The following is a 57,671-nucleotide window of genomic DNA, read 5'->3' as shown; positions in this document are numbered from 1 at the left end:
ATAGGTATAGATCCGCCTCGGCATGCCCAGCAGTCCGCTGATATGCATAGGGAAGAAAGCCAGGTTGAAACCGATGAACATGGTCCAGAAATTCCAACGGCCCAAACGTTCATCCATAAGCCTGCCGGTTATTTTCGGAAACCAGAAATAGATACCGCCAATCACAGGAAACACATTGATGCCGAGCAATACATAATGCAAATGCGCAACGACAAAGTAAGTATCGGTCAACTGCCAATCCAACGGCACCGCAGCTGTCATGAAGCCGGATACACCACCGATCACGAACAACAACACGAACGAGGCAAAGAACAGGAACGGCACTTTGAACACCGGCCTGCCCATCCATATCGTTGCAATCCACGCAAATACCGCCACCGCGCTCGGGATCACAATAACAAAACTGGCTGCGCTGAAAAACGACAGGGACATAGGCGGCAGGCCGGTGGCGAACATATGGTGTACCCAGACGCCAAAACCGATGAACATAGTCGCTACGGTGGATAATGCAACCGGCGTATAACCTACCAGCGGACGGCGGCAAAAAGTCGGCAAACCGTCGGAAATAATACCCATGGCCGGTAATACGATGGCATAGACCCACGGATGGCCGAACATCCAGAATAAATGTTGCCACAGCAGCGGGTTGCCGCCGCCACCGTCATCGAAAAAATGGGTGCCGACTCGCCGGTCCATCCATAACATCAGAAAAGCCAGACTCACTGCCGGCACCGCCAACAGGTTGCCGACCGAGGCAGTCAACGTGCCCCAGACCAAAATGGGCAACCGGTTGAGGGACATTCCCGGTGCACGGGAGCGAAACAGCGTAACCACAAAATTGATGGACCCCACCGTGGTGGAAATGCCAAGCAGTATCATGCCCAATGCATAGAAATCGATGCCCTGCCCCGGATTGTAGCTTAATGAAGAGTAAGGCACGTAATTGAACCAGCCGCTGTTGGGGCCATCGCCCGCCAAAAAACTCGCATAAATGAATAGGCCCGAGAACAGGAATACCCAGTATGACAAAGCGTTGAGGCGCGGGAACGCCATGTCGCGCGATCCCAGCAACAGCGGCCACAGGTAATTGCTAAAACCCGACAACACCGGCAAAGCGTATAAGAAGATCATCGTGATGCCATGCATCGTGAACATTTGGTTATACTGCTCCGGCGTCAGCACATGCTGATTGGCGTGTGCGAGCTGTAAGCGCATCATCAGTGCTTCAAGCCCGCCTAGCAGCAGGAAAGCGAATGCAGTGACCAGATAGCGGATGCCGATAGTCTTATGGTCGACGGTGGTGAGCTGTCCGCGCAGTCCCGGAGGCGTTTCCCATAGCCGCTGCAAGCGCGCTGCATTCTCCGGGTCGGAGGCTTGGGAAATAATCGGTGTCCGGTAAAAGTCAGTGTCCGTCACATCAAGCTCCATTATTTCAAGCTGCCGAGATAAGCGACCACATCGGTCAATTCTTGCGGCGAAAGATGCAGGGACGGCATGCTGCTGCCCGGCTTCAGGGCTTGTGCGTCATCGATCCAGGCCGCGGCGTTATCGGTATTGTTGACCAGCAGTCCTGCGGCAATAGTGCCGCGGCTCGCCACATGCGTGAGGTCCGGGCCGAGATTGCCGCCGGCTATGGTACCGCGCACTGCATGGCATACACTGCAACGCGTCATAAACACGTTTTGTCCTTGTTGCAAAGTCTCGCTTTGCGGCGCGCCAACCGCCGCCAGTTGCTGCCGATTCCACGAGGCAAACTCGTCAGGCGTCTGCGCGATCACATGGAATGCCATATGCGCGTGCTGCACACCGCAGTATTCAGCGCATTGACCAAAATAATCACCGGCTTTGTCGGCCTGTATCCAAGTGCTGTTGTGTTGGCCGGGGATCACATCCATCTTGCCTGCCAATTGCGGCACCCAAAATGAATGGATGACATCGACGGTTGCCAAATTGATACGTACCGGCTCGCCGGTGGGAATATGAATTTCATTGGCCGTAGTAAAGATCAGCGCCGGCTTGTCATTTTGGTATCTGACTTCCCACCACCATTGATGCGCTGTTATATCGATAGTCAACGTCGGCGCACGAGCAGGCGAAGCGACAGCCGCCAAGGTGAAGATTGTCCATACCGCACTGGCAAACAACACCACGGTCGAGATGCCGACGCCTATGTATATCAACATCATGCCGCCGGAGTCGCGGGTGATCGGAAGATGGCCTTCGGCATCAGGCCGGGCTTTTTGTCTGCGACTGAAAATCGCCACCAGCAACAGTATGGCTATGATGGCTGTCACTAGCAGCGATATGGTTATCAGCCCCCAGCCCAGTTTGACCAGGGGATCAGCCGCAGGGCCGAAACTATACAGATAATCAAGCGGGGTATCCATCATCACGCTCAATCTGACGATTTCGGCTGGGCCGGTGGATTGGACGGCGCGGGCAAGGCGCTCAGCGTCTTGATATAAGCCGCCAGCTTCCAGATCGATTCCTCAGGCAGAGCGCTACCGAATGCAGGCATGCCGTTGGGGCGTCCTTGCAGGATAGTCAGGTAGATCTGTTCCGGTCTGTCGCCGTAAACCCATTCATCATCCGACAGCGGCGGTCCCATGCCGCCGCCTCCCAAAGGCGCATGACAGCCTGAGCAATTCATGCTGTTGAACAATTTACGTCCTTCCACGATAGCCTGGTTATCATTCGCGTACGGATTGGCATAGGTAGCGGACTTGGCCTGCACCGGAATATGCGTTTGGCCGACTTCGGTCTGTAAAAGCTGTTTGGGCGTCGGTTCGGACGGATTTTGCGGCTGTAGCTCTTGAGAATAAACGGCTGATCCCGTAGTGAAAAAGACAACTGCGATCAGGCTCAAGATGATGCTACGCATAATGCAACGCTCGCTAGTCAATTTCGAAAGGACGCCGGTTCATGGAATCTATCCATTTGCGGCACATGGTATCCATCCAGCAAGATGCGGATGGTATCGCGATTGCGGTCGAGCGCGGCATTGAGCCGCGCCTTCAACGATTCATCGCCTTTACGTACAGCCAATGAAATCGAAAAGGCAAGCGGCAATTTATCTTGTTTGCTATAGCTTAGCGGTACGATGGTCAGGGCAACCGGTTCATCTTTGGCAAAATATCCGGCCATGGGTCCCCAGACTATAGCGACATCGATATCTCCCTGGGCCACGCCTTTTACCAATTGCAAGGGCGGATTGGCATCGCTGTAATCGCCGTAGATACTGTAACCGACCACATTATTGGTAATGCCGCTATGAGCCAGCGCGAGTGCAGGCGGCGGGCTGTTGTTGCCGAGCAGGTGTACGCCGATGCGAAGCTGCTTGAGCTTAGGGTCATCCAGCGAACGGATGCCGTAATCACGATCGCTTCGATATACCAGTACATAGCTTGAGCGATAATAAGGCTGGGTCGTCAGCGCCTTGTCATCCTTGCTGGGCAGGCCCATCACAACGTCACAAAGCCCTGCATTCAGCGTTTCGCGCAAAAATCCGCGCCGTTGCGCATGCCAGGTATATTCGACTTTCCGGCCTAACGACTGCGCCAACAGTTCGGCCAGACGATTTTCAAAACCTTGTCCGGCCTGGTTGGAAAACGGCAGATTGTTGGGATCGGCACAAACGCGCAGTATGCGATTCGCATCCGCTTGATCATCACTCCAGGCCGGTGCTTGCAGCAGTACCAGCATGAGCAGCAAATTCATGTTAAGCCAGGTCATTTGGCAGCCTCCGGCAGCGCGAACACATACAACATGCCGCCGGCTGCGGTCGCCATCGGCAAGTCGGCGGAAATGCCGCTGATGCCCAGGCCGCCGAAAGGTATCCGGGTATCTAGCTCGCCTGCAACGCCTGCCCCGGCCCAGCCGCCGACACCGGACAGCACTGCCACATACTGTTTGCCGGAGGCGTTATAGGTAATCGGCTGACCGATCACGCCGGAGCCGGTGCGAAACTTCCATAATTCTTTGCCGGTCTTCGCATCGACGGCTTTGAACCAGCGATCCATGGTGCCGTAAAACGCGACATCGCCTGCCGTTACCAGTGCGCCGCTCCATACCGGAAATTTTTCCTTGATCGACCATGCGGGTTTCGAAGTAACCGGGTCCCACGCGGTAAACGCGCCGCGATTGCCGCCCGGTCCGGCCTTGATCACCACTTCGGCACCGACATAGGGCGTGCCTGCAATATAGCCGACCTCCGTGCCTTTCATATCCATGCAGATATTGTTATGCGGTACATACAAGAGCTGCGTTCGCGGCGAATAGGCCGAAGGCTGCCAGTCCTTGCCGCCGGGCGCGGCCGGACAGATATCTTTGACCTGTTGGTCCTGATGCGTTTCCTTATCCTTGGCCATGACCGGACGGCCGGTTTTCAGGTCGATTTTTTCGACGCTATTGGTGTGGGTGAATGGAACCGCTGAAATGATCCGGCCATCGGTGCGATCCATTAAATACATATAGCCGTTGCGATCAGGATGGAGCATGGTCTTGCGCGGCTTGCCGTCAATGCTCAGATCGACCAAGACATTCTCGTTGACGCCATCGTAATCGTGAAAATCGTGCGGACTGTATTGGTAAGCCCATTTGGCATAGCCGGTATCGGGGTCGCGGGCAAAAATGCTGCATGCCCATTTATTGTCGCCGGGGCGCTGGTCGGCATTCCAGGCACCGGGATTACTGGTGCCGTAATAAACCAGGTTGAGTTCGGGATCGTACGACAGCCAACCCCATACCGTACCGCCTCCGACTTTCCAGGCGTCGGCGGGCCATGTGCTAACGCCGAGGTCGTGCCCGGTATCTGAGTCGTAAGGCGCTTTGAAATCCGTTCCAATCAGTACATCCTTGTCTGGTCCTGTGCTATAAGCGCGCCAGACTATTTTTCCGCTTTTCAGGTCAAGCGCTGTTAGCCAACCCCGCACGCCCATTTCGCCGCCGCTATTGCCGACCAGTACTTTGTCTTTGACGATCAGAGGCGCCATGGTCATGGTTTCGCCCAAATTGATGTCGCCGAGTTTGATTTTCCAGGCTTCCTTGCCGGTATTGGCATCGACAGCGATGGTTTGATTGTCCAACGTATTGAAGACCACTTTACCGTCGGCAAAAGCGGCTCCGCGGTTAACGACATCGCAACAGGCTACGCCTTGAGATGCTCGTTGGGGATGCGATTTGTACGCCCATTTGATAGGACCGCCAGGCTCATTTAAATCCAGCGCATACAGAATATTAGGATAGGGCGTGACGATATACAGTGTGTCGTTGACAACCAACGGCGCGGCTTCGTGACCATGAAGAACGCCGGTTGAGAACGTCCATGCCACCTGCATCCGGTTGACGTTGTTTGCGTTAATTTGGGTTTCTTCGCTAAAGCGCGTCGACGCATAGTCTTTTGCCGGCATAGTCCATTGCATATCGGCGGTAACCGGCGCGGGGGCTTCTGCATCCGCCTTCAGACAAAACGAAAACAATATCAGGAAAGCAGCATAACGAATCTGGAGTAACAACATTTAACCACCTGGTATGGATGAGTAAAAGGGATGCTCAAGTCGGTCAACACACGAGTACAAAGGCAATATAAGTTCTCATGACCCACTGTTTTAAATATTAAGGTATGTCCAAACCTCACTTCGGTACGGTATCGCACATAGAATCTGTTAATGGGATATGGCTATTCCTGTTTTCGCCTATTGCCAGAAAAATCACAAATAATTTACCGGACCCATCTATCGAATTAGCGGAGTTCATTTCAAAACAGGTAATTGAACGAATTAATTGGATGGAGCTAAAACAGGAAATGATAAGGACGAAAGGAGAGAGCTCTGCTTTTGTCCGTTGCCGGACGAAGCTGTTTTTATGAATCAGTGATTATGCGGAATGCTCGGATAATCATTAGTTTTGGGGGGATATGTTGCAATTTCGAATGAGGATCAAAGGCTGAGCTTCGACTTATTCGGCACTGTTGACTGCCGAAGCATCGTGAGACTATTTTTGGTGATAATTAGCCCATGCGCGTCGGCAGCGGTTCTAAGACAAGCTTTAAATATGCGGTTCCTGAATTATTATTTAGTCAGTATCGGGTCGGAAAAAGAGGCATTTTGAGAGCATTAAGACAGCGGTTTTTCCTTGCATTTTTTAGGTGCGCTCTGTACCTAAATTCAATAAACCGCCGTCAAGATAATACGTCACCGAGACTTCACCGGTTTTTTAGGAAAAATAACCTAAAGCCGACTTTGTTTAAGTTCATTTTTTACGACGTCTTTTTTTAGGTTTATTAAGCGCGACTTGTTTTTCCGCCAGCTCAAAATCTATCTTCTTTTCATCCAGATCAACACGGGCAACCCTGACGTTGACACTATCGCCCAGACGGTAATTGATGCCGGTGCGCTCGCCTCTTAATTGGTGGCTGGTCGCATCAAAATGAAAATAATCCTGCGCCAGATTGCTGATATGAACCAAGCCTTCGATATAAATCTCGGCCAGCTCAACAAAAAAACCAAACGAGGTAACTGCTGAAATAATGCCGGGGAACTCCTCGCCAACCTTATCCATCATATATTCGCATTTGAGCCAGCTCACTACATCCCGCGTAGCATCATCGGCACGTCTTTCATGGGCGGAGCATTGTTCTCCCAAAATCACCATATCGGGAACCCCATAGAAAAAACTTTCCACCGGCTTGCCCAGTAAACAATGCCTGATCGCACGATGCACCAGCAAATCGGGATAACGACGAATAGGCGAAGTAAAATGCGCGTAAGCTTCCAATGCCAAGCCGAAATGGCCTTTTAACTCGGGACTGTAAACGGCCTGCGACATCGAACGTAACAATACGGTCTGTATCAAATGCGCATCAGGCCTGTCTTTGATTGACTCGATCAGATGCATATAATCCAGCGGCGTCGGTTTAGCGCCGCCGCCTAAGCTTAAGCCCAGCTCGCCCAGAAAAGTTTTCAGGTTAAGCAGCTTGTCGGCACTCGGACCATCGTGTATCCGCAACAGCTTGGGTATTTTCTTGCCGTTTAAAAAACGTGCCGCCGCCATGTTCGCGGTGATCATAAACTCTTCAATCAGTTTGTGCGCGTCGTTACGCACCACAGGCACTATCTTTTCGATTTTACGTTCTGCGCCGAAAATAATCCGGGTTTCCTGCGTATCAAAATCCATAGCGCCGCGTTGCTCACGGCTCACCCGCATAACCTTGTAAAGCGCGTATAACTCCTGCAAGTGCGGCAGCACGGCTTTATATTTCTCGGCTAGTGCGGCATCGCCGTCGACAAGCATTTTTGCGACTTCGGTATAGGTCAACCGGGCATGAGAACTCATCACCGCATCGAAAAAGCGTGACCGTGTAACTTGGCCTTGCTCGTTAATGAGCAGTTCACACACCATGCATAAGCGATCTACATGAGGGTTAAGCGAGCACAAGCCATTGGACAAAATTTCCGGCAACATCGGTATGACCCGCTCCGGGAAATAGACCGAGGTACTACGTTTTTGGGCTTCTTTGTCCAATTCCGAATTAATCTGCACATAGTGCGAAACATCGGCAATCGCAACCAGCAGCTTCCAACCCTTGGGGGTTTTTTGGCAATAAACCGCATCGTCAAAGTCGCGGGCATCTTCGCCGTCAATAGTGACCAACGGAATTTTCCGCAAATCGGTCCGGTTTTCTTTTGCCGACTCAGGCACTTCTTTTTTAAGCGGTTTAATTTCTTCCAGCAATTCATCAGGCCATTGATTAGGCAGCCCATGGGAACGGATCGCCATGTCGATTTCCATTCCCGGTGCCATGTGCTCGCCCATGATCTCGATAATCCGGCCAATAGGCTGGCGAAGTTTGGTCGGTTGCTCGACAATTTCCGCAACGACAATCTGTCCTTGTTTAGCCTTGCCCGCGCCGTCTTTTTGCAGCAGGATGGTCTGCGCTATATTTTTGTTATCCGGCACCACATAGGTAAAGCCGTCTTCCTTATAGAGCCGTCCTACAACGTGGTGGGTATTTCTCTGAAGAATTTCAACGACCGCGCCTTCCCTGCGGCCTTTTTTGTCAACCCCGGCTATACGCGCCAGCGCCCGGTCATTGTGCAGCAACGGATTCATTTCCCGCGGCGATAAGAAAAGGTCATCCGAGCCATCATCCGGCTTAAGAAAACCAAAACCGTCCGCATGGCCGATAATGCGACCGGCAATTAAATCTTCGTTATTAACCAGACAATATTTTTTACCCCGGTTAAATAATAATTGTCCATCCCTTTCCATCGCCCGTAACCGGCGGCGCAAAGCCTCCAGCTGATCTTCGGTTTCAAGGAAAAACGCCTCTGCAATTTCTTCACGGCGCAACGGTTTGCCAGCATGTTCGATCAATTGGAGAATTAATTCGCGGCTGGGAATGGGATTCTCATATTTCTCGGCTTCGCGCTGAGCATATGGATCTTTTGTTGAATTAAATTCAACGTCTTTTTTAGACTTCAATGTCATTTAAATAATTAAATAGAAGAGGATGGATACAATAAACATATCTGCATATATAAGCCTAGTATATCGATTAGGGTTGAAAGAGAAAAGTTTTTGGGTTTTATGTAAAAAACTTTTCTCCGGTAACTCGAGGCAACATCATTACGTCTAACTCGAAATCATTTAAGTTTAGTTAAAAACTTCGCGCTTAATTGACAAAACCAAACAAGGTAGGTATAGTGCGCGCTCACTTTAGCTTTTACAGCTAGCCTCTGCCGAGGTGGTGAAATTGGTAGACACGCCAGCTTCAGGTGCTGGTGGGGGCAACCCCGTGGAGGTTCAAGTCCTCTCCTCGGCACCATAATTAATTATATTCCTTTCTTATTGATTTCGCCCGTTTTTTAACAAGACGAGTGGAGTAAATTTTCTCTATATCACACAACCTGCTGCGTACTTTGTTACAAATAATGTATCGAACAGTAGAGAAATGATGTCCACTACTTCGAGTTACATTTATCCGGCCAACCACCATGATGTGTCGACACTTTTCAGGGCACAGCATTAAACAGCTTCCTGCACAAGGGTCATAAATCGCTTAAGTAGCGTATTAGCCGCATCGGTGTTACAAATTGCCGCCTGTAATTCTGTAACGTCAATTCCCTCCCTAAGCAATGAAGCGGTTTGTTCATCAAAGTAAGCTCTCATAATGTCTGCTGAAAATTCAGGATGAAATTGCACACCCCAGGCACTGGCGCCGAGGCGAAACGCATGATTGGCCTCAAACGGATTTTCTGCAAGCCTTACCGCATTCGCCGGTAACTTGATAACCGTCTGGGCATGTGTGGCATGGGCTATAAAATCATCGGGTAAAAATCCCAGCAGCCTGTCCTTTTTGCCCTCTGGAGTCAACTTAATAGAGACTGTACCAATCTCACGCCCTTCGGGATGATAATCCGAACATCCACCCATAGCCTGCGCCAGTAGCTGATGTCCAAAACAAATGCCAAGCACTGGAATATTACGCTCCACCACTTGCGGTATCCAAGATGCCAGCACCTGTATCCAAGCATCCTTATCGGTTACCATCGCATGGGAACCGGTTATGATAACGCCCGATAGCATTTCAACAGACGGCAACGCGTCGCCCTCCAAAACGTTGACTACCGATATCTTTGCGCTAGGCGATGCAATTGCGCGACTTATCCAATCTTCAAAGTCACCCAGACTTTGCCGAATTGTTGCAAAAGTAGAACCCGCTTTAATGATAATGATCTTGTTCATAGAGCCTGTTATGGATAACGTTGAAAAATACACCGACAAAGACATGGACTCTGCGCATGCTCGGCCGCTGAATATTATTTTATCGGGTTTTACAAAACAAATGTGACAGGTTGGTTTCGCCCAGAAACCGATTGATCGTCGCAGCAGTTGTCGGCCACTATACAAATGGCGCAAAAGCAGACCGGATGCTAAAATCATCCGCTCAACAATTTTAATTTTTTAGGAAAAACATGAGCAAAATTACTATCGAACACAATCCTAGTGAAGAGCGATTAAAACAGCTGGGTGTTTCCAGCTGGGAAATCTGGGAAAAGGAAATTTCAAGCTTTCCAATAGATTTCGATGAAACTGAGTGCGCTTATGTGCTGGATGGCGAAATTCTGGTCACGCCGGCCGGTGGCGAACCGGTACGCATCCTGCCGGGCGATCTGGTGTCGTTCCATGCAGGATTGGATAGCCAATGGGAAGTGATTAAGCCATTACGCAAGCATTACAGCTACGACTATCCCAATGGCATTTAACCGATAAATTGCGCTCCGCAAAATCGCCCATGCTTTAGCGTTGGTCTTGATTGGTCATCACGGCCATCAAAACCATCCTGACGCGAGCCTTATCTCACTGTTGTTCCGCCACGGCTTCCACTGTCGCAGCCGGTTTCCAACCGCCGCCTAAGCTTTTATAGACGGCGATTAAATTCCTTGATGTTTGCGCGTTGGCTAATGTGAGCTGATTCTGAGAAGCATAGAGCCTGCGTTGTGAATCCAGCACTTCCAAATAGGAGGCCAAGCCTTCTTCATAACGTTTAAGCGCAATCTCGTAGACATGAAGATTTTCCGCAGTCGCTTTTTCCAAGGACTGCGAATATCGTTCCTGCTCGATATAGGCATGAAACGAACGCTCGACATCCGATAACGCACTGATGATCGCCATCTTGTATTTAACCAAGGCTTCCTGCTGCTTTGCATCAGCAACATCAAGGTTTGCCGATAATGACCCGTAACTCAGAATGGGCCACAACACACTGGCTCCCATACTCCATGACTTGCTACTTATATTCAACAAATTCGCGGCATTGGTGTTAAAAAGCCCAATAAAGCCGACCAGGGAAATATCCGGGAAGAATTTTGCAACGGCGACGCCTTGCTGGGCTGTGGCCGAAGCGAGCTTACGTTCCGCGTTACGAACATCGGGCCGTTGGGCAATGACGTAAGCCGGGGCTGCCAGTACCAGTTTTTTGTCGCTGACCGGTAGCGCTGAAACCGGATTGACAAGCCTATGCGCCACGCCGGGCTGTTCCCCCAACAGGACATCCATACTGAATTCCGCCTGCGCCAGCAGATTGCTATAAAAGGGAATTTGCGTCTGATCTTGATGCTGCTGCGCCTCCGTCCTTGAGACATCAAGTCCGGCAGTTTTGCCCTCTTCAAATACCTGTTTAATAATCTCGGTCGTTTTCTTGTCCGATTCGATGGTTTCCAATGCTAGGTTCAATTGAGACTGATACTGGCGAATATCAACGTAAGTATTCGCTATCTCAGCCAAGGTGCTGATCAAAACATCTTCGCTTGAGATAGCCGACGCTTCCAACTCGTCTCTGGCAGACTCCGCCTCACGGCGATGACCTCCAAATAAATCGAGTTCCCAACTTGCATCGAAACCGGTCTTAAAAATATTGAACGGTTTTTTCAAAGCACCGGAAAAACTAGCCGGGACGCCACTTGGAAAACCGATTTGATTGGCTTGGCGATTACCGCTAGCCATCGCCTCGCCAACCGGAAACAAAAGCGCTTCGGCGGAATCACGCAAAGCACGCGCCTCGGCAATTCGCGCCTCGGCAATCTTGATATCCAAATTGCTACCGGCTGCTTTTGCTATCAATTGATTTAAAATTGGGTCATGGAAATTCTGCCACCAGGTTTGTTCGATAGCGACATTATCCTTTTCATTTTGTTTATCCGAGTATGAAATCCAATTTTTCGGCAGCACAATGTCCGGTTTTCGATAATCAGGCCCCACCATGCATGCCGTCAATAAAAAACTCAGTCCAAATAGAGTCAATAAGCGTAACGCATAAGAAATGCCGGAAGTAATGATCATATATGCCTACCTTGTTCCGGAGTAAAATCGAAAAATGCCATCGTATTGCTAAATATAAAAAGAAAAGCCGGTAATACGGATTAAGATAAAAGCATGGTCATTGGCTTGTCTCGTGACATAACTTATCAGCCACCTGCCAATTTTGACCAACGTCACAGCCAATAGACTTTTGGATGTTTGAGGCATATTTTTGGTCATCCCATATATCGACGAAACATCCAGTTGGCTATGGCAAGGGTTCCTGCGGCTATCACCATCAATGGCCAGAGGCTTTGCAAAAGCACCGGCAGCCCTATATCTTTCAGAAAGACGCCTTTTACAATGACGATGAAATGACGTAACGGGTTCAACCAATCCAGGTATTGCAACCATATTGGCATATTCTCGACCGGTGAAACAAATCCGGAGAGCAGGATAGTCGGCATCACAAAACTAAATACCCCTAGAAAAGCTTGCTGCTGTGTAAAGCAGATTGAAGAAATCAACAGACCGAACCCTGCCAGAGCAAGGATATAGAACACCATGCTTACGTAGAGCAGCGCAAAAGAACCGACAAAGGGTATCTGGTAAATAAAGATACCGGCCAAAAGAATGATCGTGGCCTGCACCATAGCCACTAACATTGCCGGAACGGTTTTACCGACCATAATCATACCGGGTGTCAACGGCGAGACCAGAAGCTGGTCAAATGTTCCCTGCTCTCGTTCGCGGGCTACGGATAGCGCAGTTACAATCAGTGTGCTGATCGTCGTGATAATAGCCACCAGGCTAGGCACAATGTGGCGCACATAATCAAGATTCGGATTGAATTGATTCCGGACAATCAAACTGGAGCGGGCAAACCGCTTTTGATTCGACAGACGCTCTTCGGTGTAACCCTGAAGAATTTGCTGCACATAGCCCAACGCAATCTGGCCGCTGTTCGAACGGCGGCCATCAAGTAAAGCCTGAATACTTACTGGATGCCCGGCGGCAACTTTTCGCGAAAAATCGGCAGGAAAACGAATGACGATCAACGCTTGCTGGTCATCGAGAACTTTGCGTACTTCCGCTTCACTGTAGAGAGGAATCAGTTCACTGAAAGCTTTGGCTTGGGAGAAGCGCTGAAAGAGTTCGATAGACTCTTTGCCATTATCTTCATTAAAAACGGCCAACGTGTTGTTAGTGACCTCCAGCGTAGCCGCAAAAGGGAATAGCGCCAGCTGTAGCAAGACCGGCATGATTAGTATCATACGGCTCTGCCGGTCTCGAAGGAGAGCCTGCAGTTCCTTGATGATCAAAGTTACGATCCTCGACACCATGGCTATTCCAGACGACGGCGGGTTTTCAACGCTGTCAAACCGATGAAAAATACAGCCGCTAAAAGAAGAAAAAGTCCACTGCGAAGTATCACGGTCCAGACAGTGCCTGCCTGAAAAATAGTTTGTATGGCCGTCACAAAATAACGTGCTGGTATCAAGTAGCTGACGGCCTGAATAATAGTGGGCATGCTACGGATTTCGTAAATGAAACCCGAAAGCATCAGGGCCGGTAGAAACGCGGCATTCAGCGCCGCTTGGGCGGAATTAAATTGATTGCGCAACAAGGTTGAGAGTAACAAGCCCATGCCGAGACAACTGGCTAAAAATAAGGTGCCGATGCCCCACAACACCAGAAACGAACCGCGAAACGGGACATGCAGGATAAAGACTGAAACGCCAACGCATAAGAATAGAGAAATAATTCCCAAAACATAATAAGGCAGTAACTTGCTGAGCAACAGTTCGGAACGCATCACCGGCGTCGCCAGCAGCGTCTCCATCGTGCCGCGCTCCCATTCGCGTGCAACCACCAGGGAGGTCAGCAAGGTGCCGATGACCGTCATGATGATGGTGATTGACCCCGGAATGATATAGTTGCGGCTCTCGGCTGAAGAATTGAACCAGAATCGGGATTCAATACCAATTTCGGCCGGCCGTGCCTCACCGCGCTCAGCAGCTCGTTGCAATAGCCAGCCATTCCAGGCGCCAGTCACATAATTTTGCACAAAATTTGCGGTATTCGGTTCCGCTCCGTCCGTAACCAGCATAAGTGGCGAGGTATCCGTAGGACGTTTGAGTTTCTCGGCAAAATCCATTGGAACCACGACGAACCCTCTCACCATTCCAACAGTCATCGCCTGGTCCATTTCCTCGCGATTACCCCCTGTGGTCACACGAAGGTAGGGTGAGCCATAAAGACTATCCGCGAAATGCCGCGCTTCCGGGCCGGTATCTTCGAGAACCAGCCCAATTCGCAAGGCAGTCGAGTCGAGATTAATGCCGTATCCAAAAATAAAAAGCAGGACCACCGGGAGCAGGAAAGCAATAATGTTACTGCTGGGATCGCGCAGAATTTGCAGCGTCTCTTTGCGGCATAAGGCGCGAAGCCGGCGGAAGGATATTTTATTTTTCATGATAGGGTCTCGCCGGGTTGCCCCTGCACCAAGGTGATGAACGCCTCTTCCATCGACGGGTCCGGATTTTGCGGCGTGGACACCTGAGCCTTAAGTTGGTCGGGCGTGCCGGTCGCGATGATCTTGCCACGGAACACCAATGCAATTCGGTCGCAGTATTCGGCCTCATCCATAAAATGCGTGGTGACCATCACGGTTACCCCTTTTTCCACCATACCGTTGATATGAGTCCAGAACTCCCGGCGCGTGACAGGGTCTACCCCGGAGGTAGGCTCATCGAGAAAAAGAATCGGGGGTTCGTGCATGACCGCGCAGGCCAGAGCGAGGCGCTGCTTGAAACCGAGCGGCAGGGTATCGGGCGCTGTATCAAGATAGTGCTGTAACTTGAACACTTCGACCATCTCATTGACGACTCTTGTCTGCCTTTCGCCTTTTAAGCCGTAAATACCGGAAAAGAATATTAGATTCTGCCTAACACTAAGGTTTACGTAGAGCGAGAACTTCTGCGCCATGTAGCCGAGCTGCTGGCGAGCTAAGCTGGCGCTTACTTTCAGATCGATGTCCATCACGCGCGCAGTACCCGATGTGGGGACAAGCAATCCGCACATCATTCTGAAGGTAGTGGACTTTCCTGCACCATTCGGACCTATCAGGCCGAAAATTTCTCCGCGTTTGACCGCGAAGTTGACACGATCTGTGGCTGCGAAATCGTCAAACATTTTCGTCAGCTCAATGGCTTCGACTACAGTATCATGATCGCCTTTGGCAGGCGGCAAACGTTGCGCGAGAACAGAATCTCCCCCCGGCCCACCGCCCAAAGCTTCAATAAAAGCATCTTCAAACCGGGGAGCTACCGGAACGAATACGGCTTGTTCCCCAGCGTTGAGTTCATCCAGGTTTGGAGGCGCGGCACCGGCACGCAGCAGCAATCTGACATTTTGACCTTGTATTACGCCATCCATGACTTCGGGGCGGCGCAGCACGCGTGCCAGCAACTGGCGTCTGCTGCCGGTGACATTACGAATTTGTAAGCTGCGGTCACGGATACGGCTGGTCATGTCCTCGGGCTTTCCATAAAATATTAACTGGCCTTCGTTCATTAACAGCACATCGTGGCATAACTCGGCCTCGTCAAGATAGGCCGTGCTCCAGACTACCGTAATACCTTGATCGATAAGCTCGTGCACCATCTTCCATAATTCACGTCGCGATATTGGATCGACACCCACACCCGGCTCATCAAGCAAGAGCAAACGCGGTTGCCCGAGCAACGCGCAGGCCAGTCCGAGTTTTTGTTTCATGCCGCCGGATAATTTCCCGGCAAGCCGGGCGCTAAATTGAGTCAAATCGGTGTAGTCGAATAGCCGCTTGAACTTTAAGGAACGGTCTTCACCTATAACGCCACGCAAATCCGCGTAGAGCTCAAGATTCTCCAGTACAGACAAGTCTTCGTAAAGGCCGAATTTTTGCGGCATATAACCGACGCATTCCCGTAACTTCAATGCGTCATGAATTGGATCAAGCCCGTCAACGCAAATTTTTCCTGATGTTGGCGCCAGTAGCCCGGCTATGAGTCGTATAAGCGTCGTCTTGCCCGCGCCGTCCGGTCCGATTAAACCCGTGATCCTGCCCGGCAACAGTGCCGCCGAAAGTCCCTCCAATGCGGGCTTATTCGAATCCTTAAAAACTTTCCGGACGGAATCGAGTGTGACCAGAGCATCACTCATGGTGATTCGTCTGAAGAGGCGTTGCCGGCGAATTTGCAGCGAGCTTAATCGTTACCGGCATGCCCTGCCGTAACATTTGATCGGGATTGTCTACGACGATACGGAACCGGTAAACCAGTGAACTACGCAGTTCCGTTGTTTCCACAGCCTTTGGTGTGAATTCTGCGCGCGGCGAAATATAACCGATGTGACCGCTATAGGGCTTGTCCAAACGCGAATCCGTATAGATATCAACTTGGGTTCCGGGATGAATGCGCCCGAGGTCGGGTTCATGCAGATAGGCGCGAACCCAAACCGGATTTTGCAAAGAGACCGTAAACACAGTGGCTCCTGCCGACAGAATGGAGCCGACCTCCTGAGCTCGAGTGAGAATAACGCCATCGGACGGGGCGATTAAAATGGCGTCTTTAACCTGAAGCTCGGCGCTGGCTAGCGCTGCTTCGGCTTGCGCCAGGTCGGCCTTGGCCTGGGCGATGTCTTCGACCCGAAATCCGGCTTCGAGCAAGGCCAGGTTTTGCCGCGCCGACATAAGTCGCGCTTCGACCTCCCGGTAGTTGGCCTCAGCATTATCTCGATCCTGGGCCGAGATACCTTTGGAATCGAGCGTTTTTTCCGACCTCTCGAACAGTCGCTTTGCATTAGCCGCCGTGGCTTCGCGCTCGCGAACCAGCGACCTGGCTTGTGCAATCTCCTGCGGTCGGTTGCCCGTCTCCTTCAACCTCAACCGCTCTTTCAGTGACTTGACCTGCGCAGCGGCGATGGCGACCTGGTTACGATAAGGCTCATCGTCAAGACGGGCAATAACCTCGCCGATCCTGACATCATTTCCTTCGTCATAAACAAGTTGAGAAAGCCTGCCGGCAACCCGGAAGCCAAGGTTGACCTCGCGTATATCGACGTTGCCGTAAAGTACCATCGCTCTTTCCGTGTCGGAATGATATTTGTGATAGAACAAGCCAATGCCCACAACCGCAAACAAAATAATTACAGCAGAGATTACTTTTTTCATAATGGGCTTCGTTTATGATTTGAGTCGGCAGAAGTCGAATCTTCGCCGAATCCGCCTGGGTAGGCTCAAGGAACTGGAATATTTTCCAAAACTTTATATTATCTGCCGCAAGTACCAACCTGATCTTGCCCGGATTTTACGAATTCTCCACCAACCGATTTTTCCAGTCTCAACTTCGGCTTATATAGTCCAATTGGGAGTGAATCCTTTTAAAATTGTAATACACGTCAGACTATTCTAACACTTGACGCTTCGCATCCTGTCGGGGTTTGAAAGCCGCTACGGATACAATCCGCCTCAGTAAGCAGATAGCATCTATCAGCCGAGAACCGCCCAATGCATCCACCACCCATTCACTTCCGCTGCAGGACGCGCTCGCCCCATAGACTTAACCTGTCCAGGTACAGATAAACCACCGGCGTAGTATAAAGCGTCAGCATCTGGCTGACCAGCAGGCCGCCGACGATGGATATGCCCAACGGCTGACGCAGTTCGGCACCGTAACCGTGCCCCAAAGCCAGCGGCAATGCGCCGAGCAGCGCCGCCAGGGTGGTCATCATGATGGGCCTGAAGCGTTGCAGACAGGCACTGAAAATAGCTTCTTCGGCACTGATGCCTTGCTCGCGTTCGGCATGCAATGCAAAATCAATCATCATGATCGCGTTCTTTTTAACAATACCGATTAATAAAATCACCCCGATCAACGCGATAATGCTAAATTCGGTCTTGCAAGCCAACAGCCCCAGTATTGCCCCTACACCGGCCGACGGCAGCGTCGAGAGTATTGTCAACGGATGCACATAGCTTTCATACAGCACACCCAGCACGACATAAATGCTGAACAGGGCAGCCAAAATCAACCAGGGCTGGCTGCTCAAAGATTCCTGGAAAGCCTTGGCCGAACCCTGAAAACTGCCGTGAACGGAAGCCGGGACACCAATATCTCTCATGGTTTTCTGGATGACTCGGGTCGCGTCCGATAAGGACATGCCGGGTTTAAGATTGAAAGAAATCGTTGCCGCAGCAAACTGCCCCTGATGGTTAACAGTCAGCGGGGTATTCGTCTGTTTAAAATCGGCGATGGCTGCCAGTGGAATCTGGCTATCTGCGGTTTGGCCGGTAACCGTGGATTTTATATAGAGTTGTTTTAAGGTCTGCGGATCATTCCAATATTGGGGCGCCAGCTCCATCACAACATGATATTGGTTCAGCGCCTCGTAAATCACGCCTACTTGCCGTTGACCGAAGGCGTCGTTCAATGTGGAATCCACAGCCGCCTGAGTGACGCCAAAGCGTGAGGCCTTGTCTCTATCCACGACCAGCGACATTTGCAGACCTTTATCCTGCTGATTGGTATTGACATCGGTCAGCTCCGGCAATGCGGACAAGGCGGTAAGCAGTTTCGGCGTCCATTCCCGCAAATCATCCAGATGTTCCGCTTGCAGCGTGAAGTCGAATAAAGCCGCTGAAAGGCGGCCGCCGATACGAAGATCCTGAACCGGTTGCAGGAACAGACTCGCACCGGGTTCTGCGGATAATTTTTTGTGTAACCGCTGGCTGATCTCGCCGATTGAGTCGCGCTGTTCGGGTGGCGTCAAAACCGCAAACATGCGTCCTGTATTGGTATTTTGGCCGCCGCCGGCAAAGCCCACAACACTGACGATGGCGGGATCTTTTTGCAAAATTTCGGCAAATTCATGCAGCTTTGTTTTCATCGATTGAAAAGAAATACTCTGATCGGCCTGGATGGTCCCGAATAACCTGCCGCTGTCTTGTACCGGGAACAAGCCTTTCGGTACGACAATGTACAAATAGACATTCAGCACAATGCCGGCGAAAAATACCGCCAACATCAGCGGCCCATGTTGTAACGCCCAGCGCAGACTTCGCTGGTAGCCGTTCTGGAAGCGCTTAAACATATTTTCCAACCAAACAGATAAACGGCCCGGCTGTTTTCGGTCTTGTTCCGACTCCAGCCAGCGGGCGCACAACATCGGTGTGACGGTCAGGGAAACCAGTAGCGATACCAGCACCGAAGTGGATAAGGTCACCGCAAACTCACGAAACAATCGGCCGACGATTCCGCCCATTAACAAAATAGGAATAAATACCGCAATTAAAGACAAGCTCATGGCCAGCACAGTAAAACCCACTTCTCGGGCTCCGACCAAAGCCGCTTTAAACGGCGGCAAACCTTTTTCAATGTGGCGACTAATATTTTCCAGCACCACAATAGCGTCATCGACCACAAAACCGGTGGCAATGGTCAACGCCATCAGTGACAGATTGTCCAAGCTGTAGCCGCAAAGATACATGACGGAACAGGAACCAATCAGGGAAACCGGCACCGCAATGATAGGAATTAAAGCCGAACGCCAATTACGTAAAAAAAGCAGTACCACGACGATCACCAGGCCGATGGAAATCATTAAGCTATGTTCAACCTCGTTGACCGAGGCCCTGATGGAGATGGATCGATCAATAACCACCGATAAATCGATAGCGGCCGGAATCATCGCTCGCAACTGCGGCAACATGGCTTTGACGGTGGCTACGGTCTCGATGATGTTGGCGCCAGGCTGCTTGTTGAGTATTAAGAGTACGGCGGGCTGGCCGTCTTTCAGCCCTTCGTTGCGCAAGTCTTCCACCGAGTCCACCGCAGCACCGAGATCGGAAATCCGTACCGCTGCGCCGTTTCGGTAAGCGACTATGATCGGCAGATAGTCCACAGCGTGTTCTGCCTGATCGTTGGCATGGATTTGCCAATTCCGGTCGCCGCTTTCCAGCGCTCCTTTCGGGCTGTTGACATTACCGGCAACAATCGACTTGCGGACATCGTCCAGCCCGATAGCATACTTGGCAAGCGCCGCCGGATTAAGCTCAATGCGGACAGCCGGCAACGAGCTGCCGCCGACAGATACCTGGCCTATGCCCGGCAGTTGCGAGATTTTTTGAGCCAGTATGGTAGACGCGGCATCGTACATCTGGCCGCGACTGAGCGTATCGGAAGTCAGCGCCAGAACCAGGATAGGCGAATCGGCCGGATTCACTTTACGGTAGTTTGGGCGGCTGGGCAGATTGGGCGGTAACAGGCTGCTGGCCGCGTTAATAGCCGCCTGGACATCCCGAGCCGCACCATTGATGTCTCGATTCAGATCGAATTGCAATGTGATCGCGGTTGAGCCCAGCGAGCTGGCTGAAGTCATTTCGGTAATGCCGGCAATACGGCCTAGGGCTCGCTCCAGTGGTGTGGCAATGGTGGCCGCCATGGTTTCCGGACTGGCCCCCGGAAAGCCGGCAGAAACGGTAATAGTCGGAAAATCCACTTGCGGCAGAGGCGCTACCGGTAATTGCAAAAAGGCGACGAAACCCGCCAGCGCAATCGCTAGGGTTAGCAGCGTGGTGGCGACCGGACGATAGATGAATAGCGAGGACAGGTTCACGGCTGGGTTTTACGGCTATCGGCCAGGTCGGTTTGCTGCACGTCGCCGCGTATCCGCCGGGCCAACCTATCCATCGCCAGATAAATGACCGGCGTGGTATACAAGGTCAGCAATTGGCTGAACAACAGGCCGCCGACCATGGTGATGCCCAGCGGATGGCGGAGTTCAGAACCGATGCCGCTGCCCAGCATAAGAGGCAGCGCGCCGAGTAAGGCCGACAGAGTGGTCATCAGAATCGGACGAAAACGCAGCAGACAGGCTTGATGAATAGCTTCCATTGGCGTCATGCCTTGCTTGCGTTCGGCTTCCAGCGCAAAGTCTATCATCATGATCGCATTCTTTTTGACGATACCGATCAATAAAATAATGCCGATGATCCCAATAATACCCAGATCGTTTCCGGTGCCAAGCAAAGCCAGCAATGCCCCCACACCCGCTGATGGCAGCGTGGAGAGTATGGTGATCGGATGGATGTAACTTTCATATAAAACCCCAAGCACAATATAAACCGTGACCACTGCCGCCAATATCAACCATAGCGTATTGCCTAAAGAGGCATTAAAAGCCAGGGCCGCTCCCTGATAATCGGTTTGTACGCTCAGCGGCAAGCCGATGTCTTTTTTGATTTGCTCAATCGCATCAATGGCGTCGCCCAACGCGGCGCCCGGCATTAAATTAAAGGAAATAGTGGAGGATGGAAACTGGTCGAGATGATTGATGGCCAACGCGGTTCGCCTCTCTGAAAATTGCGCCAGTTCCGATAGCAATACCTGTGTACCGTTAGTTGAAGGAATACGCAACTGGCTCAGTTGTTCAGGGCCGATCTGGGCAGCCGGATTAACTTCCAGCACCACCCGGTATTGATTGGATTGGGTGAAAATAGTCGATACCAAGCGTTGTCCGTAAGCATTATACAAAGCATTATCGATGGCGGCGGTGGTGACACCCAGCCGACTGGCGGTGGCGCGGTCAATATTGATATAGGCTTGCAAACCTTGATTTTGTAAATCGCTGGCGACATCCACAATATGCGGAATACTGCGCATTCGCTCCACCAGTCGCTGAGTCCACAAATCCAGCTCGGCGAAATCCACAGTTTCCAGCGTAAATTGGTACTGGGTTCGGCTGATGCGGTTTTCCAGCGTCAGATCCTGTACCGGTTGCAGATAAATGCCAATACCCTGCACTGCCGCCAGTTTCGGTCTTAAGCGTTGAATAATGGCTTCGGCACTTTCTTCGCGCTGATCATGAGGTTTTAAATTGATTAAAAACCGGCCGCTGTTTAAGGTTGGGTTACTGCCGTCCACACCGATAAACGACGATAAACTCTCGACAGCCTTGTCCTCTAGAATTTGAGTCGCCAATGCGGATTGACGTTCTGCCATCGCGGCAAAGGAAATACTGGGCGGGGCTTCGGAAATGCCTTGAATCAGTCCGGTGTCTTGCACCGGAAAAAAACCTTTCGGTATCAGGAGGTACAACATGACAGTCATCGCCAATGTAGCGAACGCCGTTATTAAAACCAGTTGTTGGTGGCGAAATACCCATTCCAGGCTGCGGCCGTAAGCGGCAATGACCCGCGTAAATAAATCGTCTCCGGCTTTAGGGTCATGCTTTTGCGGGCGCAGCATTTTTGCGCACATCATCGGCGTCAGTGTTAGCGATACCACCGCCGAAATCAGGATGGACACGGCCAGCGTAATCGCAAATTCGCGGAACAGGCGGCCTACCACGTCGGCCATGAACAGCAGCGGAATCAATACGGCTACCAGCGAAAAGGTCAACGAGATAATGGTAAAGCCGATCTGCTCGGAACCTTTCAGCGCTGCTTTCAGCGGCGGATCGCCGCGCTCGATATAGCGTGAGATGTTCTCGATCACCACGATGGCGTCGTCGACGACGAAACCGCTGGCGATAGTCAAGGCCATCAGTGTCAGGTTGTTAATACTAAATCCAGCCAGGTACATCACGGCGAAAGTGCCTATCAGGGACAGCGGCACGGCAACGCCGGGAATCAACGTGGCCGGTAAATTTCGTAAAAACAAAAACATCACCATGATCACCAGAACCACCGCCAGCATCAGCTCGAGCAGTACGTCGTGTACTGAAGCCCGTATCGTCACGGTACGGTCGGTCAGCGGTTCGACATCGACCTGCGCTGAAAGCGTCGATTGTAATTGCGGCAGATGGCTTTTGATGCGGTCAACCACTTCGATGACATTCGCACCCGGCTGGCGCTGGATATTGATAATAACCGCCGCAGTATTGTTGGCCCAGGCCGCCAGTTTTACATTTTCAGCGGAGTCCACGGCATTGGCGACGTCCGACAAGCGCACCGGCGCATTGTTGCGATAGGCGATTACTAGATCCCGATATTCCGCTGCGGTGCGGAGTTGATCGTTATTATCGATGATGACCGAGCGCAACGGGCCGTCGAACATGCCTTTCGGCTGGTTGACATTGGCGGCGGCGATGGCGGTACGCAAATCATCCAGGCTCATGCCGTAGGCGGCCAAAGCCTTGTCGTTAGCCTGAATACGTACGGCAGGCCGCTGGCCGCCGCTGATGCTGACCATGCCGACCCCCGGTATCTGCGCAATTTTCTGCGCCAGCCGGGTATCAACCATGTCTTCAACCTTGGATAACGGCAGAATGGGCGAGCTGACCGCCAAAGTCAGGATGGGCGGGTCGGCCGGATTGACTTTGTTGTAGATAGGCGGGATAGGCAGATCGGTAGGTAAAAAGTTGCTGGCAGAATTAATGGCCGCTTGTACGCTTTGCTCAGCGACATCCAGATCCAAGCTCAGATTGAATTGCAGGGTAATCATCGAGGCGCCGCCGGAACTGCTGGACGACATCTGTTTTAGCCCCGGCATTTGCCCGAACTGGCGTTCCAAAGGTGCGGTCACCACAGAAGTCATCACTTCCGGGCTGGCCCCAGGATAGAGCGTGGTCACCTGGATAGTGGGATAATCGACTTGGGGCAATGCCGAAATAGGCAACAACCGGTAAGCGAATACGCCTATTAGCAGCAGCGCCACCATCAGCAATGAGGTGGCGACAGGCCGGAGTATGAACGTACGTGAGGGATTAAACCCAGGGAGCGGGTTTTCGCTGTCGGTCATGAATCGGGATATTTTTTACTTTCAGGTTTGATATCAATTGACGGAGTAAGCGGAATATTATCCTGTCTCACAATCTTAACCCGGCTGCCTTCGCGTAATTTGTCGGCGCCGTCTACCACCAACTTTTCGCCGGCGCTCAGGCCTTCAAGCACGGCCACTGTTTCGCCATCCACGGCGCCCGTTTTTACCGGGCGTACCGTGACGGTTTCGTCGTCTTTGACCACTTGTACGAATGCACCATGAGCGCCGCGCTGAATCGCTGCATTCGCTGCCAAGATGACCGAGTGCAAGGTATCCAGGTGCATTTTGATATTGACGAATTGATTGGCAAACAGCACTCCGTCTTCATTATCGAACTGAGCCTTGAGTTTAAGCGTGCCGGTGGTCGGGTCAATCTGGTTGTCGATTGCCGACACTTTACCGCTCGCGAGTTTATTGTTGCCGGCCCGGTCAAAGGCCTCGACGCTGATGCTCCTTTCATTATGCCTACGTTTAATGACCGGCTGTACCGCGTCTTCGGGCAGGATAAAGACTACTGTAATCGGCTGGGTTTGGGTAATGACCAGCAGGCCATTAACGTCGCTGGCGTGGACGATGTTGCCCTGATCAACCAGTCTCAGGCCGATGCGGCCTGTAACCGGTGCGGTGATATGCGCATAAGTAAGTTGCAGTCTGGCGTTATCGACCAGCCCCTGATCCATTTCGACAGTACCTTCATATTGCTCCACTAAAGCTTTCTGGGTCGCGGTCTGCTGAGCCGCGATAGAGTCCTGCTCCAGTAAAGTTTTGTAGCGGCCCAAATCGATAATCGCATTTTTCAGTAAAGCCTGATCGCGCCGCAATTGGCCTTCCGCCTGTTTCAATTGCACTTGGAATGGTCGCGGATCGATTTCTGCCAGCAAATCGCCTTCATGAACCAATTGCCCTTCCTTAAACGCCACCCGTATCAGCTCGCCATCTACCCGCGAATGTACGGTCACTGTTTTTAACGCGGTTACCGTGCCGAGACCGCTCAAATAAATCGGCATATCACCCTGACGGCTCGTGGCAACCGCTACGCTGATGACAGGATTTTCCAGCTGTTTGGACGTAGATTCAGCGTTGACCTGACCCTTTTCAGAAGGGTATTTATAATAGACGAAGGCAAGGATAATAAAAAATACTATCACCCCTAGAAATCTGAGCAGCCAGCGCCTGGGATTTGAACGCATTGAAAGCGCTAGAGATCTTCCTATATTTATGGGCATACTGTGTTTAGCAAGTTTTGTTAGGTCTGATTACAGCAACACGATGGCAGCGCTGTCAATTCGACGAAGCCCATCATAAGAGACGGTGATTAAGGTTACGCAAGTTTCAGGAACCGCTGCGCTTAACGGTGTCCGCCCCCGCCCCTTGAACCTCCGGCAGAAGAGCCGCCATATCTGGAGGAATTTCCACCGCCATGAAATTCCCGAAAAGTCCCGTCACCGTGGAATCTGCCGGAATCACTTTCACCGAACTGTCGACGCCCGCTGAAGACTCTATCATGATCTGAAATAGAAGGAGAAGAAAACCTCGGGCTATTCGGTATATAAGCCCGTTGATTGAATATTTGGCGATTGTAAATCCTCTCGCCTGAATCCGGAACAGGCCTTAAAAGATCGTTATGCAGCGTCACTCGGCCATTCTGAACAGCGGGCGCATTGCCTTGAACTCCTGCATGCCCGGCAGATGACAACGGCTGTCTCAATGCGTCCGTTCTAGAAACAGCCGACCCATTGATAGATTGGCTACGATTTTGGTTAAATGTGACAATTGCCCTGGCACCGGCTTGAGCACGAGGTGTAGAAAACCAGTGGGGCGTTGCGATCCTGTCAGGCGTCAAATGCCCAGGTAAAGCCCGATTAGCCGAACCGACGCCCGGAGCTTGAAAGGACGCGCCACTACCGGCATGATGGGAGACAAAATAAGAATGCCTATTGAAAAACACATGCCGGTGGAAATTATTTAAAATAAAAAATCCCGGAAAATAAAAACCTGTGGACCAGAAAGGATAAGAAACCCAGTCGTAAAGGTAAGAGTATGGATACGGCGGCGAAAAGTATGTCACAACCGGCGGCCCTTGCTGATAATAATAGTTATTAATGACCTCGGGGTCTTGAGTTGCCATGTACTGGGACTCAAGCACTGGTGTCGCACTGCCATCTGTCCCAACGGCGTGTTCATTCAGTGTTGATTGGTTGATCTTTATGACATTCTTTCGATATGCATTCGGTATGGAATCATATTCATCGGTGATATGGGTTATGCCTTTAGAGTCGGTATAACGGTAAATCGTCATATTGCCGGTTTTTTTGTTCAAGTCGGCCGGAGGATTTGAACCTGGATTAACGTCCAATCCAAGCCTGTTTTTTATATCGCCTATCAGCTTAAGCGCTTGGTCCTTGGTAAAGGGAATCTTAACCTGGTCGCTTGCGACGGCAATACTCTTCTCGATATCGCCTAGAACGGCCGGGGTGACCGGGTATTCCGAAACCCACCCATTCCTGGGTTCAATGCCCAGGCTGCTTAATAGCTCTTCCGCTTTCGCTTCATTCGAAACAGGGCCAAGCTTTAACGCTTCAGCCAGTTGCATGACCAGAACGCCCTCTGGGACGAGTGTTTGTTCTATCGACGATGGGGTGGTGCCGGTTTCGGTGGTTGAGTAAGCTGGAGGCGGCGCACCAGTCTCTTCATCTTGTCCATAAGATGCTGTCGAGAGTAGGCACAAAGCAGCGAGAAGAGTACTGAGAACGCGGATGAAGTGCCGTTTGAAGCCATGTATGAACATGATTAACACCTCCTTTGTTGAAATAAAATCGTTGCCTCTGCAATCGGATCTCTGATCAATGAATTCCGGATGAGAATCTATAATAATTGGGCCTACGATTCTTAAGAGTCAGTTTTCTGAAGAGAGTATTCCTTATAAATAACTTAAATAACTGATGTTACGCGGACTGTATTTCTCCCGTTTGCCGCGCCGAGCACCGGAGCTTTCGACGGGAATAGCCCGCAGGGGCGCTGCATGGATGCAGCGCATTGTCAGAGGGCCAAGGATGGCCCTTCTGGCAACCCCCATTGAAAGCGAGGAGCACAGGACGAATCTGCAGGATAGCCGATTTGCATGCATCGCACCCGAAGGGCGAGGCACAAGGATGTGCCGAGTGATTCAAGCGGCAACCGGGTCGCCTTTTCTTTGGTTACTTTCTTTTCGACTGCATGGATGCAGGAGGTAGAGCAACGCAGGAGCAGTTGCCGAGGCGAAGCAAAAGAAAGTAACTCGCCTTCGGGTGCGACAACCCGATTCAATCAAGTGTCGCGCTAGCGACTCCTTAATCTTAAAACGGTCGAAATTCGACTAACTGCGTAACACCAAATAATAAAATATAAGGTAAAAAATACAATATGTACAAACCCTTAGAGAGGGTCGGTATGCATGAAAGAGTCAGCGATAATTTAAAATTTCAGTCATTAAAAAATTTGGATGATCCGTTTTATTAGGTGTTTAATGTCCAAAATGATGTAATGCTCTATGCTGTTTTTTCTATATCAAATAGCTGGGCCTGGAAGAATGCGGCGTTAAAATCAACCATGCAGATGCTTGCCGCGTAGCTAATAGTCGTTGCCGGTATTCCGTGTAGCGGGTTACTCAGCATTGCACATCAATCGCACTTCATAGGTCCTCACTATAAAATCATGCCGTTATCGCAAACCACCCTTAACACCTTAATCACTCGTCTGCGTAAAGTACTGCCGCAAGATTCACTATTAAATGATGCGGAAACCATGCGCCCTTATGAGTGTGACGGCCTTTCGGCTTACCGCCAACTGCCTGCAATGGTTTGCCTGCCAACGACCGTGGAGCAGGTGCAAGCTGTGCTAAGCATTTGCCATGAACTACAAGTGCCGATTGTGCCTCGCGGCGCGGGAACCGGACTTTCCGGAGGCGCGCTGCCTGATGATGCCGGCATTCTTCTGGTATTAACCAAGCTTAATCGTATCCTGGAAATAGATCCGCCAAATTTCTGCGCACGGGTTGAACCGGGAGTGCGTAACCTGGCTTTATCGGAAGCAACCCGACCCTTCGGGCTTTACTACGCTCCTGATCCCTCATCGCAAGTCGCCTGTTCTATCGGCGGTAATGTCGCTGAAAATTCCGGCGGAGTGCATTGCCTCAAGTACGGACTGACCGTACATAATGTGCTTGGCCTGAAGATCGTCACAATAGAAGGGGAACTTCTGACAATCGGCGGTAAAACTTTGGATGCACCGGGTTATGATTTGCTGGCTTTGCTATGCGGCTCCGAAGGCTTGCTGGGTGTGGTGGTAGAAATCACGGTGCGTTTACTGCCATGCCCGGAATGCGCACAGGTGGTGCTGGCCGCCTTTGATGATGTAGCCAAAGCGGGTGCGGCAGTCGGCAATGTCATTGCCGCAGGCATTATTCCGGCAGGTCTGGAAATGATGGACAAACTCGCCATCCGGGCTGCTGAAGATTTTGTTCATGCCAATTACCCAGAGCAAGCTTCCGCCATTTTGCTGTGCGAGGTCGATGGAACCGCCGTTGAAGTGTCCGAACAAATCATGCGGGTACGGCAAATTATGCTGGAATCCGGCGCCTTTGAAGTGCGCACAGCAAAAGATGAAGCCGAACGCGCCCTGTTCTGGAAAAGCCGCAAGGCGACATTTCCGGCTGTAGGCCGTTTATCGCCGGACTATTATTGTATGGACGGCACCATTCCTCGCCATCGCTTAGCCGAAGTGCTGACGCGTATTGAAGAGCTGTCCGAACAATTCGGCTTGCCGGTCGCCAATGTATTCCATGCCGGTGACGGTAATTTGCATCCTCTCATTCTCTACGATGCCAACCGCGAAGGCGATTTAAATAAAGCGGAAGCTTTAGGCGGCTGCATTCTTCAGCTTTGCGTGTCGGTAGGCGGAACCATTACGGGTGAGCACGGCGTCGGCATAGAAAAACTGGATGGCATGTGCATGCAGTTCAAGCCTTTGGAATTAAGCCAGTTTCTTGGCGTTAAAGCCGCTTTCGATCCGCAAGGATTGCTCAACCCCGGAAAAGCCGTACCTACCTTACACCGCTGCGCAGAACTGGGCGCAATGCATGTTCATCAAGGCAAGTTACCTTTCCCCGAATTAGAGCGTTTTTGACATGAACGACGATTTATCCCAATTACTGCAAGCCGATGTAAAAGAGGCTGTTGCAAAAAAACATTCATTGGCGATTGTAGGCGGACGCAGCAAAAGCTTTCTGCAATCGGCAAAGTCGGATGCGGAACTTAATCTCTCCGGCCACAGAGGCGTATTGAATTACGAACCCGGCGAACTGTTTATCACCGCCCGCTCCGGTACTCCGCTAGCCGAAATTGAAGCGTTACTCGCCGACCACAAGCAAATGCTAGCCAGCGAACCGCCGCATTTTAGCCATGGCACAAACCAGGCCACCTTGGGCGGAGCCATTGCTTGCGGATTTTCCGGTTCACGGCGGCCTTTTGCCGGCAGCCTGCGCGATCATGTATTGGGCGTGAAAATACTCAATGGCGAAGGCGAGCTATTGCAATTCGGCGGACAAGTCATGAAAAATGTGGCCGGATTCGATGTTTCGCGGCTTATGGTCGGTGCGCGCGGCACATTGGGCGCTTTATTGGAGGTTAGCCTTAAAGTCATGCCCAAGGCGGAATTCGAACAAACTTTGCAGTTTGAATGTGCTCTGGCCAATGCGCCCAAACGCATGTCCGATTTCGTTCGTCGGTCCCTGCCGTTGACTGCATTGGCTTGGTTTGACGGTTATATTTTTGTTAGATTGGAGGGAACGGAAACGGCTATCAACTCGGCCTATGCGCAAATCGGCGGCGAGATTACTATAAACAGTGCAAATTTATGGCTGACGCTACGCGAACAAACGCATCCCTTCTTTCGCCGTGATCAAGCTCTGTGGCGGCTGTCAGTACCGCCTGCCTCAGACTTATCGATACCGGAAAATGAAGTCTTTATCGACTGGCAAGGCGGCCTGCGTTGGTGGCATACCGATCAACCCGCTGAACACGTTCAAGCCATCGCCAATACGCAAGGCGGTTACGCTTATTTATTCCGCAGTGCAACCCCGGTTATCGGCGCCCTGCCTCCGGAGGGTTTGTTAAAAATTCATCAACGTTTAAAAAAGTCTTTTGACCCGCACGGAATTTTTAACCCCGGTTTAATCGGAGGAAGTCTCTGATGCAAACATGGCTGCCTGCTGACTTCATGCAGACCCCGGAAGGCAAAGAGGCCGATGCTATTTTGCGTAGTTGCGTACATTGCGGCTTTTGTAATGCCGCCTGCCCGACTTACACCTTGCTGGGTAACGAACTGGACGGCCCGCGCGGGCGAATTTACCAGATAAAAGGCATGCTTGAGGGGCAAGCGGTGACCCGTCAAACGCAATCGCATCTTGACCGCTGTTTAACTTGCAGGGCCTGCGAGACCGCCTGTCCATCAGGCGTGCAGTACGCAAAGCTGGTCGACATCGGCCGTTCCGAGCTAGAAAAGCGGGTTCCGCGTAGTATTCCGCAACGCTTGATACGCTCGGCTTTGTGCTGGCTTATCCCTTCGACCGGGCGTTTTAGGCTTATGCTGAAGCTGGCTCGTATCGTGCGCCCGCTAATGCCATCCACTTTAAAGCGTTATATACCAGCTTCTAAACCCACGGGCATTTGGCCTCAAGCGCGCCATTCAAGACGTATGCTGATTCTGGCCGGGTGCGTGCAGCCGGTGCTGGAGCCCGGCATTGACAGTACTTTGGCGCGTTTGCTGGATCGGCATGGAATTTCGGCAATTCCTGTTCATTCCGGTTGTTGCGGTGCGGTAAGCCATCATTTAACTGCGACGGAACAAACCCGTACCCATATCAAAATCACTATAGACACCCTATGGCCCTATATAGAGAATGGCATTGAGGCGATTATCATGACAGCCAGCGGTTGCGGTGCAATGTTGCAGGAATATAGCCATCTATTGCATGAGGATCCTGAACATTCGATGAAAGCCGCGAAACTGACAGCGCTTTGCCGTGATCCCGTGCAAATAGTTGAGAACTTGCCGATAGACAGCGAAGATAACGGACTACGGGTAGCTTTTCAGGCTCCGTGCAGTTTAGTGAATGCGCTGAAACTTGAAGGCCGCGTAGAAGCGGTATTAAAACGTGCCGGTTATCAGCTGTTACCGGTGAACGAATCGGCCCTATGTTGCGGCTCCGCAGGCACCTATTCCATATTGCAACCCAAATTAGCAACCGAATTACGCGAACGCAAGCTCAGAAACTTACAAGTACCTCAGCCGGAAATTATTGCCACCGCCAATATCGGCTGCTTAACGCATCTGAATATAACGAGCAAAGTACCGGTCGTGCATTGGCTGAGTTTACTGGAGATAAATTAATGAGTTCTGCCACAAAACTAAAACGAACGTAGATAACGCCTAAAACGCCTGGTCAGTTTTTTAATCAGTCAAGCCGACTGAGTGCGACTATCCCAATCTTAAGTAACCGATAATCGCCTTTTCGAGATCATTATTATGGCGGCAATCGAACTTAAACATAGCGGCAGCAGTACAACCGATTAAACCGCCCTACCGGCAATCTCTTGCCACTTTATAACGTCAACTTTATGACGCCGATCAGATTAAGATCAAAAAAAGCCAATCAATCTACTGATTATTATTGATATTTTTATAAATGGCATATCCTTCGCTTGAGTTATTGCAACGTAATAGTTCCAATCTATAAGGAAGCGGCCATGAACAATAAATCAGCAAACTTAGCGATTATCAGCAATAACACTTTTGAAGCAACAAAAGCGGTTAATCTTCATCATTACGATATCAGCAGCGCTTTGCAAACGACTTTGGAATTTAATGAATTGATAGCGATTTTCAGCAGTAAAATCGCCAATAAGATCCCTCACAGCGCCTTTGTTTATAAAAATACAGAATTCGGCCTGGAAGTAAAAAGCGGGATTTTTACCCGTCACTCCTGCAATTACGCACTTAAAGTTGAGCAGCAGCAGCTGGGCGAATTAAAGCTGATGCGCAACCATAAATTCAGCGAAGCGGATCTCCAGTTATTGGAAACACTGCTCTGCTGTTTAATTTATCCGTTGAAAAATGCAACTTTATTTCATCAAGCTTTAAAAATGGCTCATACGGACCCGTTGACCCAAACGCATAACAGAACTGCATTTAACGATTCCATTAAACGGGAAATGAGTCTTGCCACCCGCAATTCCAAGAGTTTATCGCTGATTTTCTTTGACATCGACCATTTCAAAAACATCAACGATGTATACGGCCACGATTGCGGCGACATCACGTTGACTTTTAGTGCCAAATGGATCAAAGAAAACTTAAGAGAGAGCGATATTGTTTTCCGTTATGGCGGAGAGGAATTTGTAATTTTATTAAGCGACACCGACGCCAACGGCGCTGAATTGCTGGCGGAACGAATCCGTGCTTCAATTGAGAGTCATACGATAGCCTACGGCATGGAGACCATCAAGATCACTGCAAGTTTGGGTGTCAGTACCTTACGTGGCAATGATACTATCGAGTCTTTCATTCAGCGCGCGGATAAAGCCATGTACCTAGCTAAAAACAAAGGCAGAAACCAAGTTATCGCGACTAGATAAACAACGGCGGGGCCGGATTACACCAAGCTCTTGTGCCCCCAGGGCAATCCGACCCGAGCCGTTAACGTTTACTTGACTTATGCGCTTTAAATTCGGGCTTGGCGGTAATAGCCGGTTTTTCGTTTGCCATACCGGCAAATTCAAACAGCAATTCCAGCTCTTTATCGGTTAACTCATAAAACGTACGGGCTTTCAACCGTTCCGGTAATACCACGGGCCCATAGCGCACCCTCATTAAGCGGCTGACGATAACCTCCTGCGACTCCCACAAACGCCTTACCAGCCGGTTGCGGCCTTCGGCAACGATGACGTTGTACCATTTATTGGCGCCTTCGCCGCCGAAGAATTTAATATCATCAAACTTGGCTTTGCCGTCTTCAAGCTCCACGCCCTGCTTGAGTTTTTCCAGGGTAGCCTCTGAAACCTCACCCAAAATACGCACGGCATATTCACGCTCCACTTGCGTTGACGGATGCATTAAGCGATTAGCCAGCTCGCCATTATTAGTCACCAACAATAATCCGGAAGTGTTAATGTCCAGACGGCCGACAGCTATCCAGCGGCTGACAGCCAATTTCGGCAATTGGGTAAACACCACCGGGCGACCCTCAGGATCGCGGCGCGTAACCACTTCACCGACCGGCTTGTGATAAAGCAGCACCCGAGTGGGTTGCTCGACAAATTTTTCCCAGTGAACTACCCGATCATTAATCAGCAAATAGTCCCCATCTTTCAAGCGGTCGCCCAAACCAACAGTCTTACCGTTAATTTTTAGCCGCCCTTCATCGATCCAGCGTTCAATCTCCCGCCTGGAGCCTACGCCTCCGCGGGCCAGCACTTTTTGGATACGCTCTCCGTCGACTGACTGATCAGCGTCAGATCCCCCCTTTTTCAAAGAGGGAGCTTGCTTCGGAGAATTATTCGGTTGTTGTGCTAAGCCTTGCGATGGTTTTAGCGGCCTGCCCGATAGTTTCGGTGACCTGCTCGGCTGTTTCGCTGAACTGCTCGACGGCTGTTTGGGTGATCGGTTCGGTTGCTTCTTGTTCTTCACTCTTTACCTGCATGGGTTGTTGCGTAGTATCTAACGACAAATCAAGCTCTTGAATCTCTTGCAATGTCGGCAGCTCATTTAATGACGTAATATTGAAATAATCCAGAAATTGTTTGGTCGTACCGTATAAAGCCGGTCTGCCCGGCACCTCTTTGTGCGCCACCACTCGAATCCACTCACGTTCAAGCAGTGTATGAATAATACCGGAACTGACACCGACGCCGCGAATATCCTCGATATCTCCGCGCGTTGCCGGTTGACGATAGGCGATAATGGCCAGAGTCTCCAATAATGCACGGGAATATTTGGGCGGTTTTTCTTCAAACAACCGTGATACCCAACGCGACAGCTCCTGCCTGACCTGAAAACGGTAACCGCTGGCCACCTGTTTTAATTCAACCGGCCTGAACCTATAATCCTCTTGGATAGCCTCACAAGCCGCCTGTATTTCCTCTATTTCCGGCTGTTCAATTTCAGGAAAAACCTGTTGCACTTGTTTACAGGTCATAGGCCGATTTGCAGCAAATAAAATTGCTTCAACTACACGTTTAATTTCCACATTAATTTCACGTTGTTCAGTTACGGAAGGCCTTTCCTGAGCCCTACGACTGCACTCAGGACAGGCGTTGTCGACAGGCGATGGCGAAGACTTGGGCTTAGATACACGCTTAGGTGCCGGCGCCGGCAGTTCTGACGCGCAACTCGGCAAAGGGCTCTGACTGGATAATGTCGATGAGTCGCTCTTTGCTGAGTTCGAGGATTGCCAGAAACGAGACAACGACTCCGTGTCGACCTTCTTTTCGGATAAATAACTGCGAGAAAAGGAGACTATCCGCTCCTTTAAGGTTTTCCAGAATGGCTGACATGCGTTCACGGACAGATAAGGGCTCCTTGGTAATTTGATGATGGCTGAGCTGCTCAACTCTTTTAAGTACATCCTGAAATGCCAATAGCATTTCTTTTAGTTGGATATCCGGTAAATTTTTTTCGAAATTTTTTAGCGTTGAGGCATCCACATCGACTTGAAATATATCACGCTCAATTCTCGGCAACTGATCAATTTCTTCAGCCGCATTTTTAATCAGCTCGTATTCCTGTAATCTGCGAATCAACGTTGCTCGCGGGTCTTCTTCATCTTCTTCAACATCAAGCTGCCTCGGCAACAGCATTCTTGACTTGATTTCCGCTAACAACGCGGCCATCACCAGATATTCCGCGGCCAACTCCAGGTTTAACTCACCCATTATCTGGATGTAGGCGATGTATTGATGGGTAATCTGCGCTATCGGTATGCTAACAATATCCAAATTCTGCCTGCGTATCAAATACAGCAACAAATCCAGCGGCCCTTCAAAGGTATCCAGCAGCACTTCCAGCGCATCAGGCGGAATATAAAGATCGTCCGGCAGCTTGTTAAACGGTGCGCCGTTAACGATTGCGAACGACGGCATGCTTGTAGCCACCGATTGCTCTAAGGCCTCAACCGTATTTTGGTTCAAGTTTTCGTTCATTCTCGAGCTTCGCGAATACAGGAAGCAAGCTGGAGTTTGAAAATCCGCGTAAAAATCAACCTACAACCCGGCAATTGAAAAAAACACTTTCTGAGCAACAAACATCGGATAGGCTAAAATCGCACCCAACGTATTTGTGTATAACAGCACCAATAAAATGATAAATCCGAAGCGTTCCAGACGGTTATATTGCCATGCCCAATAACTTGGCAAAATGCCCGTCAAAATGCGGCTACCGTCGAGCGGCGGAATCGGCAATAAATTAATCAACGCCAACACCAGGTTGATGGAAATACCGGCAATCCCGGTATAAATCAGCGGCAATGAGATAGCTTCGGTTTGCGCGCCTATCGTCACTCCTAACCGGGCTATTAACGCCCAACCGACGGCCATCAAAAAATTCGAGACAGGACCCGCCAAAGCGACTATCGCCATATCGTGCAGTGGATTTTTAAAATTTCGCGCATCGACAGGAACCGGCTTTGCCCAACCGAAAATAAAACCCGTGCCGGTTATTAGCAATATTCCCGGAAGAATAATGGTTCCAATCAAATCAATATGCTTAATCGGATTTAAGGTTAACCTACCCAATGCCGAGGCGGTGTTATCGCCATATTTTTTTGCCACCCAGCCATGCGCCACCTCATGCACGGTAATCGCAAAAATCACCGGCAATATCCAGACGACTATACGTTGCAACAGTGTCAATTCATCCATCATGCCTGCATTCCTCTGTTAAGCCAGCATCGGTGCAAGGCCTTTGCCCTGCCTGATAATTTCAGCACCGCTAGCGGAAAACTCGATAATAGTCGTTTGCTCAAACTCGATAATACCGGCATCAATCACCAGATCCAGCTCATGTTCAAGTTTATTCCTGATCTCATAGGGATCGGTCAATGCCTCATCTTCTCCCGGCAACATCAAGGTAGAGCTGAACAACGGTTCGCCCAGTTCCTGAACCAGCAATTGCGCGACCGGATGACCGGGAACCCGTATACCTACTGTTTTTTTCTTCGGATGCTGCAAGCGGCGCGGCACTTCTCGCGTAGCGTCCAAAACGAAGGTAAAAGGTCCCGGCGTTAACGCCTTAATCAGCCGGTAAGCGTCGTTACTGATTTTGGTAAACATGGATACTTGGGCCAGATCTTTACAGACCAAAGTAAAGTTGTGTTTATCGTCCAGCTGTCTGATACGGCGGATTTTATCAAGCGCCTGCTTATCGCCTAAATGACAGGCAATCGCATAAGAAGAGTCAGTCGGATAAACAATAACGCCGCCCTTACGAAGCACTTCCACCGCACGATGTATCAAACGCAACTGCGGACTTTCCGGATGTATTTCAAAAAATTGAGCCATTTATGAATGCCACGTAAGTTAGGATATAGAATAATTATACCGTACATCCCTATAAGCTTGCAGTTCAAAACCACGTAGGCATCAATCATCATCAAATGACCACGACTTCCCAATAGCCTTATGTAATCAGTTTAAGTGTCAGGAATTGATAGTCATCACTCGTTCAAAAATTGTAAAATAGGGCTTTTTAACATTGCCTGTGCCAACAAAAATGAATAAAAAAGACGCTGTTAATGTGCTTAGAGAAGATGAATTGGAATTGGAGCTAAAGCGTTTTGTTCAACAAGGAAACAGACTGAAATGGACCTGGATCATCGGAATTCCGGTAATTATTGTCTGCATCATATATGGAGATGCCGCCCAGTGGTTGTTAGTCGTTTTTATAGCCATTTATATCTTCATTACTACGAGAAACTATCTCAAATCAATTTCTTCCAAAAACGCTTAAAATAGTTAATTGGGATATTTTTTACCGGACATCAGATTAATGGTGATGGTGTCCTTCGGCTGCCAGCACTTTCCTGACAAACGGATCGTTTTCCATGTCACCGAAATCGGCCGCGTCAATATGCCTGTAATTGGAAATTTCTTCAACAGCTACCGGTTTTCGGTGAGCCGCTGATAATGCTGTAATTTGAACAAGATGAAGCGCCATACTGCCTGTTTTGTCTTTTCTGATGATACTCGCAGGCAAACCTTCATTCGGCAACCATAAAACCTCTAAGGTCTGGCCGCCTATTTTGCCCTTAAGCAGCTCTGCATTACGGCCTAAGACGCGCGTCTTTTTAACCGCTTTAAGCTGATCCAGCTCTTGCTGCCTGAGCATACTGGACAGCTTGACCCAATCGAAACTCATGTTATTAACCGGCATATCCGTAGACATGTATTCGACGGCGGTTTTATCGGCATGGTAAAGCTTGCGATATTGAATACTGCCGGTGACTGTCCGCTCCCAGATTTCGCCATAATCGCCGTCCGCATCCTGCGTCTGGATCATGCCGGGGGTCCGCCAGAAAAACCAGAACTTGTTTGAAGAGGCTTTGGCTTTAGCACGAGGCGTTACTGTCATTTCATAACGGCAAGCAACTTCCATCGACTGTTGAGCACTATGACTTAAGCTATCGGCAAAACCGAATGTGGACAATAAGAAGAAACCAAGACCGATAACAATTTTCAATAAATCAAATATTTTCATAGTGTGTCTGGATTTTGGATAAACTAAAAAAAGGGATACGAATATCCCTTTTCATTAATACCGGCAATCGCCCTGTTCTACAATCTACTTACTTGCCGCGATGCGAAGGCTTATCTTCATGCGCACCATCCGGCCTGTCAAAGCCCAACGCTTCAGCCATCACATGATAAATGACGTTTTGCTCCACGATACCATGAAACAAATGCGCTTTTGGGCCGCCTGCAAAAATGGCAACATCTTCAGCAGCATGAGTTTCAGCGCCTAGTGGAATAATCGCTTCCTGCAAATAATCAGGATGCTCGACTTTAGCCTCGTCAAGCAAAGGACGGCCGCTGGCAGGGCTAAAAGATGTCGGATTGTGACCTTCGCTACCCGACGCCCAAGCCGCAGTTGCCGGTGTGGTGAATGACTTCGATCCTTCTGCCTGAGCATTTGAGGCGCCGGTGTAGCCTGTACCGTTAGCATAGTTCAGCGTCGTGTACGGCAAGCCCAGCAGATCAAGATCGGGAGTGGTTGCGCCTACGCCTTGAGTCAAACCCAAAATAGGATTACCGCGTTGTGGATAACCGCCGATGGTAAATACATGGCTATGATCGGCTGTTACGATAATCAAGGTTTCTTTAGGATTCGTGTTATTCACCGCAGCTTGTACCGCAGCGGCAAATTGCTGGGTATCGGTCAGTGCGCGGTACGCATTACCCGAATGATGGGCGTGATCGATACGCCCACCTTCAACCATCAGAAAATATCCGTTACGATTTTTTTTCAGAATGTCGATGGCCTTAACGGTCATTTCCGTCAAAGACGGTTCTCCTGCCTGGTCATGAGCGAGACGGTCGGCCTCATAATGGACATGGGAAGGTTCAAACAGGCCCAGCAAATGATCGGTAGTGTTCGGGTCTATCGCATCGAACTGCGCTTGATTCCATACATATTGGGCATTGTGTTTTTTTAACCAGTCGGCAGTCAGGTCGCGTCCGTCTTTACGTTTACCGGCTACGCCATATTCCGGATCGGTCGCCGTATTAGGGATAAAACGCGTCCGTCCGCCACCCAATGCGACATCAATGCCGCCATTGATATTAAAATCAACCAATTGCGCAGCGATGTCCGGAACGGTAGCGCCGACAGGTCTATCCGAATCGCCTTCCCAGTCGCGATTGGCCGTATGGGCGTAAGTCGCGGCCGGCGTTGCATGGGTAATACGGGCAGTTGAAACGACGCCCGCAGACAATCCGTGTTGTTTGGCCTGCTCCAGAATAGTGGTGAGTTTGTTGACCTCGATCACGTTGGCATTAGGCTCGCTATGCGCGACAAATTGATTAACCGATACCGAATCGCCTATCGTTTTAACCCCGGTAACCATCGCCGTCATGGTCGGCGCGGAATCCGGCGTTTGTTGATCGACGCTGTAAGTCTTGGATAGCGCCAGATAAGGCAGTTTTTCGAAACTCAAGGAATTTTCTTCGCCATGCCCTCCCTTTTGTTGGCCGTCGTAAATCCGTGATGCGGTGATTGTAGAAATACCCATGCCATCGCCGATAAATAAAATGACATTTTTTGCCTGTCTCTCGTTTGGGCGCAGATGTTTAGCGTCGATAACGGTCTGACGCCCGGCGTTAAACCAGTCTGCCGGAGTCGGTTCGGCTGCCTGTACGACACTGAGGGTAATAATGGAACTTACAGCCGTTACGCTGAGCTTTTTTAAAAATCGCATGTCTGATACTCCTCTGATCTGTGTTTGAATAAGTGAAAACGCCTGTTCTGGACTCCTGCATCGAAAGCGACAACTCATCGACACCGGATACGCTACTTAAAATTTGTGACAAGATAATGAATACTCAGGAATTACAAAAGAGACAAACGCGTCAAAATCAGTTAGTTTGTCTCGACCGCGTAAAAACGCTAACAACACGAGGCATAACAATGAAACGATATAATTGCTTGTGGATTTTTATTCTAATGCTGGCTTCCGGCGCTACCTGGGCTTACGGCAGTAGCAGCAGCTCAAAAGCCTGTACCAAACCCAAATTTACCGATTTTACGCCTGCTGAAAATATTGAAGTTGCACCGGCTTCGACATTTTCTTTCACAGCGTCTGCAAATACTTACCCGAATAACATTAAGGTTACCGTAAAAGGACTACCGACTGATATAAAAGTTACCCCGGAAAATGAAGGCGGTTTTCAAGTAAGCGGAACGATTCCGGCGTCATTAAAAGGCGTTTATGCCAGAATCGCCATCACTGCCGACGGGCAAAACAATTGCAAAGGCGATGGCGGCTGGTTGGTGAAAATAGCGGAATAATTAGTTCGTCGATCTCATGGGCAGATATTTCGCTCCGGGCAATATCGCTGCCATAAAGTTAAGCGGAAAATAGTTATAGTTGGATGTCGTCGTGGGCGCGAATTTATTCGCGCTACAGGCATTTATACGCACAGCGGTATCGGTTAAATATACAAGCCGAATTCGACTTTGTTAATCAGTAATCCGATGACCGCATGATGCATTATTTCCAACCTTGAGAAGACTTTTAATTTTCATAGCACTGTAGTCATATGTTCATATTGCCCCCTTAAAATGAATATTACGAATTCACTATGGAAATTTCATATGCCATTAAAAATCGCTTTTATTACAGATGCATGGTACCCGCAAATTAATGGGGTTGTAACAACCATTGAAAATACTTGTAAAACTATTCGTGACCAAGGCGAAGATGTTCTTTTGATAACGCCTGATCAATTTATTACCATTCCATGTCCCACTTATCCATCCATTAAATTATCAATTTTTTGTTATCCTAAGGTTAAACGATTACTGGACAATTTTGCACCAGATAGAATCCATATTGCCACTGAAGGTCCATTAGGACTAGCGGCGCGGAAATATTGTCTGAAACATAAACTGGCTTTTACCACCTCATTTCATACTTTGTTTGCAGAGTATATCAATCTACGCTTTAAGACTCCGGTTACCTGGGGCTATCGTTTGCTTCATTGGTTTCATAAGCCGGCTAATCAGATAATGGTCGCAACTGCGCATGTGGAGGCTGATTTGGTCACACGGGGGTTTAATAAAGATCAATTTGTGCGCTGGTCTAGAGGGGTAGATGCTGATCGCTTCAAGCCTAGAGATAAAGATTTTTTGAAGTACCCCCGCCCTATTTCGATGTATGTGGGTAGAGTTGCTGTTGAAAAAAATTTAGAAGCTTTTCTTTCCTTACCTGTTCCAGGCACTAAAGTCGTGGTTGGCGGTGGTCCACAACTGAATATATTAAAAAAGAATTTTCCAGCAGTTGTTTTTACTGGCTTTGAAACTGGCGAGTCTCTAGCGAAAACTATGGCGGCGGCGGATGTTTTCGTTTTTCCCAGCCGAACCGACACTTTTGGAATAGTTATGCTGGATGCACTGGCTTGCGGCGTGCCCGTGGCTGCTTATCCAGTCCAAGGCCCCATAGATGTTTTAATCGAGAATCAAACTGGTTGCATGCGGGAAAACTTGCAGGAGGCGTTTTACAGTGCACTTGAATTAAATAGCGAAGATTGCCGTCAACAGGCATTGAATTATTCATGGCAAAATTGTTCTGACCAGTTTTTAAATAATTTAGTACCTGTTTCATAATTAATAAGGCTGAATCTGGTTATTGATAAAGCTCCATGCCCGTAGAACGACAGACCCGCCACATCGAGTTCTACCGATCAAAGACAATACGTCGGTTAATGAAAAATCTCAGCTGAGACCGTTAGCGGTAAAAATATAGAATCCAAAGCGAAACTTAAGGGCAGATCAACTAATGGATAACAAGGTGGTGTTGCTTTAAATTTACTGAGAGCTGCATCATTTTTTGCTATTGCCGCCCAATCAAGCCGAGTTCCACTATAAATAAGTATACGTTCATACAAGGGCAGATGTGCATTTACCTCTAAAGATTTAAAAGTAGCGCAACCGGACAGTCCCATGATGCAGATGCCTCCATATACGACTTGCTTGAACATTACAGTGGACGAGGTTGAAAGTTGATGGTGTTCGTGATTTTACACGCTGGAATGACATAGACTAACCTGTTAGGCAATAGCTATGTGCTGTTGAGTTTTGGACTTATACCCATGAAAGGAAACTTTTATTAAACTCCCCGAGTGAACGTCCAGGAAATGCCCCCGACAAAAATCTTCAGGCATAAAAAAACCGACTCATCGGCCGGCTCTTTTAACGCTATTCATGGTGCCCAGGGGCGGAATCGAACCGTCGACACGAGGATTTTCAGTCCTCTGCTCTACCGACTGAGCTACCTGGGCATTTTGAGGTGTTGCTGATTTTTTGCAGTGGTGCCCAGGGGCGGAATCGAACCGTCGACACGAGGATTTTCAGTCCTCTGCTCTACCGACTGAGCTACCTGGGCGGAACTACAAAAGAGCGCCATTAGACTCGATTATGAGCTCACAGTCAATAAATAATGTTTTTTATTGGTGCGGATTTTGACTGGTCGGGGCATTTTCGTTTCGGAACAGATTAATAATAAAACCGAAAACTTTTTTCACGCCCCCCCATATCCGCGGCAGCAACCAGATCATCAACAGGATAAAACCCGCCAACGCTATTAAAAAGAGTATCGGGTGATTGATACAGGCCCAGACGCCGGTTATTGCGACCACATCCTCGCTGACCGATGCAATCCAGTTGCTAAAGGGCTCCGGCGAGGTGTTAATCAATACCCGGCTTCCTGCTTTGGTCGCATGAGAACCTGCCGCCAAACCGCCGCCCAAAATAGCTGCGGCCAATTCAACAGCGGGATTCAAATCACCGATCGCTCCGGCCGCGAGCATGGCGCCAGCCGGAATGCGGATAAAGGTGTGTATCGCATCCCAACCGGTATCTACGCCCGGCATTTTATCGGCAAAGAATTCGATAAAATACATCAGGCCCGCCGCCCCCATGACCATCGGGTTAGCGACTATTTGCAAATCCGGCGGCAAATCGATATTGCCGGTATTGGCAAGATAGCCCAAGGTAAACAACGTCGCATACAGGTTAATCCCGCTGGCCCACGCCAGCCCCATCGATAACGCCAGGGTTGTTGATATTTGATGCAGTGCGTCCATTAGAGTCCTCTATTTTGACTATTTTGCCGAGCGTAGCATATTTTCCTGAATCCCGGCTAAACCGCATCCGTCAAAGTAATATGATCCTGCGCTGATTTTTTCGCACATTTAAATTCAGACCATGTAAAATTAGTTTTATGTATTTGGTAATTTTAGGATATTCAAAGTGAGTTTTAGAGGAACAACAATACTTTCTGTTCGCCGGGGTGACAAAGTTGTAATCGGTGGCGACGGTCAAGTCACATTAGGCAATACGGTAATGAAAGGCAATGCCCGCAAGGTGCGCCGTTTATATCACGATAAAGTCATCGCCGGTTTTGCCGGAGCAACGGCGGACGCGTTCACTTTATTTGAGCATTTTGAAGGCAAGCTGGAAAAGCACCGCGGCAATTTAACCCGTGCAGCAGTGGAAATGGCTAAGGATTGGCGTACCGACCGTGCTTTGCGCAAACTGGAAGCATTGCTGACCATTGCCGACGCAAAAACCTCACTGATTATTTCCGGTACCGGCGATGTGATCGAGCCTGAATTCGATTTGATGGCGATAGGCTCCGGCGGTGCTTTTGCCCAAGCTGCCGCACGTGCATTATTGGAAAATACCGATCTTAGCGCCCGCGAAATTGTTGAGCGGTCTTTAAATATAGCAGCCGATATTTGTATTTACACTAACCACAATTTGCGTATTGAAGAACTCGACGCTGAACCTAACGAGTAAACAAATGACTCAAATGACCCCTAAAGAAATCGTAAGCGAACTGGACAAGCATATTGTCGGCCAAGCCAATGCCAAGCGCGCTGTCGCCATTGCATTACGCAACCGCTGGCGCCGTCAACAGGTCGACCCTGCCCTGCGCGAAGAAATCACCCCTAAAAATATTTTAATGATCGGCCCGACCGGCGTCGGTAAAACTGAAATTGCCCGCCGTCTTGCACGTCTGGCCAATGCGCCTTTTATTAAAATCGAAGCCACCAAATTTACCGAAGTCGGCTATGTCGGCCGTGATGTCGACTCCATTGTCCGCGATTTAGTCGATACTGCGGTGAAAATGACCCGCACGATAGAAATGGACAAGGTTGAAAACAAGGCTTTCGACGCCGCCGAAGAGAGAGTCCTTGATATTCTGCTGCCGAGGGCGAATGGCGGCATGCTGTCCGACACCGAAGAATCGACCCGTCAAAAAATGCGCAAGAAATTACGCGAAGGCGACCTGGACGACAAGGAAATTGAAATTGACGTGCATCTTGCACCGATGGGCGTGGAAATCATGGCACCTCCAGGCATGGAAGAAATGACCAGCCAATTGCAAGGCATGTTTCAAAATCTGGGTTCAGGTAAAACCCGCTCCCGTAAAATGAAAATCAACAAAGCCCTGAAAGTGTTACAGGATGAAGAAGCGTCCAAGCTGGTTAATGAAGATGACATCCGTTTGCGCGCGGTCGAATCCGTAGAACAAAACGGTATCGTGTTTCTGGACGAAATCGACAAAATCTGCAAACGTTCCGAACTGGGCGGCGGTGAAGTTTCCCGCGAGGGCGTACAACGGGATTTATTGCCGTTGGTTGAAGGCACTACCGTCAGCACCAAGTACGGATCAATCAAAACCGACCATATCCTGTTTATCGCATCGGGCGCTTTCCATTTGACCAAACCGTCGGATTTAATCCCCGAGCTGCAAGGCCGGTTTCCTATCCGAGTTGAACTGGACGCTCTTTCAGCCGATGACTTTGTGCGCATCCTGACTGAGCCTGATGCGTCATTAACCGAACAATATACTGCGTTATTGAGCACCGAAGGCGTATCGCTGTCGTTTTCTACAGACGGCATTAAACGCATTGCCGAACTCGGTTGGCAGGTCAATGAAACCACCGAAAACATTGGCGCGAGAAGATTGCATACCGTTCTGGAACGGTTACTGGAAGATATTTCCTATAATGCCCCCGATCTTATCGGAAAAAGCATTCTTATCGATGCCGCTTATGTTGATGATCATTTGATCGAGTTTGTTGAAGACGAAGATTTAAGTCGTTATATTTTGTAATTAAGGATTTTGATACGAAAATGGAATATGTACTAATCATTCATGAAGTCGAGGATTATGCAGCGTGGAAAAAAATTTTTGATGACGCTGCATCGATCAGAAAAAGCGCGGGCGAACTGAGTTTTCAGGTTTTAAAACTGGATAACAATGCTAATAAAATCGTTCATTTTTCCAGATGGTCATCACTTTCCAACGCCAAAGCATTTTTTGAATCGGCCGAGCTGGTTGAAATAAGAAAGCAAGCCGGGGTTAAAGCGCCCGAATTTATTTACTTGGAACAGTTGGAAGAAGGTATTTTGTAAATCATGTAGGGTACGCTGTGCATACCTTAAGAGTGTTACAAAGGGGGCTCACCATGCGCATTAATTATAAGTTAAACACCAATGATCTTGATGCCAATTTCCTGGAATCGGTCAAAATCATGTTTAAAAATAAAGACATTATTATTTCAATTGCCGATACAGAAAACGACGAAGATTTTGCATTGGGTAAGGCGATAGAAGAAGGGCTTTTAAGCGAATCGGCCTCAAGAGAAGAGCTTGATAAAATTTTATATGCGGATTGAGATAAAGGCCGGCTTCATCAAGGATTTGAAAACTGTCCCTAAAGATTTCAGAGAAAAAATTGCTGGCATTATTGGCACAATGGAACATTGTTCTAATCTTTCGAGTTTAACAGGCATCAAAAAACTAAAAGGTTATCAAAATTTTTATCGCATTCAAGTTGGGGCTTATCGATTAGGTTTTGTATTAGAAGAAAATACCATTGTGCTTGTTCGCTTCTTGCACAAAAAAGAAATTTATCGATTTTTTCCATAACATTAGACCGACACGAGCATACATGCGCATAACTGCAAAACCTGCCAATACCCACCCGACTGAAATCAAGCTGCATCAGGTTTCCAACATCGTCGAAATCAGCTTTGATGACGGCAGTGTATTTCAATTACCGAGTGAATACCTGCGCGTTTACACACCTTCGGCAGAAGCGGTAGGTCACGCGCCCGGACAGGAAGTTTTACAGGTCGGCAAGGAAGACGTCACGATTAAAGAGATCAAGCCGATCGGTAATTACGCAATCGCCCTGATATTTAGCGACGGCCATGACAGTGGCATTTATACTTGGGATTTGTTATATAAATTGGGTGCTGAATATCAAACCTTATGGGCTAATTATCTCCATAACCTGGAAGCCGCCGGATATACGCGCAAAGAACCGCGACAAAATTAACTTCATCGTTTGCACGCAATGCCGTAGCCCTTCGACAAGACTCCGAACAGGCTTACAGAATGCATTTCCACGCCGGAGCGAGCGTGAGAACGATATACTAATCAAACAGGTACAACAATGACCAACACCACCCATTTTGGATTTAAACAAGTAGCCACAGAAGACAAGGTCAATCTGGTACGCGGCGTATTCGATTCCGTTGCCGGACAATACGACATCATGAACGACCTGATGTCATTGGGCATCCACCGCATCTGGAAACGCATTGCGGTACAACTTAGCAATGTGCGCAAAGGCGAGCAAGTGCTTGACCTGGCCGGCGGCACCGGCGATTTAACGACCTTGTTCGAAAAACGCGTCGGCGCGGAAGGTCAAATAGTCCTGGCCGATATTAATTCGGAAATGCTGCGCACCGGACGCAACCGCCTGATAGACAGAGGTCTGGTCGGCAATATCCGCTATGCGCAAGTCAATGCCGAATGCCTGCCCTTTGAAGATAATACCTTTGATTGCGTCTGCATCGCCTTCGGCTTGCGTAACGTCACCGACAAAGATGCCGCATTGCGCTCCATGTACCGCGTACTCAAACCCGGAGGCCGCGTGATCGTGCTGGAATTTTCGCATCCGGTCGATAAAATCACCGAAAAAGTTTACGACTTTTATTCATTCAAGCTGCTGCCCAAAATTGGTAAAGTCGTTGCGAAAGATGAAGACAGCTATCGCTATCTTGCCGAGTCCATCCGCATGCATCCCAAGCAGGATGAACTGAAAAAAATGATGGAATACGCAGGTCTCGAACGCTGCGAATACTTCAATATGACGCAAGGCATCGTCGCCGTTCATAGAGGTTATAAAATCTAGCATGACCATCAAACCCTTGCTGATTGGCGCGCTGGAAGCCACGCTTAATCAATATCTTGCATTGGATCAGGACAGTGGTTATTTCTTAACGCCGCTGACCGGCAAAGTCATTGCCGTTAACATTCAGCCGTTCGATGAAATCATTTATCTGTGCCCGGCTGTCGATTCCATTCAGTGCCTGGATCAGTTTCCTGGCGAACCCGACACGCGCCTGACCGGCTCGATTTGGGCGCTGGGCTTAATGGGACTGAGCTCAACGCCGATGCGTTCCGTGTTCTCAGGCGAAGTAAAGATTGAAGGCGATATGCAAACCGGTCGCAAATTTCAGGAGCTGTTCGCCAAGCTGGACATCGATCTGGAAGAAAAGCTGTCGCAATTCACCGGCGACATCATCGCGCATAAAGTGGCCGGTTTTTTCCGTGCAGGCCAAAGCTGGAGCAAAGATTCTCTTGAGACCTTCAGGCTGAATTCTAAAGAGTTTTTGCAGGAAGAAACCCGCGATTTACCGGCAGCGCCCGAAGCGGATATTTTTTACGCTCAGGTTGATGCATTGCGCACCGATTTTGACCGCCTGCAAAGCAGGATTGATCGCCTGAAAAGTACGTTGCACAATAAATCTTAATTATTCACCACGAAGGCACGCAGGACACGAAGTTTTACCTTATTTTTCTTCGTGAACTTCGTGTCTTCGTGGTGAATTTAGGGCTTAAAAACACAGCCCACCCTACAAACAAAGGTAACTCGTGATCCGTCCTAAATTATTATTGCGCCTAATCCATATTAACTGGGTTCTGGTCTTTCACGGCCTGGACGAAATCGTTTTAAAAACTCATTTATTTCGCCCCGTCCGTTATTTGGCGGTTTTCTCTCCCAACTTCTGGCTTAGAAACTCATCAGACTCTCGCGGCGTCAGAATCCGGCGTGCGCTGGAAGATTTGGGGCCTATTTATGTCAAATTCGGCCAAGCTCTATCTACTCGAAGAGATCTGCTGCCCGATGACATCGCCGATGAACTGGTAAAGCTTCAGGACAGAGTTCCACCATTCAGCAATGATATTGCCCGCAGCATTATCGAAAAAGAACTGGGTATGTCGATTAGCGAGGCATTTGCCGAGTTCGATGCCGAACCGCTGGCCTCGGCGTCAGTCGCACAAGTTCATACCGCCGTCTTGCACAGCGGCGAAAATGTTGTCGTTAAGGTGCTGCGTCCCGACATAGAAAGCCGCATCCGCTCGGATATAGGATTACTCTATGAACTGGCCCGTTTTGCCGAGCGCTTCTGGGCCGATGCAAGAAGGCTTCGCCCTATCGATGTCGTTGCCGAATTTGAAAAAACCACGCTTGATGAGCTTGACTTGGTCAGGGAAGCCGCCAATGCCGCCAAATTGCGCCGCAACTTCGAAAACTCCGACGTTATCTATATACCGGAAATTCACTGGCCGCTAACGCGCAGGAAAGTTATGGTCATGGAAAGAATTCACGGCATACCGGTAGGCAACATCGACCAGCTTAAAGCGGGCGGCGCCGATTTTAAATTACTCGCCGAGCGCGGCGTGGAGATCTTTTTCACCCAAGTGTTCAGGGATAATTTTTTCCATGCCGACATGCATCCGGGCAATATCTTTGTCGATCTGCCGGCCAAATATATCGCTGTCGATTTCGGCATCGTCGGCACACTGTCATTATCCGACCAACATTATTTAGCCGAAAACTTTCTGGCTTTTTTTAATCGCGACTATCGCAAAGTGGCCGAGATGCATGTTGAATCGGGCTGGGTTGCCGAATCGACCCGGATAGAAGAATTTGAATCCGCAATACGTAGCGTTTGCGAACCGATCTTTGAAAAACCGCTTAAAGACATTTCATTCGGCCAATTATTGCTGCGTTTGTTCCAAACTGCGAGGCGTTTTGATATGCACGTTCAACCGCAACTGGTGCTGCTGCAAAAAACCCTGCTCAATATCGAGGGTTTGGGACGACAGCTTTATCCTGACCTGGATTTATGGCAAACCGCCAAACCTTTCCTTGAAAAATGGTTTCATCAACGCGTCGGCCCTAAAGCCAAAATCGACAGACTGATCAAACAGTTCCCGGACTTCGCCGAGCAGTTCCCCGAAATTCCTTCGTTGATTTATAAAGCGCTGGACAATGCCGCCCACGCCAAGCAACATGCGGAAATGCAAAACAGGGAATTAATGCTGCTACGCCAACAAATGGACAACAATCACCGCAGAACGGTCTGGGCTATGCTGCTCAGCGCAGTGGTCATCAGTGCGGCGGTATTGTTTCAATAAAGCCCGTAGTGCCAGATTGCTGATGCCCATGAACGACTGCAATTGTCGAGATATGAAGTTGTTATTTCGGCGATTTGTGCTTTAAGCAGAGTAACTGTAATAATCTCAATCTAAGATTAATAATAACGTCTACATGAATTAAGGAGCGGCATGCTTAGGTTATGTTCCGCTCTGCTTTTCTTCGTGAACTTCATGTCTTCGTGGTGAATAATTTACGTTTTTTCATATTAAAGATTAGAGAGGTGCAAAAATGGTAACACTGGAAACGCCGATCTGTGATTTCGGCAAAAAAGCCATCAATTTTGAATTGCCCGGCGTTGACGGGCGCACATGGTCTCTGCAACAGTGCATGGGTAAAAACGGCTTATTGGTCATGTTTATCTGCAATCATTGTCCGTATGTCAAAGCCGTGCAAGACCGGATTGTCAGGGATGCTCGGGAACTTAAAGCACTTGGGGTTGAATCGGTGGCAATCATGCCCAATGATACAATTGAATACCCGGCTGATTCTTTCGACAACATGAAAAAGCTGTCCGAGCAATTGGGGTTTAGCTTTCCTTATTTGCTTGATGAAACACAACAGGTCGCCAGAGCTTACGGCGCTGTCTGTACACCGGATTTTTTTGGCTATAATGCCGACTACGAACTGCAATACCGCGGACGCCTGGATGCCAGCCGCAAGGAAACTGCACCGCCGGATACCAAGCGCGAATTGTTCGAAGCGATGAAACTGGTTTCCGAAACCGGCCGCGGGCCCAAGGAACAAATCAACAGCATCGGCTGTTCTATCAAATGGAAACAGGATTAACCACAGACATTGTCCATGAAAAACACGAAAGGCACGAAAAATTTCTAATATTTACGATGACTTAGCTGTACTTATGCCAAAGCCGTAACTATCGCTTAAATGCTGAATGACTGTGTTACAAACACATTTATTTTTTGTGTTTTTTCGTGTTTTCCGTGCCTTTCGTGGACAAACTGCTTTTTTAGAATTAAACAATCAACCCACAACAATGAGAACGTAATATGTCAATTAAAAGAATGGTAGATCTGGACTTGTCAGGCAAACGGGTGTTAATCCGTCAGGATTTGAATGTACCGGTAAAAGACGGCAAAGTGACCAGCGACCTTCGCATCCAAGCCAGCGTACCCACTATTGAAAAAGCCCTGGCTGCGGGCGCGGCGGTCATGCTGATGTCACATTTGGGACGTCCTGTCGAAGGCCAATACGATGAAGAATCTTCATTGAAACCAGTCGCAGAGCGCTTATCCAGCTTGCTGGGCAAACCGGTCAGACTGGAAAGAGACTGGATCGACGGCATTACCATTCAGCCGGGCGAAGTCGTGCTGTGCGAAAACGTACGCTTTAATGCCGGCGAAGGCAAAAACGACGATACGCTGGGTAAAAAGATGGCGGCCCTTTGCGACATATTCGTGATGGATGCTTTCGGTACCGCGCACAGAGCGCAATCCTCAACCCACAGCGTGGCTAAATTCGCACCGATTGCCTGCGCAGGCCCATTATTAGCCAGCGAACTGGACGCACTGGGCAAAGCCCTGGAAACACCGGCCAAGCCGTTGGTTGCGATTGTCGGCGGCTCTAAAGTATCGACCAAATTAACAGTGCTGAAATCCCTGTCGGAAAAAGTCGACCAGTTAATTGTCGGCGGCGGCATTGCCAATACGTTTATTGCAGCCGCAGGATTTCCTGTCGGTAAATCGCTGTATGAAGCCGATCTGCTTGATGAAGCCAAACGATTGATTGCAGCTGCCAAAAGCAACGGCTCAGACATTCCTATCCCTGTTGACGTGGTTTGCGCAAAAGAATTTTCAGAAACCGCCGTCGCCACTGTAAAAAAAGTAGCCGATGTCGAAGCGGATGATTTGATTTTGGATATAGGCCCTGACACCTCAAAACAATACGCCGAGATTTTAAAAACCGCAGGCACCATCGTCTGGAACGGCCCGGTCGGCGTATTTGAAATCGACCAGTTCGGCGAAGGCACCAAAGCGCTGGCGACTGCGATCGCCGAAAGCAAGGCTTTCTCGATTGCAGGCGGCGGCGATACCTTGGCTGCTATCGACAAATACGGCATTAACGATGAGGTATCTTACACATCAACCGGCGGCGGCGCCTTCCTTGAATTTCTTGAAGGCAAAGAACTTCCTGCCGTTTCTGTGTTAAAATCACATAGTTAGAAATAGACCCAACAACGAATCAGGATTAAAAATGGCCAGAGTCACTATCGAAGATTGTTTAGAAAATGTTGAAAATCGCTTCAAACTGGTTTTATTGGCCAGTACCAGAGCGCGGCAACTTAGCCATGGTGCGACTGAATTTGTGCCACGCGGGAAAGACAAGGATACGGTTGTTGCATTACGCGAAATCGCGGCAGGCCATGTTACTACTGAAAACATCAATGCCCTGCATCGTGTCGGCGAAGCTCATGATCACCATAACCCGATGTTCTAATTCGTAAAGCCTATGCTGGAAATAGCGGACACGATCGAGCTGGAACGCCCTCAGGACAAACTAATCCGGCGTTTATGCACGACCTTGTCCGGCTATCTGGATCAAACCCAAATTGACCAATGCGTGCGTGCCTATGAAGTCGGCGCGGCCGCTCATGAAGGCCAATTTCGTAAAAGCGGCGAAGCCTATATTTGCCACCCTGTCTCTGTCGCAATCAGTCTTGCCGAGATGCGTATGGACGCCAACGGCATCATGGCCGCGATACTGCATGATGTTATTGAAGATACCCCTGTCAGTAAAAAAGAGCTGGCCGAGCAGTTCGGCACCGAAGTTGCGGAACTGGTCGACGGGGTCACCAAATTAAGTAAAATCGACAGTAAATCACATGCGGAAGCGCAAGCGGAAAACGTCCGCAAAATGTTTCTGGCCATGGCCAAGGATTTACGCGTCATCATCGTCAAACTGGCGGACCGTCTGCACAACATGCAGACGCTTGGCGTTATGCCGGCGGCAAAAAAACGTCGCATCGCCCGTGAAACCCTGGACATTTACGCCCCAATCGCCAATCGCCTGGGCATGAATAATATCCGGCAAAAACTCGAGGCACTGAGTTTTGAAGCGATGTACCCGATGCGCCATGCGGTGTTAAATAATGCGGTAAAAAAAGCACGGGGCAACCGCCGCAAAATTGTCGATATCATAGAAAACACGATAAAAAACCGTTTGGAACAGGCCGGCCTGAATTGCGACGTTGCCGGACGGGAGAAAAATCTTTACAGCATTTATAAAAAAATGCTCAACAAAAAAATTTCCCTGGCCGACATTTTTGATGTCTATGCATTCAGGATTTTTTGCGATGATGTGGATACCTGTTACCGCGTGCTGGGCGTTATGCATAACCTGTACAAACCGATTCCCGGACGCTTCAAGGATTATATCGCCTTGCCCAAAGCCAATGGCTATCAATCCCTGCATTCGATATTAATGGGACCCTACGGTGTGCCCATTGAAGTCCAGATCAGGACGCATGAAATGCACCGCATGTCGGAATCCGGTATCGCGGCGCACTGGCTGTATAAATCGGACGACGATAAAATCGAAAAATTCCAGGATCGCGCCAACGAATGGCTGAGAGATTTGCTGGAAATTCAAAAATCCGCCGGCGACTCGCTGGAATTTATCGATAACCTGAAGGTGGACCTGTTCCCGCAGGAAGTCTTCGTATTCACACCGCAGGGCTCCATTATCAAGCTGCCGCGCGGCGCGACCATTATCGATTTTGCCTATGCCGTACATACCGATCTGGGTAATGCCTGCGTTTCCGCCAGAATCGACAAACAGCTGGTGCCGCTGCAATCCAAACTGGAAAACGGCGTCACCGTCGAAGTAATTACCGCATCGTGGGCCAGACCCAATCCGCTTTGGCTCAACTATGTGATCACCGCCAAAGCCCGCTCCGGTATTCGCAATTACCTGAAGCACTTTAAACAGCAGGAAGCGATTAACCTGGGTCGCCGTTTGCTGGAAAAAGAACTGCTATCCATGCATTTACATCTGGAAAACGTCAGCAAAGAAAAAATACAAGCCTTGCTTCAGCTCATGTCCAAACAATCAATGGATGAATTGCTTGAAGACATCGGGCTGGGTAATAAAATGCCGTTTTTGGTTGCCAAACGCATAGCCCAGGATGATATGAGCGCCACCATCAAACTGAATGACGGCGACCAGACCCAGAAGAATCCGCTGATCATCAAAGGCACGGAAGGCATGGTCATCACGTTGGCTAAATGTTGCAGGCCGATTCCGGGCGATTCGATCATCGGCTATTTCAACCCCGGCAAAGGCATCGTCGTACATCATCATGAATGCCGCAACAGCAGTGTGGTCAGAAAAAAACAAACCAACTGGCTGGATGTGGAATGGAGCACTGATATCGCCGGTGATTTTCCTGTTGAAATCCGCATAGAAATACTCAATCAACGCGGCTCGTTGGCGACCATCGCCTCGACTATATCCGAACAGAATTCCAACATTGAAAATGTCACCGTCGTCGACCAGGATGACCGTATTAGCGTCGATTTAATCACCTTAACCGTCAAAGACCGAGTGCATTTAGCCAAAATTATGCGCCGCCTGAAAGAATTATCGATCGTGTTAAAAATTACCCGAGTTAAAGCATAAAGGACCGAAAATGATCAAACAAATTATCCAGACTGATAAAGCGCCGCAAGCCATCGGCACCTATTCGCAAGCGGTCAAAGTTGACCACACGGTTTATCTTTCCGGACAGATCCCTTTGGTGCCTAAAACCATGACCATTATTGAAGGCGATATAAGAGCGCAAATTACCCAAGTGTTCGACAACCTGCAAGCGGTTGCAGAAGCTGCGGGCGGGGATTTTTCGGACATCGTCAAGCTGAACGTTTTTTTGACCGATTTGGCAAACTTTCCGCTCGTCAACGAAATCATGGGGCATTATTTCCAGGAGCCCTACCCCGCCCGTGCCGTTATCGGCGTTGCAGCGTTGCCTAAAGCCGCCGATGTGGAAATGGATGCGATTATGGTGTTAAAGCCCCAGGAATATCCGGCTTGATTATTCGTTAATGTATCCCGTTAATGAAAACCCCGAATACCCTGAATCAATCAGTCGCTATATTGACTGGGATAGGCGCTCAAACCGCAAACCGCCTGCAAAAACTCGGCCTTTGCACGCTTCTGGACTTGATTTTCCACCTGCCTCACCGTTACGAAGACCGAACCCGCGTTTATGCTATCGGCTCGTTAAAGCCGGGCATGACGGTGCTGATCAGCGGCAAAGTTGAATTTACCGACATTTTACCCCGAGGCCGGAAAAGCCTGGTCTGTCGAATCAGCGACGGCACCGGCTTTATCAGCCTGAAATTTTTTCACTTTTCCGCCAGCCAGCATAACGTACTGAAACCCGGCACATTGATCAGCTGTTTTGCCGAAGTTCGCTACGGTTTTGCCGGACTGGAAATGGTTCATCCCGAATATAAGGTCATCGCCAATCCCGGCGATTGCATTACCGAAACACGCTTGACTCCGGTTTATCCATTGACCGAAGGCCTCAGTCAAAGTGTCATACGCAAAGCGGTCAGACAGGCTTTAGAATGCTGCAAACACGAGCCTGAGCTGCTGACCGACTGGATACCCGAATCTGTCTTAAAGCAATGCCATTACCCTGCCCTCGCCGATGCGATCCAAACCCTGCATGCGCCGGACGAATCGGTGTCGATTGAAGCGCTACAAAACGGCAGCGTACCCGCGCTAAAACGGCTGGCCTTTGAAGAACTGCTGGCGCATTTTTTAGTCCTGAGAGCAACCCGGAATAGAGCCAAAGTCTGGCAAGCGCCCTCTCTTTCTGCTGGTGCGGCAGGAAAAACCGCCACGGAACATTTTATCCGCTCCCTGCCGTTTAAGCTGACCGACGCCCAACAGCGAGTCATCGCAGAAATTGAAGCCGATTGCGGCCTGCAACACCCGATGATGCGGTTGGTACAGGGCGATGTCGGCTCAGGTAAAACCGTAGTCTCCGCCTATGCGGCATTACTGGCGCTGACCGCAGGCTATCAGGTTGCGGTGATGGCGCCGACCGAGTTGCTGGCGGAACAACACTTCCGTAACTTCAGCGCTTGGTTCGACGGCTTTCAAACCCAGGTGATGTACTTAACCGGACAACTCAAAGGCAATGCCAGAAAAGCCGTTTTACAGGCGCTGGAGGACGGCACAGCCGGCATTGTCATCGGCACTCATGCCTTGTTCCAGGACAGCGTGAACTTTCATCGTCTCGGCCTGATTATCATTGATGAGCAACACCGTTTCGGCGTCCACCAGCGGCTGGCGCTCAGGGAAAAAGGCCAGCAAGGCGACATCAAGCCGCACCAGTTAGTGATGACCGCCACGCCGATTCCACGTACGCTGGCCATGTTGCAATATTCCGATCTTGATATATCGATTATCGATGAGCTGCCGCCGGGCAGAAAACCGATTGTCACCAGCGTGATCCCCGCCGAACGGCGCGCCGATGTGATCGACCGGATCAACGGTTGGGTCGGCAAAAAAAAACAGGTCTATTGGGTCTGTACACTGATTGAAGAATCGGAAGTTTTACAATGCGAAGCAGCGGAAAAAACCGCAGAAACATTGACCGAAGCATTGCCGGATGTGCGCGTGGCACTGATTCACGGACGCATGAAATCCTCCGAAAAAGACGCTGTGATGCAAGCCTTTAAAAATCATCAAATTGATTTACTGGTCGCCACGACTGTTATTGAAGTCGGCGTCGATGTGCCTAATGCCGGATTAATGATCATCGAAAACCCGGAACGCCTGGGCCTATCCCAACTGCACCAATTACGCGGCCGGGTCGGCCGTGGCAATGACGACAGCTATTGCCTGCTGATGTATCAGGCGCCGTTGTCCGATACCACCCGCCACCGTTTGGGCGTTTTACGGGACAGTAACGACGGCTTTGTGATTGCCGAAAAAGATCTTGAGCTACGCGGCCCCGGCGAAGTCATGGGCACCCGGCAAACCGGGCAAATGCAGTTTAAAATTGCCGACTTGTCCAGGGATGCCGATGTGCTCGCTGCCGTTCAACAAATCGGCGACAGCTTTTTTACTCAAGCGCCCGAAGCCATACAGCCCTTGTGCGACCGCTGGCTGGGCGCATCTACAGAATATTCCGAGGTTTAATCCAATTGTCTATTAAGAGCTTTTTATTTAATCGGGAACCCTTGTGGCTGGAAAACCGCTCAGGCACCTGTCATACCCTGCCTGAGAACGTCCAATCCTGGACTTACGAGCCGGGATCGCTAACCCAGCGTCTACGCGATTATTACGGCGATGCGATTGGCGTGAAAGTCCTACTACAGCAATGGACTACGCCGTTCTTGAGTGAACGCAGATTACTTAAATTACACGAGAACAAGTACAGCTTGATCCGTGAAGTCTTACTCCATGCCGACGGCAAACCGCTGATATTAGCCCGAACCGTCATCCCGGCAAAAACCGTCAAAGTCACTAAAAGCAACTTGGCTCATCTGGGCAGCCGCCCGCTGGGGGAAGTGATATTTTCCTATCCCAAACTGGAGCGTATTGAAATGGATGTCACGTTGATTGACCTGCCGACCTGGACGCGGCCAGCTATAGATGAAGCCAATATCGACCAGCCGATATGGGGCAGAAGAACTGTCTACGCGATTGCGCATCAGCAAATGTTGGTCAGTGAGTTTTTTTTACCGGGGGTTTTAGAGGTTTTTTAGATTGGAACATCCGCAAGGATTAACCGTCGCTGCGAGACAGGAGTCGAGTAGTCCCCAGAAGCGATAGTGCATGTGTTTTCACGCAGCTTGCGAAGTGAAAATGCAGGCTTTCCGAAATCGCGTCGAGTCATTGGAGAGCATGTGAGCTACCCCTTGTTGGGTAGCGATCGAGTGACCAGGACGGCTGGGGCAGCCGCAGGCATTAGCGGTCGCGTAATTTTTGCCGCTTGTTGGGCTGGGAGGCCCATAAAAGCTTTCGCAAAAATAGCGACTCCCCGGTCGCCTTGAATTTTGTCGAAACATGGGCGATTAAGCCGTTCATGGCTCAACAATCAAAGCAGCTTCAGAAATTCTTCAACGGTCATATCCGCATTACGGATAAGGGCGCGTAGCGTACCGATTGAAAGTTCCTTATGTTGAGGAACGGATAAATTAACGCGTACGCCAGACTTAACCAAAACACGATGGCTTCCGACTTGCCCGATGGTTTGCCAACCCGCTTTCTCGAAAGCCTTGGCCGCGTCCTTGCCGGAGATATTGCCGAGTTTACCCATAAACTAAACAGTTACCATGATTTGTGTTTGTTTTTGAGCACCGTCTTGTTGCAAAGCAGAAATCGCTTTTTGATCCTCAGCCCACAACCATGCCGTAATCGCTTCTTTGATATTATCCAAGGCTTCTTCTTGATCTTTGCCTTGTGAAACGCACCCTGGCAGTGCAGGGCATTCAGCAACGATCCAACCATCTTCAGCCAGTTCGATTGTTATATGAAAAATCATGATGTTCCCCGCGTTAAATAAAAGTTATTTTCAAGCTACCTAAATAGCTGTCCAGCCTGTATTACACTCAGCTAAAGTATAATAGCCGACAAAGCTTATTCTCCAGTTAAAAATAGATCAAGACATAGCATCAGCTGCCAGAGCATTTGGGCTAATTGAATTGAGGCCTAGTAGTCAGTCATGATGAAGTACAAGGATAAAGCCGAGCCAGCTTCCGTCG

General features: G+C 49.6%; 50 protein-coding genes, 3 tRNA genes and 1 pseudogene (1 of these 54 running past the window's edge). 25 read left to right on the top strand and 29 right to left on the bottom strand.

Annotated features, from left to right (window positions below; genetic code table 11):
• From ctaD to rnr, 6 genes are all read right to left on the bottom strand, one after another.
• Window positions 1-1,416, bottom strand: partial view of a cytochrome c oxidase subunit I gene (ctaD, locus tag V7051_RS11700; RefSeq protein ID WP_333875144.1) — the 5' portion only. 549 nt of this gene lie to the left of the window's left edge; 1,416 of the gene's 1,965 nt are visible here — the first part of the coding sequence; its start codon is at window positions 1,414-1,416; its stop codon lies beyond the left edge, outside the window.
• 11 nt (window positions 1,417-1,427) lie between these two features.
• Complete coding sequence (gene coxB / locus V7051_RS11695; RefSeq protein ID WP_333875143.1) at window positions 1,428-2,390, bottom strand: cytochrome c oxidase subunit II; 963 nt, start codon at window positions 2,388-2,390, stop codon at window positions 1,428-1,430.
• 5 nt (window positions 2,391-2,395) lie between these two features.
• The gene (locus V7051_RS11690; RefSeq protein ID WP_333875142.1) at window positions 2,396-2,881 is read right to left on the bottom strand and encodes a c-type cytochrome; all 486 of its coding nucleotides are present in this window, start codon (window positions 2,879-2,881) and stop codon (window positions 2,396-2,398) included.
• Window positions 2,882-2,898: 17 nt separating this feature from the next.
• The gene (locus V7051_RS11685; protein WP_333875141.1) at window positions 2,899-3,732 is read right to left on the bottom strand and encodes a substrate-binding domain-containing protein; all 834 of its coding nucleotides are present in this window, start codon (window positions 3,730-3,732) and stop codon (window positions 2,899-2,901) included.
• On the bottom strand, window positions 3,729-5,516 hold the full coding sequence (locus tag V7051_RS11680) for a methanol/ethanol family PQQ-dependent dehydrogenase (protein WP_333875140.1): 1,788 nt from the start codon (window positions 5,514-5,516) through the stop codon (window positions 3,729-3,731). The genes V7051_RS11685 and V7051_RS11680 overlap by 4 nt, the downstream gene beginning before the upstream one ends.
• A 733-nt stretch (window positions 5,517-6,249) precedes the next feature.
• Window positions 6,250-8,487 carry a ribonuclease R gene (rnr, locus tag V7051_RS11675; RefSeq protein WP_333875139.1) on the bottom strand — a complete coding sequence of 746 codons (2,238 nt, stop codon included), beginning with the start codon at window positions 8,485-8,487 and terminating at the stop codon, window positions 6,250-6,252.
• Between the two features lie 250 nt (window positions 8,488-8,737).
• Here rnr and V7051_RS11670 point away from each other — a divergent pair.
• A tRNA-Leu gene (locus tag V7051_RS11670) sits at window positions 8,738-8,824 on the top strand.
• 200 nt (window positions 8,825-9,024) lie between these two features.
• Here the strand turns inward: V7051_RS11670 and V7051_RS11665 are convergent.
• The gene (locus V7051_RS11665) at window positions 9,025-9,942 is read right to left on the bottom strand and encodes a glutamine amidotransferase (RefSeq protein WP_333875138.1); all 918 of its coding nucleotides are present in this window, start codon (window positions 9,940-9,942) and stop codon (window positions 9,025-9,027) included.
• 32 nt (window positions 9,943-9,974) lie between these two features.
• Here V7051_RS11665 and V7051_RS11660 point away from each other — a divergent pair, with 32 nt between their 5' ends.
• Complete coding sequence (locus V7051_RS11660) at window positions 9,975-10,265, top strand: cupin domain-containing protein (protein WP_333875137.1); 291 nt, start codon at window positions 9,975-9,977, stop codon at window positions 10,263-10,265.
• Window positions 10,266-10,359: 94 nt separating this feature from the next.
• Here the strand turns inward: V7051_RS11660 and V7051_RS11655 are convergent, their stop codons facing one another.
• From V7051_RS11655 to V7051_RS11615, 9 genes are all read right to left on the bottom strand, one after another.
• The gene (locus tag V7051_RS11655) at window positions 10,360-11,841 is read right to left on the bottom strand and encodes an efflux transporter outer membrane subunit (protein WP_333875136.1); all 1,482 of its coding nucleotides are present in this window, start codon (window positions 11,839-11,841) and stop codon (window positions 10,360-10,362) included.
• Window positions 11,842-12,035: 194 nt separating this feature from the next.
• Window positions 12,036-13,142 (bottom strand): ABC transporter permease, encoded by a 1,107-nt coding sequence (locus V7051_RS11650; protein ID WP_333875135.1) that lies wholly within the window; start codon window positions 13,140-13,142, stop codon window positions 12,036-12,038.
• A gap of 2 nt (window positions 13,143-13,144) precedes the next feature.
• A complete protein-coding gene (locus V7051_RS11645; RefSeq protein ID WP_333875134.1) occupies window positions 13,145-14,275 on the bottom strand; it encodes an ABC transporter permease in 1,131 nt (376 codons plus the stop codon).
• Complete coding sequence (locus V7051_RS11640; RefSeq protein ID WP_333875133.1) at window positions 14,272-16,002, bottom strand: ATP-binding cassette domain-containing protein; 1,731 nt, start codon at window positions 16,000-16,002, stop codon at window positions 14,272-14,274. Before V7051_RS11640 ends, V7051_RS11645 begins: the two co-directional genes overlap by 4 nt.
• Window positions 15,995-17,011: a secretion protein HlyD gene (hlyD, locus tag V7051_RS11635; RefSeq protein ID WP_333875132.1), complete on the bottom strand. Its 1,017-nt coding sequence runs from the start codon at window positions 17,009-17,011 to the stop codon at window positions 15,995-15,997. Before hlyD ends, V7051_RS11640 begins: the two co-directional genes overlap by 8 nt.
• A 353-nt stretch (window positions 17,012-17,364) precedes the next feature.
• The gene (locus V7051_RS11630; protein WP_333875131.1) at window positions 17,365-20,454 is read right to left on the bottom strand and encodes a multidrug efflux RND transporter permease subunit; all 3,090 of its coding nucleotides are present in this window, start codon (window positions 20,452-20,454) and stop codon (window positions 17,365-17,367) included.
• Window positions 20,451-23,579 carry an MdtB/MuxB family multidrug efflux RND transporter permease subunit gene (locus V7051_RS11625; protein ID WP_333875130.1) on the bottom strand — a complete coding sequence of 1,043 codons (3,129 nt, stop codon included), beginning with the start codon at window positions 23,577-23,579 and terminating at the stop codon, window positions 20,451-20,453. Before V7051_RS11625 ends, V7051_RS11630 begins: the two co-directional genes overlap by 4 nt.
• Window positions 23,576-24,790 carry an MdtA/MuxA family multidrug efflux RND transporter periplasmic adaptor subunit gene (locus V7051_RS11620; protein WP_333875129.1) on the bottom strand — a complete coding sequence of 405 codons (1,215 nt, stop codon included), beginning with the start codon at window positions 24,788-24,790 and terminating at the stop codon, window positions 23,576-23,578. The genes V7051_RS11625 and V7051_RS11620 overlap by 4 nt, the downstream gene beginning before the upstream one ends.
• 158 nt (window positions 24,791-24,948) lie before the next feature.
• On the bottom strand, window positions 24,949-26,388 hold the full coding sequence (locus tag V7051_RS11615; protein ID WP_333875128.1) for a hypothetical protein: 1,440 nt from the start codon (window positions 26,386-26,388) through the stop codon (window positions 24,949-24,951).
• A 905-nt stretch (window positions 26,389-27,293) separates the two neighbouring features.
• Here V7051_RS11615 and V7051_RS11610 point away from each other — a divergent pair.
• The 4 genes from V7051_RS11610 (at window position 27,294) to V7051_RS11595 (ending at window position 32,272) form a co-directional block, all read left to right on the top strand.
• Window positions 27,294-28,763 (top strand): FAD-linked oxidase C-terminal domain-containing protein, encoded by a 1,470-nt coding sequence (locus V7051_RS11610; protein WP_333875127.1) that lies wholly within the window; start codon window positions 27,294-27,296, stop codon window positions 28,761-28,763.
• A 1-nt stretch (window position 28,764) separates the two neighbouring features.
• The gene (gene glcE / locus V7051_RS11605) at window positions 28,765-29,829 is read left to right on the top strand and encodes a glycolate oxidase subunit GlcE (RefSeq protein ID WP_333875126.1); all 1,065 of its coding nucleotides are present in this window, start codon (window positions 28,765-28,767) and stop codon (window positions 29,827-29,829) included.
• Complete coding sequence (gene glcF, locus V7051_RS11600) at window positions 29,829-31,028, top strand: glycolate oxidase subunit GlcF (protein ID WP_333875125.1); 1,200 nt, start codon at window positions 29,829-29,831, stop codon at window positions 31,026-31,028. The genes glcE and glcF overlap by 1 nt, the downstream gene beginning before the upstream one ends.
• A 356-nt stretch (window positions 31,029-31,384) precedes the next feature.
• Window positions 31,385-32,272, top strand: a complete 888-nt coding sequence (locus V7051_RS11595) for a GGDEF domain-containing protein (RefSeq protein WP_333875124.1) — start codon at window positions 31,385-31,387, stop codon at window positions 32,270-32,272.
• Between the two features lie 61 nt (window positions 32,273-32,333).
• Here V7051_RS11595 and rluB read toward each other — a convergent pair whose 3' ends face one another.
• The 5 genes from rluB to V7051_RS11570 all read right to left on the bottom strand — a co-directional run bounded on the left by rluB (window position 32,334) and on the right by V7051_RS11570 (window position 36,190).
• Complete coding sequence (rluB, locus tag V7051_RS11590; protein ID WP_333875123.1) at window positions 32,334-33,167, bottom strand: 23S rRNA pseudouridine(2605) synthase RluB; 834 nt, start codon at window positions 33,165-33,167, stop codon at window positions 32,334-32,336.
• A gap of 22 nt (window positions 33,168-33,189) precedes the next feature.
• On the bottom strand, window positions 33,190-33,831 hold the full coding sequence (gene scpB, locus V7051_RS11585; RefSeq protein ID WP_442919652.1) for an SMC-Scp complex subunit ScpB: 642 nt from the start codon (window positions 33,829-33,831) through the stop codon (window positions 33,190-33,192).
• Between the two features lie 160 nt (window positions 33,832-33,991).
• Window positions 33,992-34,774 carry a segregation and condensation protein A gene (locus V7051_RS11580; protein WP_333875169.1) on the bottom strand — a complete coding sequence of 261 codons (783 nt, stop codon included), beginning with the start codon at window positions 34,772-34,774 and terminating at the stop codon, window positions 33,992-33,994.
• Window positions 34,775-34,894: 120 nt separating this feature from the next.
• Window positions 34,895-35,554: a site-2 protease family protein gene (locus tag V7051_RS11575; RefSeq protein WP_333875121.1), complete on the bottom strand. Its 660-nt coding sequence runs from the start codon at window positions 35,552-35,554 to the stop codon at window positions 34,895-34,897.
• A 15-nt stretch (window positions 35,555-35,569) separates the two neighbouring features.
• The gene (locus tag V7051_RS11570) at window positions 35,570-36,190 is read right to left on the bottom strand and encodes an L-threonylcarbamoyladenylate synthase (protein ID WP_333875120.1); all 621 of its coding nucleotides are present in this window, start codon (window positions 36,188-36,190) and stop codon (window positions 35,570-35,572) included.
• Window positions 36,191-36,401: 211 nt separating this feature from the next.
• Here V7051_RS11570 and V7051_RS11565 point away from each other — a divergent pair, with 211 nt between their 5' ends.
• Complete coding sequence (locus V7051_RS11565) at window positions 36,402-36,638, top strand: hypothetical protein (RefSeq protein ID WP_333875119.1); 237 nt, start codon at window positions 36,402-36,404, stop codon at window positions 36,636-36,638.
• 36 nt (window positions 36,639-36,674) lie between these two features.
• On the opposite strand, the gene V7051_RS11560 is transcribed toward V7051_RS11565, so the two are convergent.
• Window positions 36,675-37,385 carry a hypothetical protein gene (locus tag V7051_RS11560; protein ID WP_333875118.1) on the bottom strand — a complete coding sequence of 237 codons (711 nt, stop codon included), beginning with the start codon at window positions 37,383-37,385 and terminating at the stop codon, window positions 36,675-36,677.
• An 88-nt stretch (window positions 37,386-37,473) separates the two neighbouring features.
• Entirely contained in the window at window positions 37,474-39,102 is a 1,629-nt protein-coding gene (locus V7051_RS11555; protein WP_333875117.1) for an alkaline phosphatase, read from the bottom strand.
• Between the two features lie 209 nt (window positions 39,103-39,311).
• Here V7051_RS11555 and V7051_RS11550 point away from each other — a divergent pair, with 209 nt between their 5' ends.
• Both V7051_RS11550 and V7051_RS11545 read left to right on the top strand, forming a co-directional pair.
• Window positions 39,312-39,692 (top strand): hypothetical protein, encoded by a 381-nt coding sequence (locus V7051_RS11550; protein WP_333875116.1) that lies wholly within the window; start codon window positions 39,312-39,314, stop codon window positions 39,690-39,692.
• 306 nt (window positions 39,693-39,998) lie between these two features.
• Window positions 39,999-41,009, top strand: coding sequence for a glycosyltransferase family 4 protein (locus V7051_RS11545; protein ID WP_333875115.1), 1,011 nt, complete (start codon window positions 39,999-40,001; stop codon window positions 41,007-41,009).
• A 95-nt stretch (window positions 41,010-41,104) separates the two neighbouring features.
• On the opposite strand, the gene V7051_RS11540 is transcribed toward V7051_RS11545, so the two are convergent.
• The 4 genes from V7051_RS11540 to V7051_RS11525 all read right to left on the bottom strand — a co-directional run bounded on the left by V7051_RS11540 (window position 41,105) and on the right by V7051_RS11525 (window position 42,487).
• Window positions 41,105-41,347, bottom strand: a complete 243-nt coding sequence (locus V7051_RS11540) for a YceK/YidQ family lipoprotein (protein WP_333875114.1) — start codon at window positions 41,345-41,347, stop codon at window positions 41,105-41,107.
• Window positions 41,348-41,607: 260 nt separating this feature from the next.
• Window positions 41,608-41,683 (bottom strand) — tRNA-Phe (locus tag V7051_RS11535).
• 28 nt (window positions 41,684-41,711) lie between these two features.
• Window positions 41,712-41,787, bottom strand: a tRNA-Phe gene (locus V7051_RS11530).
• A 61-nt stretch (window positions 41,788-41,848) separates the two neighbouring features.
• Window positions 41,849-42,487, bottom strand: coding sequence for a DUF4126 domain-containing protein (locus V7051_RS11525; protein WP_333875113.1), 639 nt, complete (start codon window positions 42,485-42,487; stop codon window positions 41,849-41,851).
• A gap of 166 nt (window positions 42,488-42,653) precedes the next feature.
• Between V7051_RS11525 and hslV the strand changes: the two genes are divergently transcribed.
• From hslV to V7051_RS11445, 16 genes and pseudogenes are all read left to right on the top strand, one after another.
• Window positions 42,654-43,202 (top strand): ATP-dependent protease subunit HslV, encoded by a 549-nt coding sequence (gene hslV, locus V7051_RS11520; protein ID WP_333875112.1) that lies wholly within the window; start codon window positions 42,654-42,656, stop codon window positions 43,200-43,202.
• Window positions 43,203-43,206: 4 nt separating this feature from the next.
• Window positions 43,207-44,526, top strand: coding sequence for an ATP-dependent protease ATPase subunit HslU (gene hslU / locus V7051_RS11515; RefSeq protein ID WP_333875111.1), 1,320 nt, complete (start codon window positions 43,207-43,209; stop codon window positions 44,524-44,526).
• Window positions 44,527-44,546: 20 nt separating this feature from the next.
• The gene (locus tag V7051_RS11510) at window positions 44,547-44,828 is read left to right on the top strand and encodes an antibiotic biosynthesis monooxygenase (protein WP_333875110.1); all 282 of its coding nucleotides are present in this window, start codon (window positions 44,547-44,549) and stop codon (window positions 44,826-44,828) included.
• Window positions 44,829-44,881: 53 nt separating this feature from the next.
• Window positions 44,882-45,091 carry a hypothetical protein gene (locus V7051_RS11505; RefSeq protein WP_333875109.1) on the top strand — a complete coding sequence of 70 codons (210 nt, stop codon included), beginning with the start codon at window positions 44,882-44,884 and terminating at the stop codon, window positions 45,089-45,091.
• Window positions 45,081-45,344, top strand: a complete 264-nt coding sequence (locus V7051_RS11500) for a type II toxin-antitoxin system RelE family toxin (protein ID WP_334181143.1) — start codon at window positions 45,081-45,083, stop codon at window positions 45,342-45,344. Before V7051_RS11505 ends, V7051_RS11500 begins: the two co-directional genes overlap by 11 nt.
• A 22-nt stretch (window positions 45,345-45,366) precedes the next feature.
• The gene (locus tag V7051_RS11495) at window positions 45,367-45,756 is read left to right on the top strand and encodes a DUF971 domain-containing protein (RefSeq protein ID WP_333875107.1); all 390 of its coding nucleotides are present in this window, start codon (window positions 45,367-45,369) and stop codon (window positions 45,754-45,756) included.
• A 111-nt stretch (window positions 45,757-45,867) separates the two neighbouring features.
• Window positions 45,868-46,617, top strand: a pseudogene (gene ubiE / locus V7051_RS11490) (bifunctional demethylmenaquinone methyltransferase/2-methoxy-6-polyprenyl-1,4-benzoquinol methylase UbiE); the annotation flags it as partial.
• Between the two features lies 1 nt (window position 46,618).
• Window positions 46,619-47,239, top strand: coding sequence for a ubiquinone biosynthesis accessory factor UbiJ (locus V7051_RS11485; protein ID WP_333875105.1), 621 nt, complete (start codon window positions 46,619-46,621; stop codon window positions 47,237-47,239).
• 121 nt (window positions 47,240-47,360) lie between these two features.
• The gene (ubiB, locus tag V7051_RS11480; protein ID WP_333875104.1) at window positions 47,361-48,911 is read left to right on the top strand and encodes a ubiquinone biosynthesis regulatory protein kinase UbiB; all 1,551 of its coding nucleotides are present in this window, start codon (window positions 47,361-47,363) and stop codon (window positions 48,909-48,911) included.
• A 250-nt stretch (window positions 48,912-49,161) separates the two neighbouring features.
• Window positions 49,162-49,719 (top strand): thioredoxin family protein, encoded by a 558-nt coding sequence (locus tag V7051_RS11475; protein ID WP_333875103.1) that lies wholly within the window; start codon window positions 49,162-49,164, stop codon window positions 49,717-49,719.
• A 221-nt stretch (window positions 49,720-49,940) separates the two neighbouring features.
• Window positions 49,941-51,113 carry a phosphoglycerate kinase gene (locus V7051_RS11470; RefSeq protein WP_333875102.1) on the top strand — a complete coding sequence of 391 codons (1,173 nt, stop codon included), beginning with the start codon at window positions 49,941-49,943 and terminating at the stop codon, window positions 51,111-51,113.
• Between the two features lie 31 nt (window positions 51,114-51,144).
• Window positions 51,145-51,387, top strand: coding sequence for a DNA-directed RNA polymerase subunit omega (gene rpoZ, locus V7051_RS11465; protein WP_333875101.1), 243 nt, complete (start codon window positions 51,145-51,147; stop codon window positions 51,385-51,387).
• Window positions 51,388-51,399: 12 nt separating this feature from the next.
• Window positions 51,400-53,568, top strand: a complete 2,169-nt coding sequence (locus tag V7051_RS11460; protein ID WP_333875100.1) for a RelA/SpoT family protein — start codon at window positions 51,400-51,402, stop codon at window positions 53,566-53,568.
• 10 nt (window positions 53,569-53,578) lie between these two features.
• Window positions 53,579-53,980, top strand: coding sequence for a RidA family protein (locus V7051_RS11455; RefSeq protein ID WP_333875099.1), 402 nt, complete (start codon window positions 53,579-53,581; stop codon window positions 53,978-53,980).
• A 23-nt stretch (window positions 53,981-54,003) separates the two neighbouring features.
• On the top strand, window positions 54,004-56,103 hold the full coding sequence (gene recG / locus V7051_RS11450) for an ATP-dependent DNA helicase RecG (RefSeq protein ID WP_333875098.1): 2,100 nt from the start codon (window positions 54,004-54,006) through the stop codon (window positions 56,101-56,103).
• A gap of 5 nt (window positions 56,104-56,108) precedes the next feature.
• Window positions 56,109-56,672, top strand: a complete 564-nt coding sequence (locus V7051_RS11445; protein ID WP_333875097.1) for a chorismate--pyruvate lyase family protein — start codon at window positions 56,109-56,111, stop codon at window positions 56,670-56,672.
• Between the two features lie 332 nt (window positions 56,673-57,004).
• Here the strand turns inward: V7051_RS11445 and V7051_RS11440 are convergent, their stop codons facing one another.
• Both V7051_RS11440 and V7051_RS11435 read right to left on the bottom strand, forming a co-directional pair.
• Window positions 57,005-57,226, bottom strand: coding sequence for a type II toxin-antitoxin system HicA family toxin (locus V7051_RS11440; RefSeq protein WP_333875096.1), 222 nt, complete (start codon window positions 57,224-57,226; stop codon window positions 57,005-57,007).
• Between the two features lie 3 nt (window positions 57,227-57,229).
• Entirely contained in the window at window positions 57,230-57,451 is a 222-nt protein-coding gene (locus V7051_RS11435) for a type II toxin-antitoxin system HicB family antitoxin (RefSeq protein ID WP_333875095.1), read from the bottom strand.
• Window positions 57,452-57,671: the final 220 nt, after the last annotated feature.

The sequence above is a fragment of the Methylobacter sp. genome (assembly GCF_036845245.1).
GTDB lineage: Bacteria > Pseudomonadota > Gammaproteobacteria > Methylococcales > Methylomonadaceae > Methylobacter_A.
This window is presented reverse-complemented; position numbering and strand designations above follow the sequence as displayed.

Bases quoted from the DNA above. Each gene is read 5' to 3' on its own strand.
- V7051_RS11555 (WP_333875117.1), bottom strand. From the start codon at position 39,102: ATGCGATTTTTAAAAAAGCTCAGCGTAACGGCTGTAAGTTCCATTATT.
- V7051_RS11485 (WP_333875105.1), top strand. From the start codon at position 46,619: ATGACCATCAAACCCTTGCTGATTGGCGCGCTGGAAGCCACGCTTAAT.
- V7051_RS11495 (WP_333875107.1), top strand. From the start codon at position 45,367: ATGCGCATAACTGCAAAACCTGCCAATACCCACCCGACTGAAATCAAG.
- rnr (WP_333875139.1), bottom strand. From the start codon at position 8,487: ATGACATTGAAGTCTAAAAAAGACGTTGAATTTAATTCAACAAAAGAT.
- rpoZ (WP_333875101.1), top strand. From the start codon at position 51,145: ATGGCCAGAGTCACTATCGAAGATTGTTTAGAAAATGTTGAAAATCGC.
- V7051_RS11665 (WP_333875138.1), bottom strand. From the start codon at position 9,942: ATGATTTTAGCATCCGGTCTGCTTTTGCGCCATTTGTATAGTGGCCGA.
- V7051_RS11470 (WP_333875102.1), top strand. From the start codon at position 49,941: ATGTCAATTAAAAGAATGGTAGATCTGGACTTGTCAGGCAAACGGGTG.
- hslU (WP_333875111.1), top strand. From the start codon at position 43,207: ATGACTCAAATGACCCCTAAAGAAATCGTAAGCGAACTGGACAAGCAT.
- V7051_RS11575 (WP_333875121.1), bottom strand. From the start codon at position 35,554: ATGATGGATGAATTGACACTGTTGCAACGTATAGTCGTCTGGATATTG.
- hlyD (WP_333875132.1), bottom strand. From the start codon at position 17,011: ATGAAAAAAGTAATCTCTGCTGTAATTATTTTGTTTGCGGTTGTGGGC.
- V7051_RS11625 (WP_333875130.1), bottom strand. From the start codon at position 23,579: ATGACCGACAGCGAAAACCCGCTCCCTGGGTTTAATCCCTCACGTACG.
- V7051_RS11685 (WP_333875141.1), bottom strand. From the start codon at position 3,732: ATGACCTGGCTTAACATGAATTTGCTGCTCATGCTGGTACTGCTGCAA.
- V7051_RS11580 (WP_333875169.1), bottom strand. From the start codon at position 34,774: ATGCCGTCGTTCGCAATCGTTAACGGCGCACCGTTTAACAAGCTGCCG.
- glcE (WP_333875126.1), top strand. From the start codon at position 28,765: ATGAACGACGATTTATCCCAATTACTGCAAGCCGATGTAAAAGAGGCT.
- V7051_RS11500 (WP_334181143.1), top strand. From the start codon at position 45,081: ATGCGGATTGAGATAAAGGCCGGCTTCATCAAGGATTTGAAAACTGTC.
- V7051_RS11440 (WP_333875096.1), bottom strand. From the start codon at position 57,226: ATGGGTAAACTCGGCAATATCTCCGGCAAGGACGCGGCCAAGGCTTTC.
- V7051_RS11660 (WP_333875137.1), top strand. From the start codon at position 9,975: ATGAGCAAAATTACTATCGAACACAATCCTAGTGAAGAGCGATTAAAA.
- V7051_RS11545 (WP_333875115.1), top strand. From the start codon at position 39,999: ATGCCATTAAAAATCGCTTTTATTACAGATGCATGGTACCCGCAAATT.
- V7051_RS11540 (WP_333875114.1), bottom strand. From the start codon at position 41,347: ATGGGACTGTCCGGTTGCGCTACTTTTAAATCTTTAGAGGTAAATGCA.
- V7051_RS11640 (WP_333875133.1), bottom strand. From the start codon at position 16,002: ATGAGTGATGCTCTGGTCACACTCGATTCCGTCCGGAAAGTTTTTAAG.
- V7051_RS11610 (WP_333875127.1), top strand. From the start codon at position 27,294: ATGCCGTTATCGCAAACCACCCTTAACACCTTAATCACTCGTCTGCGT.
- V7051_RS11505 (WP_333875109.1), top strand. From the start codon at position 44,882: ATGCGCATTAATTATAAGTTAAACACCAATGATCTTGATGCCAATTTC.
- V7051_RS11620 (WP_333875129.1), bottom strand. From the start codon at position 24,790: ATGCGTTCAAATCCCAGGCGCTGGCTGCTCAGATTTCTAGGGGTGATA.
- scpB (WP_442919652.1), bottom strand. From the start codon at position 33,831: ATGACCTGTAAACAAGTGCAACAGGTTTTTCCTGAAATTGAACAGCCG.
- V7051_RS11550 (WP_333875116.1), top strand. From the start codon at position 39,312: ATGAAACGATATAATTGCTTGTGGATTTTTATTCTAATGCTGGCTTCC.
- V7051_RS11475 (WP_333875103.1), top strand. From the start codon at position 49,162: ATGGTAACACTGGAAACGCCGATCTGTGATTTCGGCAAAAAAGCCATC.
- V7051_RS11615 (WP_333875128.1), bottom strand. From the start codon at position 26,388: ATGTTCATACATGGCTTCAAACGGCACTTCATCCGCGTTCTCAGTACT.
- coxB (WP_333875143.1), bottom strand. From the start codon at position 2,390: ATGATGGATACCCCGCTTGATTATCTGTATAGTTTCGGCCCTGCGGCT.
- V7051_RS11455 (WP_333875099.1), top strand. From the start codon at position 53,579: ATGATCAAACAAATTATCCAGACTGATAAAGCGCCGCAAGCCATCGGC.
- V7051_RS11650 (WP_333875135.1), bottom strand. From the start codon at position 13,142: ATGGTGTCGAGGATCGTAACTTTGATCATCAAGGAACTGCAGGCTCTC.
- V7051_RS11565 (WP_333875119.1), top strand. From the start codon at position 36,402: ATGAATAAAAAAGACGCTGTTAATGTGCTTAGAGAAGATGAATTGGAA.
- V7051_RS11655 (WP_333875136.1), bottom strand. From the start codon at position 11,841: ATGATCATTACTTCCGGCATTTCTTATGCGTTACGCTTATTGACTCTA.
- V7051_RS11435 (WP_333875095.1), bottom strand. From the start codon at position 57,451: ATGATTTTTCATATAACAATCGAACTGGCTGAAGATGGTTGGATCGTT.
- V7051_RS11525 (WP_333875113.1), bottom strand. From the start codon at position 42,487: ATGGACGCACTGCATCAAATATCAACAACCCTGGCGTTATCGATGGGG.
- V7051_RS11560 (WP_333875118.1), bottom strand. From the start codon at position 37,385: ATGAAAATATTTGATTTATTGAAAATTGTTATCGGTCTTGGTTTCTTC.
- V7051_RS11460 (WP_333875100.1), top strand. From the start codon at position 51,400: ATGCTGGAAATAGCGGACACGATCGAGCTGGAACGCCCTCAGGACAAA.
- V7051_RS11690 (WP_333875142.1), bottom strand. From the start codon at position 2,881: ATGCGTAGCATCATCTTGAGCCTGATCGCAGTTGTCTTTTTCACTACG.
- V7051_RS11645 (WP_333875134.1), bottom strand. From the start codon at position 14,275: ATGAAAAATAAAATATCCTTCCGCCGGCTTCGCGCCTTATGCCGCAAA.
- glcF (WP_333875125.1), top strand. From the start codon at position 29,829: ATGCAAACATGGCTGCCTGCTGACTTCATGCAGACCCCGGAAGGCAAA.
- recG (WP_333875098.1), top strand. From the start codon at position 54,004: ATGAAAACCCCGAATACCCTGAATCAATCAGTCGCTATATTGACTGGG.
- V7051_RS11570 (WP_333875120.1), bottom strand. From the start codon at position 36,190: ATGGCTCAATTTTTTGAAATACATCCGGAAAGTCCGCAGTTGCGTTTG.
- V7051_RS11510 (WP_333875110.1), top strand. From the start codon at position 44,547: ATGGAATATGTACTAATCATTCATGAAGTCGAGGATTATGCAGCGTGG.
- V7051_RS11595 (WP_333875124.1), top strand. From the start codon at position 31,385: ATGAACAATAAATCAGCAAACTTAGCGATTATCAGCAATAACACTTTT.
- V7051_RS11680 (WP_333875140.1), bottom strand. From the start codon at position 5,516: ATGTTGTTACTCCAGATTCGTTATGCTGCTTTCCTGATATTGTTTTCG.